Source organism: Pseudomonas reactans (assembly GCF_013385825.1).
GTDB classification, from domain to species: domain Bacteria; phylum Pseudomonadota; class Gammaproteobacteria; order Pseudomonadales; family Pseudomonadaceae; genus Aquipseudomonas; species Aquipseudomonas reactans.
Genome location: NZ_JACAPG010000027.1, coordinates 253 through 57923 on the forward strand (window position 1 = coordinate 253; position 57671 = coordinate 57923).

Genomic DNA, 57671 nt, shown 5'->3' on the forward strand with positions numbered 1-57671 from the left:
GCACACCGAGCCTAGGCGAGGTGCCGAGTGTTGGGGCGAAGCGTTTTTGGTTACTTTTTGCGCTCTTCAAAAAGTGACCCGCTGTAAGAGCGGAACCAATCGCAGCCGTTACCGCAGCAACGGATATGTCCCCAAAAACGCCCTACTCAATCCCCACCTGATTCCGCCCATTATGCTTAGCCGTATACAACCCCTTATCCGCCGCCAAGATCACCTGCCGGCAATCCGTCCCCTGCTGCGGTGTCATGGTCGACAGCCCGATACTGATAGTCAGACTCGACCCCTCGGTCGGCGCGTTATGCGGAATCTTCAGCGCCGCCACCGCCATGCGCAGCTTCTCGGCCACCAACCGCGCCCCGCCCGGCGAGGTATTAGGCAGCACCAGGGCAAACTCCTCACCCCCATAGCGCGCCGGCAAATCCGAAGGCCGACTGCTCGCCTCACGAATGGCCGCCGCCACCTTTCGCAACGCCTCATCCCCTTCAACATGCCCAAAGCTGTCGTTATAGGTCTTGAAGAAATCCACATCAATCATCAACAACGACAACTGAGTCTGATCACGCATGGCCCGACGCCACTCCAGCTCCAGGTATTCATCAAAGTGACGGCGGTTGGACAACCCGGTCAGGCCATCGGAGTTCATCAGCCGTTGCAGTACCAGGTTGGTGTCCAGCAACTGCTGCTGGCTGACCCGTAGCGCACGATAAGCCGCATCCCGCTGCAACAGGGTCATGTAGGACCGCGAGTGATAGCGAATACGCGCCACCAATTCGATGTTATCCGGCAGCTTGACCAGATAATCATTGGCCCCGGCAGAGAACGCCGCGCTCTTGATCAGCGGATCTTCTTTGGTGGACAGCACGATAATCGGGATATTCGCAGTGGCCGGGTGATTGCGGTATTCACGCACCAGGGTCAGGCCATCAAGGCCGGGCATCACCAGATCCTGCAGGATGACCGTCGGCTTGATGCGGATCGCCTGGGCAATCGCCTGGTGCGGGTCGGCACAGAAGTGGAAGTCGATATTTTCTTCATGGGCCAGGCCACGCCGCACGGCTTCACCGATCATGGCCTGGTCGTCGACCAGCAACACCATGGCGGCATTTTCGTCGGTCTTGATGTCGTCGATCTGTAAATCATTCATGTGCAGTCACCTGAATTACTACCTGCCAGCCAGCACCGCGAGAAGTCTTGTTCATTTTGCAAAGACCTCCAGCAATCGGGGTGCAATTCTATCCAGTGGGCGAATTTCAACAGCAGCATCAATTGCCGCCGCCGCTTTGGGCATGCCATACACCGCCGAGCTTTGCTGATCCTGGGCGATGGTCAAATAACCTTGTTCACGCAGCAACTTGAGGCCCTGAGCCCCGTCGCGCCCCATGCCGGTCAGCAATACGCCGACCGCATCGCCATTCCAGTGGCTGGCCACGCTTTCGAAAAACACGTCGATCGAAGGCCGGTAGATCTCGTTCACCGGCTCTGCGGTATAGGCTAGCGTGCCATTTTTCAACAGACGAATGTGGTGATTGGTGCCGGCCAGCAGCACCACGCCACTTTGCGGGGGTTCGCCTTCACGGGCCAGGCGCACCGGCAGGCCGGAGGCGCTGCCCAGCCACTCGGCCATGCCGGCAGCGAACACCTGATCCACATGCTGCACCAGCACAATGGCGGCGGGAAAGTCCCGGGGCAAGCCCTTGAGCAGGATTTCCAGGGCCGCCGGACCACCGGCCGACGAACCGATCGCCACCAGGCTCTGGCGTTTACCGGTGATTCGCGGCGCAACGGTTTCAGCACGTACGCGGCTACCGCGTTGGCCGATCAACCAGCCAATGTTGAGGATCTTGCGCAACAGCGGCGCCGCCGCATCCTTGGGGTTGCCCACGCCCAGGGGCGGTGTGTCCACCACGTCCAGAGCGCCGTGACCCATGGCTTCGAACACCCGGCTGACGTTGGCCTGGCGGTCGACGGTCACAATCACGATGGCGCACGGGGTCTCGGCCATGATCTGGCGGGTGGCTTCCACGCCGTCCATCACCGGCATGATCAGGTCCATCAGGATCAGGTCCGGCGTCAGTTCGGCACACTGCTGCACCGCTTCCAGGCCATTACTGGCCACCCACACCACCTGGTGCGCAGGCTCGAAGCTCAAGGCGCGGCGCAAGGCTTCCACCGCCAGGGGCATGTCATTGACGATCGCAATCCTCATGCCCGCGCGCCTCCGATCAGTTCCACCACGGCGTCCAGCAGGGCGTCATCATGAAAACTGGCTTTGGCTAAATAATAGTCGGCGCCGGCGTCCAGTCCACGACGTCGGTCTTCTTCGCGATCCTTGTAGGACACCACCATCACCGGCAACGATTGCAGGCGACTGTCACGGCGCAAGAGTGTGACCAATTCAATACCGTCCATACGAGGCATATCAATATCAGTGATCAACAGGTCAAAGTCTTCGGAGCGCAAGGCGTTCCAACCGTCCATGCCATCGACCGCTACGGCCACTTCATAACCACGATTGAGTAACAATTTGCGTTGCAGTTCACGCACGGTCAGCGAGTCATCCACCACCAGCACCCGTTTGCGCGGCGCTTCGGTGGCCTGCTGGCTGCGCCGAGCGATACGCTCCAGGCGGCCGGTGTTGAGCAGTTTGTCCACCGAGCGCAGCATGTCTTCGACATCAACGATCAATACCACCGAGCCGTCATCGAGCAACGCGCCTGCGGAAATGTCCTGGACTTTGCCCAGACGATCATCCAGCGGCAGCACCACCAGAGTACGCTCGCCGATAAAACGCTCCACGGCAACCCCATACACGGCATCGCGCTCGCGGATCACCACGACCTTCAAGGTGTCCGACGGACTCTGCCCCGCCGGCCTCTGCAGCAACTGGCTCGCGGCGACCAGGCCGACATGCCGGCCTTCGTGCCAGAAATGCTGGCGTCCTTCCAGTTGCACGATATCGTCCGGCGCCAGGTCGCACATGCGCTCGATGTGGGCCAGCGGGAACGCGTAGGCCTCTTCGCCGACTTCCACCACCAGGCTGCGTACCACCGACAAGGTCAGCGGCACTTCAAGGTGGAAACGACTACCCTGCCCCGCCGTCTGCTCCAGCACCACCGCGCCACGCAGTTGGCGCACCATATGCTGCACCGCATCCAGGCCGACACCACGCCCGGACACTTCGGTGACCTTGTCGCGCAGGCTGAACCCCGGCAGGAACAGGAACGTCAGCAACTCTTCTTCGCTCAGGCGCAGAGCGGTTTCCAGCGGAGACAGATGCCGGTCGACGATGGTGCCGCGCAGGCGTTCCAGGTCAACGCCATTGCCGTCATCACTCAATTCCAGTACCAGCAAGCCGGCCTGGTGGGACGCGCGCAGGCGGATCAGGCCTTCAGCCGGCTTGCCTGCGAGCAGACGTTGCTCAGGCATTTCGATGCCGTGGTCGACCGCATTGCGCAACAAATGGGTGAGCGGCGCTTCGAGTTTTTCCAGCACGTCACGGTCGACCTGGGTCTTTTCGCCCTCGATCTCCAGGCGCACCTGCTTGCCGAGGCTGCGGCCAAGGTCGCGCACCATGCGCACTTGCCCGGCCAGGACATCGGCAAACGGACGCATGCGACAGGCCAGCGCCGTGTCATACAGCACCTGGGCGCGCTGCCCGGCCTGCCAGCCGAACTCATCCAGCTCAGCGGTTTTTTCCGCCAGCAGGGCCTGGGCTTCGCTGAGCAGGCGGCGGGTGTCAGCCAGTGCTTCTTGGGCTTCCAGGTTCAGATTTTGGGTCTTGAGTTGCCCGTCCAGCGTATCCAAGGCACGCACGCTCTGGCTTTGAATGCGCTTGAGGCGCTGCAAGCTGGCCAGGTAGGGTTTGAGCCGCTGGGTTTCCACCAGGGATTTGCTCGACAGGTCGAGCAGGCTGTTCAGACGCTCCGCGGTTACCCGCAGCACGCGCTCGCCGCCTTCGGTCATGCGTTTGTTCTGCCGCGGCGGCTCAGCAGCCACTGGCAGTGCGGGCTCGGGCTCCGGCGGCAGCTCTTCAACGACAGCCGCCGGTTCTGGCGGCGGCGCAGGCTTGACCGGCGCCTGCGACGGATCCAGCAGGCGTTCCATCAGCGCCACGTAGGCTTCGATATCCGCCGGCCCCACGTTATTGCCGGGCGTAGCGATGCGCATCAGCAGGTCGGTGCCTTGCAGCAACGCATCAATATGTTCGGGTTGCAGGTACAGGCGACTTTCCTGGGCGCTGACCAGGCAATCTTCCATCACATGGGAGACGCTGACCCCGGCGTCTACCCCGACGATACGTGCCGCGCCCTTGAGCGAGTGCGCAGCGCGCATGCAAGCCTCAAGCTGGTCGGCCTGGGTCGGGTTGCGTTCCAGGGCCAGCAGGCCCGCGCTCAGGACCTGGGTCTGCGCATCGGCTTCCAGGCTGAACAGTTCCAGCAGCGAGGCATCGCGCATCTGGTCGGGGGTCATGTGAGGCTCCGGGTCACGGCGGACAACAATTGCGCCTCGTCCAGCCACCGCAAGCTGCGGCCTTTCCACTGCAACACGCCTTGGGTGTAGCGCGCGCTGGCCTGGGTGCCGGAGGCCGAAGCCGCCTTCAAGGTGCGCTCATCAATGGCGTGGATCCCGTCGACTTCATCCACCGGCACCACCACCGGGCCATCCTGCGCGGCGATGATCAGCATGCGCGGCATGATGCGGCCACCGCTGGCGCCGTTGCTGGTGACGTCCAGGCCGAGCAGTTCCACCAGCGAAAGGCACGCCACCAGCGCACCCCGCACATTGGCCACGCCGAGCAACGCGCGCGAGCGTTGGTGCGGCAGGGAATGTATCGGTTGCAACGGCGCGACTTCCACCAGGCAACGGGTGGCAATGCCCAACCATTCTTCGCCGAGACGGAACATCAGCAAAGAACGGGTGACCACATCTTCGCCCAGCTCGACAGCGGCATGCGGGCGATGCGCGTCTTGCTGCAAGGCGTAGCGGTCCAGCAACCGCGTGGCTGCTGCCGAGTACACCGAGCAGTTGCAGCAATGGATATGGTCCGCCAGCAACGGGCAGGATTTGTCGCCATGGATGCCGATGCGGTTCCAGCAGTCGTCGATGGCTTGGGTGTCGGCCAGGGTCAGGTCCAGGCCGGCGGTGTCGAGCGCCTCGGTGTTACTCATCGTTTGGACTCACTGTCAGCTCGCTCGCTACGGGCGGCCCGCGCCTGCAAGCGGCGCGCTCCCGCACTGTCGCCTTGGGATTCGAGCAACGCGGCCAGGTGCATCAAGGCCTGCGGGTGCTGGGGTTCCAGGTACAAGGCTTTTCGATAATAACCCTGGGCTTCCAGGGCGCTGCCGGCCACGTCGCTGAGCAGCCCGAGCCAGTAGAACACCTGGGCGGCCGGCGGGTGGTTGCTCAAATACTGTTCGCACGCGGCGCGGGCTTCAGCACTCTTGCCTTCATTGGCCAGGGTGGCGATGCGACTGAGCAAGTCACCCGCATCGGTGTGCGGCGCCTTGATCGGCACCACTTGGGCGCTGACCGTACTGAACGGCCGTGGCTTACTTGGAATCGGCGCTGCACTACGTTGCGGGATGGGCGCGGCAATCGGCACAAACACCGGCTCAGGCTTGACCGGTTCGGCATGCCGACTGAAGGCAAACGACTGCGGCACCCCAATGGAACGCATGCCGTGACGCCCCAACAGGCTGCCCTCAGCCGGGCCGATAAACAACACGCCATCCACGTGGGTCAGGCCCTTGAGCACGTCGAACACTTGCTTCTGGGTCGGCTGGTCGAAGTAGATCAGCAGGTTGCGGCAGAACACGAAATCGTAGCTCGCTTCATTGGCCAGCAAGCCCGGATCGAGCAGGTTGCCCACTTGCAGGCGCACCTGCTCGCGTACTCGGTCGGCAATGTGGTAACCATCGCCATACTCGGTGAAATGGCGGTCGCGAAACGCGATATCGCCCCCACGAAACGAGTTCCTACCATACACCCCGCGCCGCGCACGCTCCACCGACAGCGGGCTGACATCCAGGCCCAGCACCTTGAACTGGTGCGGCGCGAGGCCTGCGTCCAGCAAGGCCATGGCAATCGAATAAGGTTCTTCACCGGTGGAGCACGGCAGGCTGAGGATGCGCAGGGCGCGCATCTGCTTGATTTCGATCAGGCGCGCCTTGGCCAGGCGGGCCAGAGTCGCGAACGATTCGGGGTAACGGAAAAACCAGGTTTCCGGGACGATCACTGCTTCGATCAGTGCCTGCTGCTCATCCTCGGAACTTTGCAGGTGCTGCCAGTACTCGCCGGCCGTTTGCGCATTGACGGCCTGGCTGCGCTGGCGCACCGCGCGTTCGATGATGGCTTCGCCGACCGACGCAACGTCCAGGCCGATGCGCTCTTTAAGGAAGGCAAAGAAGCGCGGATCGCTGCTCATAGGCTCAGCTCGGCAGAAAACAGTACGGCGCGCACCTCATCGGTGAGCAGGTCATTCACGCCGATCCATTGCATCAAGCCCAACGCGTCTTCGCGCACCGGCCCCAGGTACGGCGCCTGGCGGTTGTCGAGGCCATAGGGCTGAAACTCCGTCGGATCGCAACGCAGCGTGTCGGTGGCCTGCTCCAGGATCAGTCCCAGCCAGCGTGCCTCGGTCCAGGGCTCGGGCTGGTAATTGACCAGCACCAGCCGCGTGCTGGTGCGCGCCTGGGCGGCGGTGCCGAAGGTCAAGGCGCTGAGATCGATCACGGGCACCAGCGCGCCACGGTGGGCAAAGATGCCTGCCACCCACAGCGGCGCATGGGCGATGGGTTTCAAAGGCAGGCGCGGTAGCACCTCGGCCACTTCGGTGGCCTTGAGGGCGTAACGTTCGTTGCCGATGTGAAACACCAGGAACAACGCCTTTTTCGCTGCCGGGACGGCACCGCGTTTAGCCGCGAGGTCGCTCATCAGACTTTGAAACGCGACACGCCGCTGCGCAGACCGACCGCCACCTGGCTCAGCTCATCAATGGCAAAGCTGGCCTGGCGCAGGGACTCGACGGTCTGGCTGCTGGCATCGCCCAGTTGCACCAGGGCGTGGTTGATCTGCTCGGCACCGGTGGCCTGGGCCTGCATGCCTTCATTGACCATCAACACCCGCGGCGCCAGCGCCTGCACCTGATGGATGATCTGCGACAACTGCTCGCCGACTTGCTGCACTTCAAACATGCCACGACGCACTTCTTCGGAGAATTTGTCCATGCCCATCACGCCGGCGGACACCGCCGACTGGATCTCGCGCACCATCTGCTCGATGTCGTAGGTAGCCACGGCAGTCTGGTCGGCCAGGCGCCGCACTTCGGTGGCGACCACGGCAAAACCGCGACCGTATTCACCGGCCTTTTCGGCCTCGATCGCGGCGTTGAGCGACAGCAGGTTGGTCTGGTCGGCGACCTTGACGATGGTCACCACCACTTGGTTGATGTTGCCGGCCTTCTCATTGAGGATTGCCAGCTTGGCGTTGACCAGATCGGCCGCGCCCATCACCGAGTGCATGGTTTCTTCCATGCGCGCCAGGCCTTGCTGGCCGGAACCGGCGGCCACCGAAGCCTGGTCGGCGGCGGTGGACACTTCGGTCATGGTGCGCACGAGGTCCTTGGACGTGGCCGCGATTTCGCGGGAGGTGGCACCGATTTCGGTGGTAGTCGCAGCTGTTTCAGTGGCGGTGGCTTGCTGCTGCTTGGACGTGGCGGCAATCTCAGTCACCGATGTAGTGACCTGCACCGAAGAACGCTGGGCCTGGGACACCAGGGCGGTCAGCTCGGTCATCATGTCGTTGAAGCCGGTTTCGACGGCGCCGAACTCATCCTTGCGCTCCAGGTTCAAGCGCTTGCTCAAGTCGCCGTCGCGCATGGTTTCGAGGATGTCGACGATGCGCTGCATCGGCGCCATGATCGCGCGCATCAGCAACAGGCCGCACAGGCCGGCGGCGAGAATGGCGACGACCAACGACACAAACATGCTGATTTTCGCGGCGGAAACCGCATCATCGATTGCGTTGGTCGCACGGTCGGCGACGTTCTTGTTCTCGGTGATGATGTCGTTGAGCTTCATGCGGCCTGCGGTCCAGGTCGGCGTCAACTGGGTGTCGAACTCTTTGCGCGCGGCGGTCAGGTCACCGCGTTGCAGGCTTTCGAGCACGGTGGACAGGCTCTTGTTATAGGCCTGGTGCAGGGTTTCGAATCTGTCGAACTCGGACCGATCGTCACCACCAGCGATGGTTTTTTCGTAGTTATCCATCTGCTGCAAGATGCGCGCTTCAAAGGACTTGAATTCCGCCCGATCAGCGTCACTCAGCTGCTTGTTCTCACGCAGGCCCAGCAATTCCAGGGTCTGCAGGTAGCTGTCGACCCACGCGCTGCGAATCATGGAACTGAGATAGACACCCGGCACCGCATCATCGCGCACCGCGACTTCGCTGGTTTCGATCTTCAGCAACCGTGAATAGGAGACCACAACCATTAACAGCATGATGGCGATAATGACCGCAAAGCTTGCCAAGATCCGTTGGCGCAAGGTCCAGTTCTTCACAGTAATTCCTCGAAGGGCCGATCAAATGCGGGGGAGTATAGCTGAGCAGAAGCCCTCATTTATCAACGGGTTTTGATGTAGCGCTCACAGAATGCAAAAACACCCCGGGCCTTGAAGGCATCCGGGGTGTTTTCGATAAAGCGATAGGGTCAGAGTGAGGCCTGGCGCACCTGCTTTTCCAGTTCCAGCTTCAAGCCTGGCTCCAGTTTCAGTTGGCGCGCCAGTTCATCGAGGTAAGCCTTCTCCATAAAGTTTTCCTCATCCACCAGCATCACGCTGGCGATGTACATCTCGGCGGCCATTTCCGGCGTGCCGGCCGCTCGCGCCACGTCAGCCGGGTCCAGGGGCTTGTTGAGCTCGGCGTGCAGCCAGCTTTGCAGCTCGCGGTCGTTGTCCAGCTTGGTGAATTCGCCTTCGATCAATTCGCGCTCGCGCTCATCCACATGGCCGTCGGCCTTGGCGGCAGCGACCAGCGCCTTGAGGATGCCTTGGCTGTGTAGCTCAACCTGGGCCGGCGGCAGACGGTCGATGGTTTGCGGTTCGCCTTGAGGTGCATTGGCCTGATTGGCCTGCCAGTTGCCGTAGGCTTTGTAGGCAATCACACCCAATGCCGCCAAACCGCCGTAGGTCAGGGCCTTGCCGCCGAATTTGCGGGCTTTCTTGTTGCCCAGCAGCAGGCCCATGGCGCCAGCCGCCAAGGCACCGCCGCCCGCGCCACCGAGCAAGCTGCCCAGGCCGCCACCGCCGAGCAAACCGCCCAGTGCACCTTTGTCGTCCTGCTTACGCTGGCCGCCGGCCTTGTTTTGCAACATGTCCTGGCCAGACTTGAGTAACTGATCGAGCAATCCACGGGTATTCATTCGTAGCCTCCAGACACTAGGGTTCATAGGACCAATAGGCTCCCAGCGTAAAACTAAGTGCCAAAAAGCCTCGATCTAGAGTGCTTCCAGATGTAACGCGGTCGCCCTTCGCTTAAATCGATATACACTCGAACAAATCTATAAAAACACCCCACTGGTAATTCCAGCATGATGACCTTGCGTCAAATCCGGCATTTTATCGCCGTGGCCGAGACCGGTTCGATCTCCGCCGCCGCGCAGACGGCGTTCATTTCCCAATCGACCCTGACCCTGGCGATCCAGCAACTGGAGCAGGAAATCGGCGTCAACCTGTTCAACCGTCACGCCAAGGGCATGACCCTGACCCACCAGGGCCATCAATTCCTGCGCCAGGCGCACCTGATCCTCGCCACTGTCGACAACGCCAAGCGCAGCCTGCAACAGAGCACCGACCAGGTCGCCGGGCAGTTGATCATCGGCGTGACGAGCCTGGTGGCTGGCTATTACCTCGCGGATTTGTTGACGCGATTCCAGCGCGCCTACCCCAATGTGGAAATCCGCGTGATGGAGGATGAACGCCCGTATATCGAACATTTGCTGGTCAGCGGCGAAATCGATGTGGGCGTGCTGATCCTTTCCAACCTCGAAGACCGCCACGCCTTGCAGACCGAAGTCCTCACCCACTCCCCGCACCGTTTGTGGCTACCGGCACAACATCCACTCTTGGAACACGACAGCATCAACCTGGCCGATGTGGCGCGCGAACCGCTGATCCAGCTGAACGTCGACGAAATGGGCCACAACGCCCAGCGCATGTGGACCGGCGCAGGCCTGCAACCGCGTGTGACCTTGCGAACCGCTTCCACCGAAGCCGTGCGAAGCCTGGTGGCGGCGGGCCTCGGCGTGTCGATCCAGCCGGACATGACCTACCGGCCCTGGTCCCTGGAAGGCGACATCATTGAAGCGCGCCCAATCGCCGACCTCAGCCAGACCCTCGACGTCGGCCTGGCCTGGCGCCGTGGCACCGCACGTCCGGCGCTGGTGGACCCGTTCCTGACCGTCGCCCGCGAACAGCCGCACCCGCGCAAGCCATCTATTTAATCGAATGCTGCATTCAGTATTTAGTATTTGTTGACCTCGCGCCTGACCTCTAGTCTCTGTTCATCCCATAAGAGAAGGTCAGGCGCCTTGTAAGAGAACGCCCATGGCCACACAAGAAAAGAGATCGCGAAAAATGTCCGGCGCGCCCACCCCGCTACTCACTGCGTTGCTGATCGACGGCGAACTGGTCCAAGGCCAGGGGTTTGCCGAGCCGATCCTCAACCCGGCCACCGGTGAAGTGCTCACCCAGATCGCCGAAGCCAGCACCGAACAAGTGGAAACTGCGATCCTCGCCGCCCACCGCGCCTTCGCCGGCTGGTCGCGAACTACGCCACAGCAGCGTTCGAACATCCTGCTCGGCATCGCCGACGCCATCGAAAAACAAGCTGACTACCTGGCCCGCCTCGAATCCCTGAACTGCGGCAAGCCGTTGCACTTGGCCCGCCAGGATGACTTGAGTGCCACCGTCGATGTATTCCGCTTCTTTGCCGGGGCCGTGCGTTGCCAGACCGGGCAGTTGAGCGGTGAATACCTGCCGGGCTACACCAGCATGGTGCGTCGCGATCCGATTGGCGTAGTGGCCTCGATTGCGCCGTGGAACTACCCGTTGATGATGGCCGCATGGAAGATCGCCCCGGCCCTGGCTGCCGGTAATACTTTGGTGTTCAAACCGTCGGAACACACGCCGCTGTCGATCCTGGCCCTGGCGCCCGTGCTTAAAGAGCTGCTGCCACGTGGTGTGATCAACATTCTGTGTGGCGGCGGCGAAGGCGTCGGCAGTCACTTGGTCAGTCACCCCAAGGTGCGCATGGTCTCGTTGACCGGCGATATCGTCACCGGGCAGAAAATCCTGCAAGCCGCCTCCAAAACCCTTAAACGCACGCACCTGGAACTGGGCGGCAAGGCCCCGGTGATCGTGTGCAACGACGCCGACCTGCAAGCCGTGGTCGAAGGCGTGCGCGCCTACGGTTACTACAACGCCGGCCAGGACTGCACCGCCGCGTGCCGCATCTACGCCCAGGCCGGCATCCACGACAAACTCGTCGCCGAACTGGGCGCGGCGGTCAGCAGCCTGCGTTTTGCCGGCAAACGCGATGCCGACAATGAGCTCGGCCCGCTGATCAGCACGCGCCAGCGCGACCGCGTCGCCAGTTTTGTCGAGCGCGCCCTCGGCCAGCCGCATATTGAACGCATCACCGGCGCCGCCGTGCATTCCGGCGCCGGCTTCTATTACCAACCCACCCTGCTCGCCGGCTGTAAACAGAACGATGAAATCGTGCAGCGCGAGGTGTTCGGCCCGGTGGTCACCGTGACCCGCTTCGACGAGCTGGAACAGGCGGTGGACTGGGCCAACGACTCCGAATACGGCCTGGCCTCCTCGGTATGGACCCAGAACCTGGACAAGGCCATGCAGGTCGCGGCGCGCCTTCAGTATGGCTGCACCTGGATCAACAGCCATTTCATGCTGGTCAGCGAAATGCCCCACGGCGGCTTGAAGCGTTCGGGGTATGGGAAGGATCTGTCCAGCGATTCGCTGCAGGACTACAGCGTGGTGCGCCACATCATGGCGCGCCACGGTCAGCATCTTTAAAACAACAACTAAGCTGTTGCGTTACCGGCTTCAAACACTGCCCCGACCATAATTAAAGAAGAGGGAACCCCCATGTCTGCGCACAAGACCGCACTGCTCAGTGCCCTGACTACCGCGCTGCTGGCCAGCGCCAGCCTCCAGGCCGCCGAACCACTCAAAGCGGTGGGCGCCGGTGAAGGCCAGTTGGATATCGTCGCCTGGCCCGGTTATATCGAACGTGGCGAAAGCGACAAGGCCTACGACTGGGTCACCGGTTTCGAGAAGGAAACCGGCTGCAAGGTCAACGTGAAAACCGCCGCCACCTCTGACGAAATGGTCAGTTTGATGGCCAAAGGCGGGTATGACCTGGTCACCGCGTCGGGCGATGCGTCGTTGCGGCTGATCGTTGGCAAGCGGGTGCAGCCGATCAACACCTCACTGATCCCCAATTGGAAGAACATCGACCCGCGCCTGAAAGATGCGCCGTGGTACGTGGTCGGCCAGCAAACCTACGGCACCCCGTACCAGTGGGGCCCGAACGTGTTGATGTACAACACCAACGTGTTCAAGACCGCGCCCACCAGCTGGAATGTGCTGTTCGACGCGCAGAACCTGCCGGACGGCAAGCCGAACAAAGGCCGTGTGCAGGCGTATGACGGCCCGATCTACATTGCCGATGCGGCGCTGTACCTCAAGTCGACCAAGCCGGAATTGGGCATCCAGAACCCCTATGAACTGACCGAAACCCAGTACAAGGCCGTGCTCGAACTGCTGCGTGCGCAACAGCCGCTGATCCACCGCTACTGGCACGACACCACCGTGCAAATGAGTGACTTCAAGAATGAAGGCGTGGTGGCTTCCAGCGCCTGGCCGTATCAGGTCAACGGCCTGCAGAACGAGAAACAGCCGATTGCCTCGACCATTCCAAAGGAAGGCGCCACCGGCTGGGCCGACACCACCATGTTGCACACCGAGGCCAAGCACCCGAACTGCGCCTACAAATGGATGGACTGGTCGCTGCAGCCGAAGGTCCAGGGCGACGTTGCCGCCTGGTTCGGTTCGCTGCCGGCAGTGCCTGCGGCGTGTAAGGAAAGCGAACTGCTCGGCGCCGAAGGTTGCAAGACCAACGGGTTCGATCAGTTCGACAAGATCGCCTTCTGGAAAACCCCGCAGGCTGAAGGCGGCAAGTTCGTGCCGTACAGCCGCTGGACCCAGGATTACATTGCGATCATGGGCGGCCGCTAGCTCCTGAACTGAAAGAGATCCCTGTGGGAGCTGGCTTGCCTGCGATGGCATCACCTCGGTGCAACAGACACACTGAGGCGCCTGCATCGCGGGCAAGCCCGGCTCCCACAGAAAAGCTCCCACATTTCATTTGCGTACACAGATTCCCAGATTTTTCAGAAGTCCAGGCCGGGCCGCTGCGACGACCCGCGCCTTTTTGGAGCACCGCACCATGACGCTTGCAGTCCAATTCACCCACGTTTCCCGTCAGTTCGGCGAAGTGAAAGCCGTTGACCGGGTTTCCATCGACATCCAGGACGGCGAGTTCTTTTCCATGCTCGGCCCTTCCGGCTCGGGCAAGACCACCTGCCTGCGCCTGATCGCCGGGTTTGAGCAGCCGAGCGCAGGCTCGATCCGTATCCATGGCGAGGAAGCCGCCGGCTTGCCGCCGTATCAGCGCGATGTGAACACCGTGTTCCAGGATTACGCGCTGTTCCCCCATATGAATGTGCGCGACAACGTGGCCTACGGCCTCAAGGTCAAGGGCGTGGGCAAGGCGGAACGACTGAACCGTGCCGAAGAGGCGCTGGCCATGGTTGCCCTCGGCGGCTACGGCGACCGCAAACCGGTGCAACTGTCCGGCGGCCAACGCCAGCGGGTCGCCCTCGCCCGCGCCCTGGTCAATCGTCCACGGGTGTTGCTGCTGGACGAACCCTTGGGCGCCCTCGACCTCAAGCTGCGCGAGCAGATGCAAAGCGAGCTGAAGAAGCTGCAACGCCAGTTGGGCATCACCTTTATCTTCGTGACCCACGACCAGACCGAAGCGTTGTCGATGTCCGACCGCGTCGCCGTGTTCAACAAAGGCCGCATCGAGCAGGTCGATACCCCGCGCAACCTCTATATGAAACCGGCCACGTCGTTCGTCGCCGAGTTCGTCGGCACCTCCAACGTGATTCGTGGCGAACTGGCCCAGCGCCTCAGCGGCACTGCGCAACCCTTCTCGATCCGCCCGGAACACGTGCGGTTTGCCGAAGGCCCGTTGGGCGTTGGCGAAGTGGAAATCAGCGGTCTGCTCCACGATATCCAATACCAGGGCAGCGCCACCCGCTATGAACTGAAACTGGAAAACGGCCAAGCCCTGAACATCAGCCGCGCCAACAACCAGTGGCTTGACACCAGCGCCGGCCACCAGGTCGGCCAGACCCTCACCGCCCGCTGGGCCCGTGAAGCCATGGTGCCGCTGACCGACATCGCAGGCGAGGTGTGACATGAGCCTGGCCCTTTCCCAACCGCCGATGCGCAGGTTTTCCAACCTGCTGTACCGCAAGCCCAACCTCTACCTGGCGATGCTGCTGGTGCCGCCGCTGATCTGGTTCGGCGCGATCTACCTCGGTTCGCTGCTGACCCTGCTCTGGCAAGGTTTCTATACGTTTGACGATTTCACCATGGCGGTCACGCCGGACCTGACCCTGGCCAACTTCGCCGCGCTGTTCCAACCGTCGAACTTCGACATCATCGTGCGCACCCTGAGCATGGCGATCGTGGTGTCGATCGCCAGCGCCGTCGTTGCGTTCCCGATCGCCTACTACATGGCGCGCTACACCACGGGCAAGACCAAGGCGTTCTTCTACATCGCGGTGATGATGCCGATGTGGGCCAGCTACATCGTCAAGGCCTACGCCTGGACCTTGCTGCTGGCCAAGGGCGGCGTGGCGCAATGGTTCGTGCAGCACCTGGGTTTGGAGCCGGTGTTGCAGTTCGTGCTGGGCATTCCCGGCGTGGGCGGCAGCACCTTGAGCACCTCGCACCTTGGGCGCTTCATGGTGTTTGTCTACATCTGGCTGCCGTTCATGATTCTGCCGATCCAGGCATCCCTGGAACGTTTGCCGCCGTCGTTGCTGCAAGCCTCGGCGGATTTGGGCGCCAAACCGCGCCAGACCTTCATGCAGGTGATCTTGCCGCTGTCGATTCCTGGGATTGCCGCCGGCTCCATCTTCACCTTCTCGCTGACCCTCGGAGACTTCATCGTGCCGCAGCTTGTAGGGCCGCCGGGTTACTTCGTCGGCGGCATGGTCTACGCCCAGCAAGGCGCCATCGGCAACATGCCCATGGCCGCAGCGTTCACGCTGGTGCCCATCGTGCTGATCGCGGTTTACCTGTCCATCGTCAAACGCCTGGGGGCCTTCGATGCACTCTGAAAAATCTTCCATGGGTCTGAAGATCGCAGCTTGGGGTGGACTGGTTTTTCTCCACTTCCCGATCCTGATCATCTTCCTCTACGCCTTCAACACCGAAGAAGCCGCGTTCAGCTTTCCGCCACAGGGCTTTACCCTGAAGTGGTTCAGCGTTGCGTTCGCCCGGCCGGACGTGCTGGAAGCGATCAAGCTGTCGTTGCAGATTGCGGCCATCGCTACCCTGATCGCCATGGTGCTCGGCACCCTGGCCTCGGCGGCGCTGTATCGCCGAGAGTTCTTTGGCAAGCAAGGCGTGTCGTTGATGCTGATCCTGCCGATTGCGCTGCCGGGGATCATCACCGGTATCGCATTGCTGGCGACCTTCAAGACGCTGGGTATCGAGCCGGGGATGTTCACCATCATCGTCGGCCACGCGACCTTCTGTGTGGTGATCGTCTACAACAACGTCATCGCCCGCCTGCGCCGTACCTCCCACAGTTTGATCGAAGCCTCGATGGACCTGGGCGCCGACGGCTGGCAGACCTTCCGCTACATCATCATGCCCAACTTGGGCTCGGCGCTGCTGGCCGGCGGCATGCTCGCCTTTGCGCTGTCGTTCGACGAAATCATCGTCACCACCTTCACCGCCGGCCACGAACGCACCTTGCCGTTGTGGCTGCTCAACCAACTGAGCCGCCCACGGGATGTGCCGGTGACCAACGTGGTCGCGATGCTGGTGATGCTGGTGACGATGTTCCCGATTCTCGGTGCCTATTACCTGACGCGCGGCGGTGAAAGCGTGGCCGGGAGTGGCGGTAAATAATTGTTTGAAGAGGACATGGCGATGCAAACCAAACTGCTGATCAATGGCCAACTGGTCGAAGGCGAAGGCCCGGCCCAGGCGGTATTCAACCCGGCGCTCGGCCGCGTGCTGGTGGAAATCAACGAAGCCAGCGAAGCCCAGGTCGACGCCGCCGTGCGCGCAGCCGATGCGGCTTTCGAAAGCTGGTCGCAGACCGCGCCCAAGGACCGTTCGCTGCTGCTGCTGAAACTGGCGGACGTGATCGAAGCCCACGGCGAAGAGCTGGCCAAGCTGGAATCGGACAACTGCGGCAAGCCCTACAGCGCCGCGCTGAACGATGAGATCCCGGCGATTGCCGACGTATTCCGCTTCTTTGCCGGCGCCAGCCGTTGCATGAGCGGCTCGGCCGGCGGCGAATACCTGCCCGGCCACACCTCGATGATCCGCCGCGATCCGGTGGGGGTGATTGCTTCCATCGCGCCGTGGAACTACCCGCTGATGATGGTCGCCTGGAAAATCGCCCCGGCCCTCGCCGCCGGTAATACCGTGGTGCTCAAGCCGTCGGAGCAAACCCCGTTGACCGCGCTACGCATGGTCGAATTGGCCGCTGAAATCTTCCCGGCCGGTGTGCTCAACCTGGTGTTCGGCCGTGGGCCAACCGTCGGCAGCCCGCTGGTGAACCACCCGAAAGTGCGCATGGTGTCGTTGACCGGCTCCATCGCCACCGGCGCAAACATTATCTCCAGCACCGCCGACAGCGTGAAGCGCATGCACATGGAGTTGGGTGGCAAGGCGCCAGTGATCATCTTCAACGACGCGGACATCGACGCCGCTGTGGAAGGCATTCGTACCTTTGGTTTCTACAACGCCGGTCAGGATTGCACGGCGGCCTGCCGGATTTACGCGCAAGCGGAAATCTACGAGAAGTTTGTCGAGAAGCTCGGCGCGGCGGTCGCCAGCATCCAGTATGGCCTGCAGGATGATCCGGCCACCGAGCTGGGCCCATTGATCACCGCACAGCATCGCGACCGTGTCGCCGGGTTTGTCGAACGCGCCGTGGCGCAGCCGCATATTCGCCTGGTCACCGGTGGCAAGGCCGTGGAAGGCAATGGTTTCTTCTTCGAGCCGACGGTATTGGCCGACGCCCAACAGGACGACGAAATCGTGCGCCGAGAGGTGTTCGGGCCGGTGGTCTCGGTAACCAAGTTCAACGATGAAGCACAGGTACTGGGCTGGGCCAATGATTCGGACTACGGCCTGGCGTCGTCCGTATGGACCGCGGATGTAGGACGCGCCCACCGCCTGGCCGCACGCCTGCAGTACGGCTGCACTTGGGTGAACACCCACTTCATGCTCGTCAGCGAAATGCCCCACGGCGGTCAGAAACTGTCCGGTTATGGCAAGGACATGTCCATGTACGGGCTGGAGGACTACACCACCGTGCGGCATGTGATGTTCAAGCACTGAGTCTCGCCCAAACGCCTTAATGCCTTACTGTAGGAGCGAGCTTGCTCGCGAAAAATGCCAACGATAACGCGGGCAACCTGATTGAATCCGGTGTCTTTGCGTTCTTCGCGAGCAAGCTCGCTCCTACAGATAAAGCGTCCATAACAATAAAATTATGTAGGTTTCCATGGACATCACCCGCCGCGACTTCCTCAATGGCGTCGCCGTCACCATCGCCGCCGGCATGACCCCGCTGCAACTCCTGCAAGCCGCTCCCGACGGCCGTTACTACCCACCCGCCCTCACCGGCCTGCGTGGCAGCCATGCCGGCTCGTTCGAAGTGGCGCACCAGATGGGCTGGGAAAAGAAGGTGTTCGACACCGACACACTGCCAATCACTGAGGATTACGACCTGGTGGTCGTGGGCGGCGGCTTGAGTGGTTTGTCAGCGGCATGGTTCTACCGCGAGAAGCACCCCAAGGCGAAGATCCTGATCCTGGAAAATCACGACGACTTCGGCGGCCACGCCAAGCGCAATGAATTCCAGGCCGGTGGCCGCATGATCATCGGCTACGGCGGCAGCGAGGCGTTCCAGTCGCCCAACCACCTGTACAGCAAGGAAGTGAACGGGTTGTTGAAAAAGCTCGGGGTGAACATCAAGCGCTTCGAAACCGCCTTCGACCGCCAGTTTTATCCGGGCCTTGGGCTGTCGCGCGGGGTGTTCTTCGACAAGGAAAACTTCGGCGAAGACAAACTGGTGACCGGTGACCCGACGCCGATGGTGGCCGACGATATTGCACCGGACCAGTTGAATGCCCGCGCCATCCGCGACTTCATCAATGACTTCCCCTTGCCAGCGGCCGACCGCCAGGCTCTGATCGAACTGCACACCGCGCCCAAGGATTACTTGCAGGGCAAGACGGCCGAAGAAAAGGCCGACTACCTGGCGGCTACCAGCTACCGCGATTTCCTGCTCAAAAACGTAGGACTATCGGAAGGCGCGGTGAAGTACTTCCAGAGTCGCACCAATGACTTCATGGCGTTGAGCATCGATGCCGTGGCTTCGGCGGACGCCTACAGCGTGGGCTTCCCGGGCTTTGCCGGGATGAACCTGGCGCCGATCAGCGAAGAAGCGGCAGCAGAAATGGAAGAGCCCTACATCTACCACTTCCCGGATGGCAATGCCTCGGTCGCGCGGTTGCTGGTGCGCAGCCTGATCCCGGGCGTGGCGCCAGGGCACACCATGGACGATATCGTGCTGGCGGCGTTTGACTACGCCAAGCTCGACCAGTCCAAGGCGGCCGTGCGCTTGCGCCTGAACAGCACGGCGGTCAGCGTACGCAACGTCGGCAACAGCGTGCATATCGGCTACAGCCGTGGTGGGCAACTCGCACAGGTGCGCGGCAAACGCTGCATCCTGGCCTGCTACAACATGATGATCCCGTACCTGTTGAAGGATCTGCCAGCGCCGCAAGCCCAAGCCCTGAGCCAGAACGTGAAGTACCCGCTGGTGTACACCAAGGTGGTGATCCGCAATTGGCAGTCGTTCCAGAAGTTGGGCGTGCATGAAATCTACGCGGCGACCCAACCTTACAGCCGCATCAAGCTGGACTACCCGGTAAGCATGGGCGGTTACGACCACCCGCGCGACCCGACGCAGCCGATTGGCTTGCACATGGTCTATGTGCCCACCAGCCCCAACAGCGGCATGAACGCCCGCGACCAGGCTCGCGCCGGGCGGGGCAAGCTGTATGGGCAGACGTTCGAGCAATTGGAAGCGCAGTTGCGTGACCAGTTGCAACGCATGCTCGGGCCGGGTGGGTTCAACCATGAGACCGACATTCTGGCGATCACTGTCAACCGCTGGTCACACGGTTATGCGAGCTTCTCCAACAGCTTGTTCGACGATGCGGACCAGAGCGAGGCGTGGATGAACCTGGCGAAAAAGCCGGTGGGGCATGTGAGCATCGCCAACTCGGACGCGGCGTGGAGTGCGTATGCGCATGCGGCGATTGATGAGGCATATCGCGCCGTAGGCGAAATCGCCTGACCCTTGTAGGAGCCGGCTTGCCGGCGATGAGGCCCTTGAGCCTTGCAGCGTTCTCTCGGACGCCATCGCCGGCAAGCCGGCTCCTACAGGGGATTTTTGTGAGTCGGAAATGTCTTGTCGCATTTGCTAGGCCATCACGTCGCTATCAATCAATTTTCCTACGTCATCGAACCGCTTAAGCTATCCGGCGTCTGTTTAATGTCCGTTGCGTTTGGTCGAAGGCATGTCCGAACCGTAATTTCTGATCCGCTACGTGCCAGGAACGGCGCGGGATTTGCTCACGACAGGTTGTCTCTATGCACCGCAGGAATTTGCTCAAAGCGTCCATGGCCATTGCGGCTTACACCGGTTTGTCGGCCAGCGGCCTGCTTTCCGCCCAGGCCTGGGCCGGGAACCGTGCCGCTGATGGCAAGGCCGTGGCGTTCGATTTCGACTCGCTCAAGGCCCAGGCCAAACAACTCGCCGGGACCGCTTACAAGGACACCAAACAGGTGCTGCCGCCAACATTGGCGACCATGACCCCGCAGAATTTCAACGCCATCGGCTACGACGGCAACCATTCGCTGTGGAAGGAATTGAACGGCCAACTGGACGTGCAGTTCTTCCACGTCGGCATGGGCTTCAAGACGCCGGTGCGCATGCACAGTGTCGACCCCAAGACCCGCGAAGCCCGCGAAGTGCATTTCCGTCCATCTTTGTTCAACTATGAAAAGACCACCGTCGACACCAAGCAACTGACCGGTGACCTGGGTTTTTCCGGCTTCAAGCTGTTCAAGGCGCCGGAGCTGGACCGCCATGACGTGCTGTCGTTTCTCGGCGCCAGCTACTTCCGTGCGGTGGACAATACCGGGCAGTACGGCCTCTCGGCCCGTGGACTGGCCATCGACACCTACGCGAAAAAACGCGAGGAATTCCCCGACTTCACGCAGTTCTGGTTCGAGACCCCAGACAAGAACGCCACCCGCTTTGTGGTCTACGCCCTGCTCGACTCCCCGAGCGCCACGGGTGCCTACCGCTTCGATATCGACTGCCAGGCCAACCAGGTCGTGATGGCAATCGACGCACACATCAACGCACGCACCACCATCGAACAACTGGGCATCGCGCCGATGACCAGCATGTTCAGTTGCGGCACACACGAACGACGCATGTGCGACACCATCCACCCGCAGATCCACGATTCGGACCGCCTGGCCATGTGGCGCGGCAACGGCGAGTGGATCTGCCGCCCGCTGAACAACCCGGCCAAGCTGCAATTCAACGCGTTCGCCGACAAAGACCCGAAAGGCTTCGGCCTGGTGCAGACCGACCATGAGTTCGCCAGCTACCAGGACACCGTGGACTGGTACAGCAAGCGCCCGAGCCTGTGGGTGGAACCAACCACTGCGTGGGGCGAGGGCTCTATCGATTTGCTGGAAATTCCTACAACCGGTGAGACCCTGGATAACATCGTGGCCTTCTGGACCCCGAAAAAACCCGTGGCGGCCGGCGACTCGCTCAACTACGGCTACAAGCTGTACTGGAGCGCCTTGCCACCGGTGAGTACACCGTTGGCGCAAGTCGACGCCACCCGTTCGGGCATGGGTGGCTTTACCGAAGGCTGGGCACCGGGCGAGCACTACCCACCGGTGTGGGCGCGCCGTTTTGCCGTGGACTTCAAGGGCGGCGGCCTGGATCGCCTGCCACCGGGCACCGGGATCGAGCCGGTAGTGACGTGCTCCCACGGCCAGGTCAAGGATTTCAGCGTGCTGGTGCTGGATAACATCAAGGGCTACCGCATCCTGTTTGACTGGTACCCGACCAGCGACAGCGTGGAGCCGGTGGAACTGCGCCTGTTCATACGCACCCAGGACCGTACCTTGAGTGAAACCTGGTTGTACCAGTACTTCCCGCCGGCTCCGGACCAGCGTAAGTACACCTGATCGTCCGCTGCAGGAGCTGGCAAGCCAGCTCCTGCAAGTGCTCAGAACCGCGACACACTTTTCATCGCCCCAATCAAATAGCGCATCGCCACCTGATCGTTCTCGGTCAGGGCGCGGTACTGCGCCAGCAATTCCACTTCATCCGAACTCAGCCTTCGGCCACGCAAAGACACCCTGCGGGCCAGAAATGACGCCACCACACCCGCTACACCATAGGAACTGGCCATGGACTGCTTCTCCTGATATCCATCAAATACTCCCGTTGCCCATAACTGCCTCCCATGAAGCGCAATGCCCCAGTGAGCAAACCAACTGACTTCCTGGGCCAGAAATCAGGCTTACCCTAAGCGTAGAAACCTTATTGCCGAGCGTGGGACTTTTTTAGAGTAATCACTTAAATATTTGCTTCGGTAACAAAGACCTACAGTCCTTTCTCACCTAATGGTCGGTAGAGATGAATGTCATGGGGCTCTTGTGCAAACAGGTCAGGATCAGGTTGCTGCAGCAACAGGCAGCCTTGGCGTAGGTAAAAGTCCACGGTATTGCGCGACTCCGTGGCCGAGATATACAACGCATCCGCTCCGGTTTGACGGCCGTGCTCACAGGCCAGCGAGAACAGATGCCCTCCCAGCCCCAAGCCACGCGCCGCATGACTGACGTGCAGGAACTTCAGTTGGCGCATTCGCAGCGTCTGATTATGGATGGTGCGGTTGTCCACCACCGCCGCCGCTATCAAGGTTGGACCGTCGAATACGCCCAGCAACCACCCGCCCCGTTTGAGACAGGCGCCCAGCGCCACCGCGTCCTGCTCCGCCTCGCCTTCGGGCCAACCGCGCATGTCGTGGTGAGCGGCGTACAACACCAACTGACCACCGTCCACGCGATAGCATTGGTGGATCAACTCCGTGCGGTCGATGGTTGCCAGCAACGGGATGTCACTTTCAGTTAACGCGCGTTCCACCAGCATGATGGCCTCCTGCTTTTAGGCGACCAAGGATCAGGCCTGCGCTAAACGCGAGCAAGAAAAAACCCACCGGGTCAGGGTGGGTTTGGTGGGCACATCAGGCAGGTTCAGTCACGCAGGTCCGACTCATGAATCGGCTGATCCCGGTGCGTGGCGCGCTGGTACTGCGCCGGCCAGATAGCCTTGCGTCCGCCCAGGTCATCGTCGGCATGCAGTGGCCAGTACGGGTCACGCAACAGCTCACGGGCCAGAAAGATGATATCGGCCTGGCAGGTGCGCAGGATGTGCTCGGCCTGGGCCGGCTCGGTGATCATGCCAACGGTGCCGGTGGCCATGCCCGACTCTTTGCGCACGCGCTCGGCGAAACGGGTCTGGTAACCGGGGCCGGTGGGGATCTCGGCGTTGGCGGCGGTGCCACCGGAGGAGACGTCGATCAGGTCCACCCCCAGGTCCTTCAAGCGACGCGCCAGTTCCACGGTTTCATCGGGGTTCCAGCCATCCTCCACCCAATCGGTGGCCGACACCCGCACAAACAGCGGCAACTCCTGGGGCCAGACATCACGCACGGCCTGGGTCACTTGCAGCACCAGACGGATGCGGTTTTCGAACGAGCCGCCGTACTGGTCCTGACGCTGATTGCTGATCGGTGAGAGAAATTGATGCAACAGGTAACCATGGGCCGCGTGGATTTCCACCACTTCGAAGCCTGCGGTCAACGCGCGCTTGGCGGCGGCAACAAAATCGGCGATCACTTGCTGGATCTGGCCTTCGTCCAATGGCTTGGGCTGGGTGTGCTGAGGGTCGAAGGCAATCGGCGATGGCCCTACCGGCGTCCAGCCGCCATCCTCCGGTTTGACGCTGCCGTGCTTGCCGATCCAAGGCCGATGAGTGCTGGCCTTGCGCCCGGCGTGAGCCAGTTGAATGCCGGCCACCGCGCCTTGGGCCGCAATGAAACGCGTGATGCGTTGCAGCGGTTCGATTTGAGCGTCGTTCCACAGGCCCAGGTCCTGGGCGGTGATGCGGCCATCGGCAGTCACGGCGGTGGCTTCAGTGAAGATCAACCCGGCGCCGCCGACGGCACGACTGCCGAGGTGTACCAGGTGCCAGTCATTCGCCAGGCCATCGACGCTTGAGTATTGGCACATGGGCGACACGGCGATGCGGTTGAGCAGGGTCAATTGACGGAGAGTATAAGGTTCGAGCAGCTGACTCATGGCGCACCTCTTCTTAGCTTTGCAGGCATTATTGTAGGAACGAGGGGGGCGCCTAGCCCTTGCTCGCGAAGGCCTAATGGGCGCTACGTTTATCCAGGGTTAACGCGTTATCGTTGACGTTTTTCGCGAGCAAGGGCTAGGCGCCCCCCTCGCTCCTACAGCCTAGTCGACAACGCTGGATTGCACAGGGTTCAGAAGGAAAAGCGGGGACCGATTGCCGGCCCCCGTATTGCAACAGCTTACATTTCGACCTGGGTGCCCAGCTCGATCACCCGGTTTACCGGGAGTTTGAAGAAGCGCAGGTTGCCGTTGGCGTTCTTCAACATAAAGGCGAACAAAGCTTCGCGCCAACGGGCCATGCCCTTGATCCGCGAGGCGATGACCGTTTCGCGGCTGAGGAAGTAGGTGGTGCGCATCGGGCTGAAGTCCAGGTCATCCAGATGGCACAACTTCAGCGCCTCCGGCACATCCGGCTCATCGGTGAAACCGAAGTGCAGGATCACGCGGAAGAAGCCTTCGCCGTAGGCATCCACCTCGAACCGCCGTGCGGCCGGTACGCGGGGAATGTCCTCGTAGACCACCGTCAGCAACACCACTTGCTCATGCAACACCTGGTTATGCAGCAGGTTGTGCAACAGCGCGTGAGGCACAGCGTCCGGGCGCGCGGTGAGGAACACGGCGGTGCCCTGCACGCGATGAGGCGGCTGCACGCGGATACTGCTGATGAAGATCGGCAGCGGCAGGCCACCTTCGTCGAGGCGTTCCACCAGCAATTGCTTGCCGCGCTTCCAGGTAGTCATCAGCACAAACAGCACGATCCCCGCCAGTACCGGGAAGGCGCCGCCTTGGATGATCTTCGGCACGTTGGCGGCAAAGTAAAGACCGTCCACCAACAGGCAGCAAACCAGGACAGGAACAGCCAGGATTGGCGGCCATTTCCACAGCAGCAGCATCACCGCCGAGACCAGGATGGTGGTCATCAACATGGTGCCCGTTACCGCCACGCCGTAGGCCGAGGCCAGTGCGTTGGACGACTCAAAGCCCAACACCAGCAGGATTACGCCCACCATCAGCGACCAGTTCACCGCGCCGATGTAGATCTGGCCCTGCTCGGCGCTTGAAGTGTGCTGAATGTGCATGCGCGGGATGTAGCCCAGCTGGATCGCCTGGCGTGTCAACGAGAACGCACCGGAAATCACTGCCTGGGAGGCAATTACCGTGGCCAGGGTAGACAACACCACCAGCGGGATCAGCGCCCAGCTCGGCGCCAGCAGGTAGAACGGGTTGCGCGCGGCTTCCGGGTCACCGAGCAGCATGGCGCCCTGGCCGAAATAATTGAGCACCAGCGCCGGCAGCACCAGCATGAACCAGGCGCGGGCGATGGGTTTGCGGCCGAAGTGACCCATATCGGCGTACAGCGCTTCGGCGCCGGTCAGTGCCAACACCACCGCGCCGAGGATGGCTACGCCAATGCCCGGATGCGCTTCGAAGAAGCGTACTGCCCAGATCGGATTAAGAGCACTCAGCACCTCAGGGTGCAGGGTGATGCCATATACGCCCAACCCGCCCAGCACCAGAAACCAGGTCACCATCACCGGCCCGAAGAGCTTGCCGATCTGGTCGGTCCCATGCTTCTGGATCAGGAACAGCGCCACCAGCACCACCAAGGCGATGGGCACGACCCATTTTTCAAGGCCGTCGAAGGCCAGTTCCAGGCCTTCGACCGCAGACAACACGGAAATCGCCGGGGTGATCATGCTGTCGCCGTAGAACAGCGCCGCGCCGCAAAGGCCACACACAACCAGGAAGCTACGCAACTTCTTGCGCTCCCCCGCCGCCCGTCGTGCCAGTGCCGTGAGCGCCATGATGCCGCCCTCGCCCTGGTTATCGGCACGCAGCACGAACAGCATGTACTTGATCGACACCACCCAGATCAGCGACCAGAAGATCAGCGCCAGGATCCCCAGCACACCGTCATGATTGACCTGAACCCCATAACCGCCGTTGAACACCTCTTTAAGGGTGTAGAGCGGGCTGGTCCCGATATCGCCGTAAACCACCCCGACCGCTGCCACCAGCATGCCGATCGGCTTGGCGTTTGACTGCTCGGCACCTGCTGCCTGACTACTCGCGTGACCCATCAACCACTCCTGCCCTTTGACCTGCGGTCTTTTATTAACAACGCGTCTAAGCTGACCCTAGCATGCGCTGTTTTACTTCTCGTAACAGACGTTTTGTTGACCTTAGGACTTTACCTAGGCGCAACGGCGCGAAGCATAGCGCAGCACTCGTCGCATTTCCCTGCATAAAGCTGGTCAAGTGCGCTGCCCGTCGCTAGAATTGCGCACTTTTTGATCAGAGGCGCACCAAGCGCCCGTCCGCAGCCTTGTCGTGCCCGACTGGCGGCGTCATTCAATACCGAGGTTAGACATGTCCACCACCATCGCAAAAGCCAACCCCAAGGTTGGCTTTGTTTCCCTGGGTTGCCCGAAGGCTCTGGTCGACTCCGAGCGCATCCTCACGCAACTGCGTATGGAAGGCTATGACGTTGTGTCCACTTACCAGGACGCTGACGTGGTGGTGGTCAACACCTGCGGCTTCATCGATTCGGCCAAGGCGGAATCCCTGGAAGTGATCGGCGAAGCGATCAAGGAAAACGGCAAGGTCATCGTGACCGGCTGCATGGGCGTGGAAGAAGGCAATATCCGCAACGTGCACCCGAGCGTGCTGGCGGTGACCGGTCCGCAGCAGTACGAGCAGGTGGTCAACGCCGTGCACGAAGTGGTGCCACCGCGCCAGGACCACAACCCGCTGATCGACCTGGTACCACCGCAAGGCATCAAGCTGACCCCGCGCCACTACGCGTACTTGAAGATTTCCGAAGGCTGCAACCACAGCTGCAGCTTCTGCATCATCCCGTCGATGCGCGGCAAGTTGGTCAGCCGTCCGGTCGGTGACGTGCTCGACGAGGCCCAGCGCCTGGTCAAGTCGGGCGTCAAGGAGCTGCTGGTGATCTCCCAAGACACCAGCGCCTACGGCGTCGACGTGAAGTACCGCACCGGCTTCTGGAACGGCGCGCCGGTGAAAACCCGCATGACCGAACTGTGCGAAGCCTTGAGCAGCCTGGGCGTATGGGTACGCCTGCACTACGTCTACCCGTACCCGCACGTGGACGAGCTGATCCCGCTGATGGCCGCCGGCAAGATCCTGCCGTACCTGGACATCCCGTTCCAGCACGCCAGCCCGAAAGTGCTCAAGGCCATGAAGCGCCCGGCGTTCGAAGACAAGACCCTGGCGCGTATCAAGAACTGGCGTGAGATCTGCCCGGAACTGATCATCCGCTCGACCTTCATCGTCGGCTTCCCCGGCGAAACCGAAGAAGACTTCCAGTACCTGCTGGACTGGCTGACCGAAGCCCAACTGGACCGCGTCGGCTGCTTCCAGTACTCGCCGGTGGAAGGCGCTCCGGCCAACCTGCTGGACCTGGCCGTGGTGCCTGACGACGTCAAGCAAGACCGTTGGGAGCGTTTCATGGCGCACCAGCAGGCTATCAGCTCGGCACGCCTGCAACTGCGCATCGGCAAGGAAATCGAAGTGCTGATCGACGAAGTCGACGAGCAAGGCGCGGTCGGCCGTTGCTTCTTCGATGCACCGGAGATCGACGGTAACGTGTTTATCGACGATGCCAGCGGTTTGAAGCCGGGCGACAAGGTCTGGTGCACCGTGACCGATGCCGACGAATACGACTTGTGGGCTGAAAAGCGCGACTAAGCCGTAAATAAACCGAAAAAGCCCCGCCTCTGGACAAGATGCGGGGCTTTTTTAGGTCTATCGTTTTGCCCATCGACGCCAATCATCGGCAAGGGGCAGCGGGCATGCGTCAGCATTCGGTTATCCACACACCTAAAACCAGCGACTACACGCAATTGGCACAAATCTGGGAAGACTCGGTCCGTGCGACCCATGATTTTCTACCGGACAGTTACATCGTGTTGCTGAAGAACCTGGTGCTGACGCGTTACTTGGACGCTGTGATGTTGATCTGCACCAAAGATCCGCGCCAGCGTATCACCGGGTTTGCCGGCGTGGCGTCGGGCAAGGTGGAGATGCTGTTCATCGCCCCGCAGCACCGGGGCGAAGGCCTGGGTCGGCAACTGCTGCGCTATGCGATCGAGCACCTGAACGCCGATGAGCTGGACGTCAACGAACAAAACCCCCAGGCCCTGGGTTTTTACTTCAAACAGGGGTTCGAAGTGATCGGACGCACGGAGCATGACGGCTTGGGGCAGCCCTATCCGTTGTTGCATATGCGTTTGCGCCAGGTGCAGCATCAAGCCAGTCAAGGCTAAATGAAATGGGGCCGGGATTAACCGCGCCCACACAGGTACAATAGCTGCCCCCTTTTGCTACGGCCCTTGTCATGACTGACCCCATACGCCTCTCCAAACGCCTTATCGAACTGGTCGGTTGCTCCCGTCGGGAGGCTGAGCTGTTCATCGAAGGCGGCTGGGTCTCGGTGGACGGTGAAGTGATCGACGAACCACAGTTCAAGGTCACCACCCAAAAGGTCGAGCTGGATCCAGAGGCCAAGGCCACCGCTCCAGAGCCGGTGACCATCCTGCTGCACGCCCCTGCTGGGGTAGATGCCGAAACGGCCATGGCGTCGATCAGCGCCGATACCCTCTCGGAAGAACACCGCTTCGGGAAACGCCCGCTCAAGGGCCACTTCCTGCGCCTGACCGCCAGCGCTGACCTGCAAGCCAAGGCCAGCGGCCTGCTGGTGTTTACCCAGGACTGGAAGATCCTGCGCAAATTGACCGCCGATGCCGCCAAGATCGAGCAGGAATACGTGGTGGAAGTCGAAGGCGACATGGTTGCCCACGGCCTCAATCGCCTGAACCACGGCCTGACCTACAAAGGCAAAGAGCTGCCGGCGGTCAAAGCCAGCTGGCAGAACGAAAACCGCCTGCGTTTTGCGATGAAAAACCCGCAGCCAGGCGTGATCGCGCTGTTCTGTGAAGCGGTTGGCCTCAAAGTCATTGCCATTCGTCGCATCCGCATCGGCGGCGTGTCCATCGGCAAGGTGCCGGTTGGCCAATGGCGTTACCTGTCCGGCAAAGAGAAGTTCTAAGCCGCTGCCCTTTTTCCCGATACTGCCTCTTTTGCGCGGTGTCCTCAGTTGAATACCAGGATTGCCCACCATGATTCACAACGACGTACTGCGCAGCGTGCGCTACATGCTCGACATCAGCGACAACAAGATGGTCGAGATCATCAAGCTCGGCGGCATGGACGTGACCAAGGACGACCTGCTGACCTACCTCAAGAAAGATGAGGAAGAAGGCTTCGTGTTCTGCCCGGATGACGTCATGGCGCACTTCCTCGATGGCTTGGTGATCTTCAAGCGCGGTAAGGACGAAAGCCGTCCGCCGCAGCCGATCGAGACCCCGGTGACCAACAACATCATCCTCAAGAAGCTGCGCGTGGCCTTCGAACTGAAGGAAGATGACATGCACGCCATCCTCAAGGCAGCCGAGTTCCCAGTGTCCAAGCCTGAGCTGAGCGCGCTGTTCCGCAAGTTCGGCCACACCAACTATCGCCCGTGCGGCGACCAGTTGCTGCGTAATTTCCTCAAAGGCCTGACGCTGCGAGTTCGTGCGTAAGCCATGAGTTACAACGTCTCGCCCGTCGGCTTCGTGCGCTCCTGCTTCAAGGAGAAGTTCGCCATCCCACGCCAACCGCAGTTGGCACCGGCCGCCCGTGGCGTGCTGGAACTGGTAGCGCCGTTCGACGGTGGCGAAGCTGTAGAGGGCCTGGAGCAGGTCAGCCATGTGTGGCTGCTGTTCCTGTTTCACCAGGCGCTGGAAGACAAGCCACGCCTGAAAGTGCGACCGCCGCGCCTGGGCGGCAATACGTCCATGGGCGTGTTTGCTACCCGTGCGACTCATCGCCCGAATGGCATTGGCCAGTCAGTGGTGAAGTTGGACAAGGTGGAGCCGGGGCGGCTGTGGATTTCCGGGATTGATCTGCTTGATGGCACGCCGGTGCTGGATATCAAGCCGTATGTGCCGTATGCCGACATGGTCGACACGGCGACTAACGACATCGCGAGCGCCGCGCCGCAGCTGATTCCGGTGCAGTGGCTCAAGACCGCCCTGCAACAGGCACAAGGCCATGCGCAGCGCCTGGGCGAGCCGTTGGTGGAACTGATTGATCAGTGCCTGGCACAGGACCCACGGCCGGCGTATCAGACGCCGGGCCCGGAGCGTGAATATGGCGCGCAGTTCTGGGATGTGGATGTGCGTTGGCACTATCCAGAGGCTGGGGTGATTTGTGTGTTGGAAGTGCTTCCCGCCCAGTAAATCGCAGAGACGAAAAAGCCCGCGCTGCCTTCACAGGCAACGCGGGCTTTTCTTTTACTGTAGGAGCCGGCTTGCCGGCGATGGTCGTCAACGATGACGCGTTTATTCTGGATAATCGCGGCGTCTTGAAGGGCATCGCCGGCAAGCCGGCTCCTACAGTTGGTCGGTGTTTATTTTTCGACGAATGCGCGTTCGATCAGGTAATCACCCGGCTCACGCATGCGTGGCGAAACTTTCAGGCCGAAGCTGTTCAACACTTCGCTGGTTTCGTCCAGCATGCTTGGGCTGCCGCACAGCATGGCGCGGTCATCCTCGGGGTTGATCGGCGGCAGGCCGATGTCGCTGAACAGCTTGCCGCTGCGCATCAGGTCGGTCAGGCGGCCTTCGTTTTCGAAAGGCTCGCGGGTCACAGTCGGGTAGTAGATCAACTTGTCACGCAGGGCCTCGCCGAAGAATTCGTTCTGCGGCAGGTGCTCGGTGATGAATTCGCGGTAGGCGACTTCGTTGACGTAACGCACGCCGTGGCACAGGATCACTTTTTCAAAGCGCTCGTAGGTTTCCGGGTCCTGGATTACGCTCATGAACGGCGCCAGGCCAGTACCGGTGCTGAGCAGGTACAGGTGTTTGCCCGGCTTCAAATCATCAAGCACCAGGGTGCCTGTCGGTTTTTTGCTGATGATGATCTCGTCGCCTTCCTTCAAGTGCTGCAGTTGGGAAGTCAGCGGGCCATCCGGGACCTTGATGCTGAAAAACTCCAGATGCTCTTCCCAGTTCGGGCTGGCAATGGAGTAAGCGCGCATGAGCGGGCGGCCGTTGGGCTGTTGCAGGCCGATCATCACGAACTGACCGTTCTCGAAGCGCAGGCCCGGATCGCGGGTGCACTTGAAGCTGAACAGAGTGTCGTTCCAGTGATGAACACTGAGGACACGCTCGTGGTTCATGTTGCTCATGTACGGGGGACTCCTGGAAATGGGTCTGCGCCAAAGATGGGATGCGCAATTGCACAGCATTCTAATGGCGGCGACAATATCTGTTAACTGGATTATTAAGATAAGGGTTATCGGTTATATCGATATGCGATTTACTCTCCGTCAACTGCAAGTCTTCGTCGCCGTCGCCCAGCAGGAAAGCGTCTCGCGCGCTGCTGGCCTTCTGGCCTTATCTCAATCCGCCGCCAGCACCTCGATCACTGAGCTGGAGCGCCAATCCAGCTGCCAATTATTCGACCGCGCGGGCAAGCGCCTGAGCCTCAACGCCCTCGGTCATCAGTTGCTGCCCCAGGCGGTGGCGCTGCTCGACCAGGCCAAGGAGATCGAGGACCTGCTCAACGGCAAGTCCGGCTTCGGTTCCCTGGCGGTGGGCGCCACCCTCACCATTGGTAATTACCTGGCGACCCTGTTGATCGGCAGCTTCATGCAGCAACACCCCGAGAGCCAGGTGAAGCTGCATGTGCAGAACACTGCGCATATCGTGCACCAGGTGGCGCACTACGAAATTGACCTGGGTCTAATCGAAGGCGACTGCAGCCACCCGGATATCGAGGTGCAAACCTGGGTGGAGGATGAACTGGTGGTGTTTTGCGCGCCGCAGCATCACCTGGCCAAACGAGGCATGGCAACCATGGACGAGTTGACCCAAGAGGCGTGGATCCTGCGGGAACAGGGCTCAGGTACTCGCCTGACCTTTGACCAAGCCATGCGCCATCACCGCAGTGCGCTGAATATTCGCCTGGAGTTGGAGCACACCGAAGCAATCAAACGCGCAGTGGAGTCAGGATTGGGGATTGGCTGTATTTCGCGACTGGCCCTGCGCGACGCATTCCGGCGTGGCAGCCTGGTGCCGGTGGAAACCCCGGACCTGGACCTGGCCCGGCAGTTCTACTTCATCTGGCATAAGCAGAAGTACCAGACCTCGGCGATGCGCGAGTTCCTGGAACTGTGCCGCGCCTTCACCGCCGGGGTTCAGCGCAGCGACGAGATCGTGCTGCCGAGCATTGCCTGAGGGTTAGATCAGGATCACGGCCCAGACCAGGGTGATCATGGTCAGCGCAACGAATTGCGCGGCGCTGCCCATGTCCTTGGCGTTTTTCGACAGCGGGTGGCGGTCCAGGGAGATGCGGTCGATTGCCGCTTCGACTGCCGAGTTGAGCAACTCGACAATCAACGCCAGCAGGCACACGGCGATGAGCAAGGCACGCTCGACCCGGCTCACATTCAGGAAAAAGCTCAACGGGATCAGGATCACGTTAAGCAACACCAACTGGCGGAACGCCGCCTCGCCGGTGAAAGCCGCACGTAGGCCATCCAGGGAATAACCCCCCGCATTGAAGATACGTTTGATACCGGTTTGACCCTTGAAAGGCGACATAGACGTAGGCAACTGAACCAAAGAAGTGGGGAAACTAGATCACGCCAAGTCAAAAAAGCGTGAATCGATGACAGCTTAATGCTGCGAAATTGACTCAAGTTGTTGCAAGAGCAGCGCCGCCTGGGTGCGTGTACGCACACCCAGTTTGCGGAAGATCGCCGTGACGTGGGCCTTGATGGTGGCTTCCGATACGCTCAACTCGTAGGCAATCTGCTTGTTCAACAAGCCTTCGCAGACCATGGTCAGCACCCGGAACTGCTGCGGTGTCAGGCTGGCAAGACCATCACGGGCGGCCTTGGCTTCGTCGGACACGTTGATTTCTTCAAACGCTTGTGGCGGCCAGGACACATCACCCTCCAACACGGTGCGTACAGCCTTCTGGATATCCTCCATCGCACTGGACTTGGGAATGAAACCGCTGGCGCCGAACTCCTTGGAGCGCACCACCACGTCGGCTTCTTCTTGGGCCGAGACCATCACCACGGGAATCTGCGGGTATTGACCGCGCAACAACACCAAACCTGAGAAACCGTAGGCACCGGGCATGTTCAGGTCGAGCAGCACCAGGTCCCAATCGGATTTTTCGGTGAGGCGGGCTTCCAGCTCGGCGATGCTGGCCACTTCGACCAGACGCACATCCGGGCCAAGGCCCAAGGTCACGGCCTGGTGCAACGCACTGCGAAACAACGGGTGGTCATCGGCTATCAGGATTTCGTATGTGGCCATTGATTAAATGATCCTGTTTTTAGGGGTGCCCTGATCGGCGCCCAGCATGCCCAGCGTAGCCTGGAGGGTCAAGCGCTACGCCCGTGGGCATTTTAGCGGGTTGCGGGTGCGTGGTGCCATCATGCAAACGTCGTCTGGTTATACCGTCGCAATATAGGGAGCAAGACGCGTGTGAACAGTATCCGTCGGATCCAGAGGCATCTGGAACTTGGCGGCCAGGTAGTGGGTGCTGAAGACATCTAGGTAGGCATCCAAGACTTCACTGGCCACTAGATCATCGGCCAGCTCAAGGCACAGAGCAGCGACTTCGGCGGTGCAGAAGTGGTCGTCGCGCTTGGAACGGCGCAGCTTGTAGCGCGACAGCTGTTCCGGCGCCAGGCTGAGTACCGGCAAATGCTCCAGGTAGGGGCTTTTGCGAAACATCTTGCGCGCTTCACTCCAGGTGCCGTCCAGCAGGATGAACAGTGGACGCTTGCCCTCCTCCACCTTCACTTCGCTGACAACACGCTGCGGTGCGACGAATTCGCCGGGGAACACGATATAGGGTTGCCACTGCGGGTCGGCCAACAAGGTCAGCAGTTCAGGATCGACTTCGGTGCGCGACCAGGCGAACGCCGTGGTGTCATCAATCACATCGGCGATCAGCCACCCGGTATTGCTGGGTTTCATGGGTTCCACGTCATGCATCAGCAGGCACATCGCTGAAGTTGCGGCGACTTTTGGCCGCCAGGCACACAGGCAGTACTCAGGAATGACCCGGCAGCCAGGGCAGCGTTCGGCACGCGAACCACGGTTGAGGAACGGGCGGACGGCACGGGCCAGGCGCTGGGTGCGCAGGCGGGAAACGGCGTGGCTCATCGGATGCGCCGGTGGGACGGGTAAATCGACACGGTGAAAACTCGTGGACGGCTGAGGTGGCGGCAGTTTACCAGCGATACGCCTGGCTGTAGTGGCAAGGGCTCACCTATAATTGCGCGCCACTGAACGCACAGCGCAGTGGCTGGTCTATGCACCAGTAACCGAATCAGGAGAGTTTCATGCTGCGTTCCATGCTGCGCCTTGTCGCCCCATCCGTCGCCCTCGCGCTGGTATTGCCCGTGTGCGCCCAGGCGGCCTCGCTGCTGGAGGCCCAAATGAACCGGAAGCTGCAAAGCGTCGCAGCTGAGAGCAACAAAGACCTGCCCCGGGAAATCGACGAAAAGACCCTGGAAGTGGCCTACACCGTTGAAGGCATGCAACTGATCGATCACCTGAGCGTCTTGCCCGACCGCGCCGAACAGATGCGCGCCAATCCTAAGGCGGTGTATTTCCAGCTCGGCCAGAGCGTGTGCCTGAACAAGGGCTACCGCGAGCTGATGGCCAAGGGCGCGGTGATGCGTTACGAAATTACTGAGAACAAGACCAACCGTCCTGTGGCCTCGGTGAAGTTCGTGGAAGCGGATTGCCCGGCACCGGCAAAAAAGAAAAAGTAATGGCTTGACCTCCGCGCGCTGCTGTCCGGTGGCGCGCACTTCCCCCCGCTTCAACGCCTTCAAGGCAGCTAGACTCTGTAGTGAGCGACCAATAAGTGGTTGCCAGCCAAGGGTTTTCCGGCCCATGATCAAGCCATCCCGACCGTTCATTCACAGCGCTTTTCATGCTGTTCTGTAACATTTTCAGGGCAAAAGAAGGTTGCCCCTGCGGCAAACAGCGACACAAGCAGTGTCGTCGCCTGCGGCGAAGGTGCCCTGCAAGAAGGAGAAGTTGAATGCCTTACGAACCGAATGACCGCCTGCTCCGACATTTTGAAGAACACGGCACCGACCTTACACAGCAGGTCGACGCACAACTCCAGCTGATCGCCCCCAACAGCCCGAATATCCCCCTGTATCGCGACATGATCCTCACCGTGCTGCGCATGGCGCAGGACGACCGCAACCGCTGGAACGCCAAAATCACCCTGCAAGCCATCCGCGAACTGGACAATGCCTTCCGCGTACTCGAGCAGTTCAAGGGCCGCCGCAAGGTCACGGTGTTCGGCTCGGCTCGCACACCGATAGAAAGCCCGTTGTATGCACTGGCCCGTGAAGTCGGCGCGGCACTGGCGCGCTCGAACCTGATGGTGATCACCGGCGGCGGTGGCGGCATCATGGCCGCCGCCCATGAAGGCGCGGGACTGGAACACAGCCTGGGGTTCAACATTACCCTGCCGTTTGAACAGCATGCCAACCCAACGATTGATGGCACTGAAAACCTACTGTCTTTCCACTTCTTCTTTACCCGCAAGCTGTTCTTCGTCAAGGAAGCCGATGCCCTGGTGCTGTGCCCTGGCGGTTTCGGCACCCTGGACGAAGCGCTGGAAGTGTTGACACTGATTCAGACCGGCAAGAGCCCGCTGGTCCCGGTGGTGCTGCTGGACGCGCCAGGCGGCGGATTCTGGCAGGGCGCCCTGGACTTCATCCGCAGCCAGTTGGAAGCCAACCGCTACATTCTGCCCACCGACCTCAAGCTCATACGACTGGTTTACAGCGCCGAAGAGGCTGTGGACGAGATCAACCAGTTTTATGCCAACTTCCACTCTACCCGCTGGCTGAAACGGGAATTTGTGGTGCGCATGAATCACCCGCTCAGTGAACAGGCATTGACCCATTTGCAAGGCGAGTTCGCCAGCCTGCGACTGAGTGGCGAGTTCCGACAGCTCGCGTATACCGGCGAGGAACATGATGAACCGAGGTTCAGCCATTTGACGCGGCTGGTGTTCAATTTCAACGGGCGCGACCAGGGCCGGTTGCGGGAGCTGGTGGATTACATCAATTTGCCGGAGAACTGGGCACAGGCCCAGGGCAAGGCGCAGCAGAGAGTGGCGCCGGAGCCAGCGTGATTTTTTGAGGGCAAAAAAAAAGACCCACTATTTTCATAGTGGGTCTTTTTATATGCATTGATCCAGATGGATGGGGCTGCTACGCAGCCCAGCGGGAGCAAGCTCCCTCGCCACAGCAGATCGCTCACCTCTACAACAGTGTTCAGTCGTCCATGTCCCGGCCGCTCAACAAGCGGCTGATCATTTCCATCGAGAACCCGCGATAGCTGAGAAATCGTCCCTGCTTCGCCCTTTCCTTGGCATCAATCGGCAGATGGCCAGAGAACTTGCGCCGCCAGGTGTCCTCCAACTGCGCCTGCCAACTGATCCCGCACTCGCGCAAGGCAAGGTCGATATCCGCGCGTTGCAGACCACGCTGGCTCAGCTCTTCGCGAATACGCGCCGGGCCGTAGCCGGAGCGAGCTCGGTAAGAGACAAAACTTTCGAGGTATCGGGCTTCGGAAAGCAGCCCCTCTTCCGTCAGGCGGTCGAGGGCGGTTTCGATCATCTCGGGCTCTGCGCCGCGCTGACGCAGCTTACGCGTCAGCTCGACTCGACCATGCTCGCGGCGAGCGAGCAGGTCCATTGCAGTGCGCCGAACGGCGACGAGTGTATCCAGTACAACTGTCATCGTGTGCTTCAGATGTCGGTGTCAGCTTCTTCTACTTCTTCAACCGGCTCGCGATTGGCGGCAGCTTTCACGTCTGGAGCGGCAGTCAGCAGCTTGTCGCGGATCTGCTTTTCAAGCGTGGCAGCGATATCCGGGTTGTCTGCCAGGAACTTGGCCGAGTTGGCCTTGCCTTGGCCGATCTTGCTGCCGTTGTAGGCATACCAGGCACCGGATTTCTCGACGAAACCGTGCAGCACACCCAGGTCGATCATCTCGCCGTTCAGGTAGATGCCCTTGCCGTAGAGAATCTGGAACTCGGCCTGACGGAATGGCGGGGCCACTTTGTTCTTCACGACTTTAACGCGGGTTTCGCTACCGACAACCTCGTCACCTTCTTTCACCGCGCCGGTACGGCGGATGTCCAGACGGACCGAAGCGTAGAACTTCAGCGCGTTACCACCGGTGGTGGTTTCCGGGCTGCCGAACATCACGCCGATCTTCATACGGATCTGGTTGATGAAGATCACCAGGCAGTTGGCGTTCTTGATGTTACCGGTGATTTTACGCAGCGCCTGAGACATCAGACGGGCTTGCAGGCCCACGTGCATGTCACCCATTTCGCCTTCGATTTCAGCCTTGGGCACCAGGGCGGCCACGGAGTCGACCACGATCACGTCGATGGCGTTGGAGCGCACCAGCATGTCGGTGATTTCCAGGGCTTGCTCACCGGTATCCGGCTGCGAAACCAGCAGGTCGTCGACGTTGACGCCCAGTTTGCCGGCGTACTCAGGGTCCAGGGCGTGCTCGGCGTCGACGAACGCACAGGTGGCGCCCATTTTTTGCGCCTGGGCAATCACCGACAGGGTCAGGGTGGTTTTACCGGAAGATTCAGGACCGTAGATTTCAACGATACGGCCTTTTGGCAGACCGCCAATGCCGAGCGCGATGTCCAGACCCAGAGAGCCCGTGGAAATAGCCGGGATCGCCTGACGGTCGTGATCGCCCATACGCATTACGGCACCCTTGCCGAATTGACGTTCGATCTGACCCAGGGCCGCAGCCAAGGCTTTCTTCTTGTTGTCGTCCATTAAAGTCCTCACGTAATCAATAAGGCCGGGGGGGCCAACACCTGTATAAGTAGACAGTATTGTTCCACAAAGATCGGAGATCGCCTACCCCTGATTTTCTATTTCTGCTGCAGCTCGTCGCAACAAGCCCTCTAGCGCGGCCTTTACCGTTTGTCGGCGGACCTCATCGCGGTTGCCGGTGAAGTGCTCAAGCTCGGCCGTGACCTCTTCGCCGACGCCGAAAGCCAGCCATACGGTGCCCACCGGTTTGTCCGGCGAACCGCCATCCGGCCCCGCTACGCCACTGACCGCCACGGCAAAGCGCGCCAGGCTTTTTTCCTGTGCGCCGCGGACCATCGCCTCCACCACTTCCTGGCTGACGGCGCCCACTTTTGGAAACAACGTTTCCGGCACATTCAACTGTCGGGTCTTCTGGCGGTTGGAATAGGTGACATACCCCGCCTCGAACCAGGCCGAGCTTCCCGGGATCCGCGTGATGGCTTCAGCGATTCCACCGCCGGTGCAGGACTCGGCAGTGGTGACGTGGGCATTGAGCACCTGCAAACGGCGCCCCAGTTCAGCAGCCAGTTGAGTGATTTCCTTCACGGTCGTCTCCAGTCGTGGGCGGGGGTTCGCCTACCCTACAGGAGACAATCTCACACGCAAGTGACGGACTGTCTCAAGACACTAACGGGCGACGGCTCGCACATACGCCTGGCAGGCACGCAAGGCAATCAGGGCGCTGTCGCCGTCGTCGGTGATGCGGATAATTCGCTGAGCATGCGCTGGGTCAAGTCGGGCTCGCGGGGCTGCATGAACCACGCTGCCGGCGGCGGTGGCGGCTGGCATTGGGCAGCCACTGGAAGCGTCGAGAAGGACTGACAGCCGCACATCAGCAGTGGCAATGCGGTCACGCAAAGCTGCTTGATTACGCTGGGCATCGCTCAACTCCCGGGCATGTTGTTGGTCGATGGCACTGAGCCGTTGCTCAAGGGCCAGCCGTCTGTCTTGCTCGGCCTGCTGTAGATGCAGGGCTTTCTGGGTCTGTGCGGCCGACAAGCGTTCAATCTGTGCCTCGTACCGACACGCCTGCACCTGCCAGACAACGACCACCAGCACGCATACGCCAATCGCAACTAAGAAACGCATAACACCGCCTTCGCCCGCGCCCACAACTGCAAACGGTCCTCCAGGCCATTGAGCCCGCCGTTGATACGCCGGGTGATGGTGGTGAACTGGTCCTTGTCGGCGAGTTCATTCAAGCCATTGCTTTGCCAGAACCAGGCGGCGGATTCACAGGCCCATTGTGGTTGCTCCAGTAATTCGGGTTGTTGCAGCAAGCGATCATCGCCGAACAGCGCTTGGCTGCATGCCAGGTAGTTGCGGCGACCGGTGACCTGGATCAGCCCCCTGCCCCGGTACTTCTGGCCGTCGCCGTCCGCTTCAGGCGTATTGCCCAGGCGCGCGGCCAACGTACCGGTGTCGTACTTGCTCAAATAAGTATCGCTGCCGAGTTCGCGCACGTAGTGCAGTTCGCCGGATTCGTGGCCGATCTGCGCGAGAAAAGCGGCGGCGCGCAGCACGCTGTTGATTTCGTACCGAACAAAAGTCGCATTCAGCGCGGTTGAAAAAAGGCCCGCCATACGGCTAGCGCCTGGCATGATTTGAATCAATTGAGGCTGCGTTATCAACACCACAGTCACCTTGAAAGCCCCCTAGGTAGACAAACCAACGTCCGTGTTGGAACTGCGATAGGCACTGACCATTCCAGCCAGGTGCAACGAACTCGCGCCCCAGTGATTAAGAAGATCACCCAAGTACGCCAATTCGCCAGGTCGTCCTTGTGCCACCAACTGGCGATCACCGCCCCAACGAGGCCCGCAATCAACAATTCGAACCTGTCGATCTTGTCGAGCAGGCGCTGTAAATACTCCATGCGCTCGACTCCGTGGGGCATGACTTGAATTGGAACGGCCCCAGCAGCACTCCCAGCTCGGAGCAATGGGTGTGGTGGAGCCGAAAACGAAAAGGCCCCGATCATGTCGAGGCCCTGAATAGGTGCGCGGTCTTTCCCGCAGTCAGCCAAAGACCAGCCCAGCGTCGACGCCCCAATGCATCGATCTCGCCAATCCAGTCTCGCGCCACTCTGGAAGTCTGGTGTGAACAGAGCGCACGGGCTGCCGGTTTTTTTCCGTAGCGCTGCACTACCGGCTTTTCAGCGTCCAGGCATCCCCCGAAGGGCCACCCTGGCTGTGGCGAGCCTGAATCAGAAATGAAAAAGCCCAGCGCGACGGCTGGGCTCTATTACGCAGGGAGGTAGAAGATCATGGAGTCCAGTAAGCAATCTTGCCGCCTGCACCAACAGCTACAAAATTGCCGTTGCCGTAGGCGACGCTCCGGATATCGGTTCCTGCGAAAGTGTTGGCTTGCTGAACCCAGCCGATCCCATCCTCGGAAACGGCTGTCTTGCCGCCGTCGCCGACAGCTACATACTTGCCATTACCGTAAGCAATGTCGCGGATGATGGTTCCACCGAAACTGGTATCTCCAACAGCAGTCCAGTTAAGCCCATCGGATGAATATGCCATCTTGCCATCCGCACCAACGATAAACATTTTCCCGTTGCAAAGCTTCATGGAAAGGATGGTGCTAGTGCCGAAGGTGCTGGTTCTGGTCCCGAATGATTGCGAATCACCCGTCGCCATCTTCACAGCGCTAAGCAGCTTCCCATTCGATCCCGCAACCAACACAAAAACGCCAATGACGTTGACGCAGTGCACAGTCTCGCCAGAAGTGAAGGTCGTAGTGCGCTCCACCTGGCCTGACCAATCGCCATAACGGGAAAAGACTTTACCGTTAGACCCAACCAGTATCCAGGTCGCGTCGCTGCCGGAAATTGGCTGATAATACACAATGCCTTGCAAGTCTCCGGACACGCGAACAGTTGCCGTAATGTTTGTCCAAGCCCTTTCAGGGCGTGCTGTGCTGCCGTAGACCACATTGCCGGATTGAGAAAGGGCTTGAAGCTGTGTCCCAAGACCGTTCCAGTACAGATCGTTGAGGACCTTTCCGCTATCAGAGGTGACGATGTCCTTAAGCTTGGTCCAAGCTGTACCAGTCGCGCCTCCGCTGACAAGCTGAGTGGTTGTGGGAAGACCGTTGCCACCAGCCGCATAAAACTTGCCGTCCCCAAAAACCACGCGCCTAAGCATGCCGGTGTTATCCACCGGTTGCACTTGGGTCCAAAGATCTTGCAAGGTTTGAGACGCTAAGTTTGCGTTTTCCATTTTAAACTCCGTTACTGAGCTGATTTAAGTTCAGGCCTCTATATTGGGCGTATGGCGCTCATCGGCGATTGCTCGAGGCTCGCGGCCTTCACATGATTCAGCGTCCCACATCGGGAACATTTGATCTGGAGCTCTGTAAACCCACCCGTACGGGCGAGAAGTCTTTTGCAGTTACCGCATCTGAATTCTTTCAACATCTGCAAATTCCTTTTACTGAACCACCTTTTCCGTGTGATTGATTAGGAAGCGGCGTTACATTCGCCGCCCTCTCACACCCACCTACACAGGTCCGTAGACGGCGGCATGCCTGCGGGATCTTTGAGCAGAGACAGTCCGAGGTAGAAGTTCTGGGTGAAGGATACAATCCAAGTGTCATAGTCCGTTTCCGCACTGCTGAGCACGGAAGGGGCCGCGACAATCGCAGTGGGCAAGTCGCATTGCTCGGGCGGCAAGCCCCAGCGGTTATCCAGGGCCAAATCCATCAGTCGGCTGGCCAGGTCGCAGGCGTCAAAGGGCGTCGAGCCACTGACGACCGTGGCCTTGAGTGAAACCGACAAGACATGCGCCTTGCGCCCGGCAAAGGAGCGAACGCCCGGGCCATTGCGCTCCACGCTGATCAAAATGCCGGTTTTGTCGCCCGTGTCGGAGAAGTCATGGTGATTACCGACCCGTAGTTGTGGGAACGCGCGCTTCAGCGCGTCCCCAATCGCCGCAGGTAGCTGGGAAGGTTTTTCGAGAAGCGTCATCTGCTTGCATCCTTGCAGCGCTTACCGCTGATCCGGGCGAGAGTTCGAGGCCTGGTTGACCCCGATGCGCTTGGCCGCCCAGCGTTCATAAAGGCCGATGGCCACGTCCGCCCCGGCCATGGCGGTTAGGCAGCCAATGGCGCCAGCGGTCCAGATCGACATGCCGGCGGCGTAGCACAGCATCAATGCCGATACCCCGCAGACCATGCACGCCCCGGACCGCAGGGCCAGGCGCCGAATCAGCGACCAACCACGGGCGCCCTCCTTGTCGGCGCGCCACATTTCGCCGGATACACCGCCGATCAGCGCCAGTACGATTACCAGCCAGATAGGCATTTCCGCTAACGCCTGCTGCTCGTTTGTCATGTCACGCCTCCTGGCTGAGCACTACCGGCAGGGGGCCGGCTCTTGGGTAAATCCATGTAGGTAGACATTCCAAAAAGCCCGGTTACCCGGGCTTTTCAGTAATGCGGTCCTCAGTCGATCTTTCGGCGCTACTGGCGCGGTACGGATCTTTCCTCGATGTTTTTCCGACCACGACCCCTGTCTGCCGGATAACTGCTTCTGGTGCTTTACGCTGCACACCCGGGTCAGTTGCCAACCCTCTGAACCGTTAAGGCCGGTTCATCGCTGCCTGTTTGTTAAGCGGTGAAACTAAAGAGCGTCGGCATCCTTGCCGGTGTTTCTGGCGTCCTTGCCATCGCTCGGATGGCGTCCTTGCCGGTGCTGCGTGACTTCCTTGTGTTGACTGGCAGCATCCTTGCCGCCTCCACCAGACCTTGTTGGCTGGCTTGAGATGAAGAATATGCATGTATGCATATACAGTCAATGCATAAATGCATTTATTTTCAGCATGAAAATGCACGAATGCATTTCCGCCCTTGTGGACTGTGGGTTTTGTGGTTTTTTCCAGGCGAAAAAAAGCCCGCTCGTTGGCGGGCTTTGTCTTACAGAAGAAGGTTAACGGGCGTACATACCCCACCAGAACACATGACCCAGGATGCTGATTTGCTCATCCTGGATATCCTGGAAGCTGTAGTCCTCATCCGGGTGCTCATCGCGATTGAAACTGCGCAGGCGAATCCCGGAAGGCAGGCGGTAGAGCTGCTTAACCCGCAATTGGCCGTTGTGGTTGATGGCATACAAGTCACCATCGACGATGTCACCAATGCCACTCTTGCCCGCATTAACCCCGACCGTCGCGCCATCGCGCAGCACTGGTAACATGCTGTTTCCGCGTACCGTCACGCACTTGGCCTGGTCGAACTGCACACCGTTATGCCGCAGGCTGCGCTTGCCGAACCGCAGGCTGGCCTTCTCGCTTTCCTCGATGACGAATCTTCCTGATCCAGCAGCCAATTCAACCTCGCGCAGAAAGGGGATCGACACCTCGTCATCATTAACGGGGGTGTCATCGTCCCACAGGCTTATGTCCTTGAGTTCCGAATGCATCGGGTCGCGACCGTCCTCCCGCGAAACGCCCACCGCCACGCGTCCGCGCAGTTGGTCGGTGCTCACGCGGAAGTACTCGGCGATGCGGGAAATGTGCTTGTCCGACGGATCAACGATCTTGCCGCTGAGGATCCGGGACAGCGTGGATTGAGGCACGCCGGTACGCCGGTGAAGCTCCGTGGGGGAGATCCGGTCGCGGTCCAGCAGTTCGCGTAAGACGATAGAAACGTTGCGTTTTTGCATAACGGGGATAGTGACGGGAGATTTTGAGGTTGGCAAATGCTAATTTGCATTATTTATGCATAACCGATGCATTTCTTGGGCCCTTTCAAGTGTGGTGATGTGGACTGCGAACCGCAGACCTCGCGTGTTAACCTTGCGCCCATCGCAAAATCGCAGGGCGGAATGCCCCACCTTTGCCCCACTCCTTTCAACGAATTTGCCTACGACCCAATGAGTAAAACCACTTCAGACCTGTCCTCCCACACCCCGATGATGCAGCAGTACTGGCGCCTCAAGAACCAGCACCCTGATCAGTTGATGTTCTACCGCATGGGCGACTTCTACGAGATCTTCTACGAAGACGCGAAGAAGGCCGCCAAGCTGCTGGACATTACCCTGACGGCGCGTGGGCAGTCGGCGGGGCAGTCGATTCCGATGTGTGGGATTCCTTACCATTCGTTGGAAGGTTACTTGGTCAAGCTGGTGAAGCTGGGCGAGTCGGTGGTGATCTGTGAGCAGATCGGCGACCCGGCCACCAGCAAGGGGCCGGTGGAACGTCAGGTGGTGCGCATTATTACGCCGGGGACGGTGAGTGATGAGGCGCTACTGGATGAGCGTCGCGACAACCTGATTGCGGCGGTGTTGGGCGATGAACGTCTGTTTGGCCTGTCGGTGCTGGACATCACCAGCGGCAACTTCAGTGTGCTGGAGATCAAGGGCTGGGAGAACCTGTTGGCGGAGCTGGAGCGCATCAACCCGGTTGAGCTGCTGATCCCGGACGATTGGCCGAAGGATCTGCCGGCGGAAAAACGCCGTGGGGCCAAGCGCCGTGCGCCGTGGGATTTTGAGCGTGACTCGGCGTTGAAAAGTCTTTGCCAACAGTTCTCGGTGCAAGACCTAAAAGGCTTCGGTTGCGAAACCCTGACCCTGGCCATCGGTGCCGCCGGTTGCTTGCTGGGTTACGCCAAGGAAACCCAGCGCACGGCCTTGCCGCATTTGCGCAGCCTGCGCCATGAGCGTCTGGACGATACCGTGGTGCTCGATGGCGCGAGCCGTCGCAACCTGGAGCTGGACACCAACCTGGCCGGCGGGCGTGACAACACCCTGCAATCGGTGGTCGACCGTTGCCAGACCGCCATGGGTAGCCGTTTGCTGACCCGTTGGTTGAACCGTCCTCTGCGCGACTTGAGCGTGCTGCAGGCGCGTCAGACCTCTATTACCTGCCTGCTGGACGGCTATCGCTTTGAAAAGCTGCAGCCACAGCTCAAGGAAATCGGCGATATCGAGCGCATCCTGGCGCGGATCGGCTTGCGTAATGCGCGGCCGCGTGACTTGGCGCGCCTGCGTGATGCCCTCGGTGCCTTGCCACAACTGCAAGCGGCGATGACCGAACTGGACACGCCACACCTGCAACAGCTCGCGGTCACCGCCGGTACTTACCCGGAACTGGCGGCGTTGCTGGAAAAAGCCATCATCGACAACCCGCCCGCGATCATTCGCGACGGCGGCGTCTTGAAGACCGGTTACGACAGCGAGCTGGACGAGCTGCAAGCCCTGAGCGAAAACGCTGGGCAGTTCCTGATTGACCTGGAAGCCCGCGAAAAAGCCCGTACCGGACTGGCCAACCTGAAAGTCGGCTACAACCGCGTGCACGGCTATTTCATCGAATTGCCGAGCAAGCAGGCCGAGTCGGCACCGATCGACTATCAACGTCGCCAGACGCTCAAAGGTGCAGAGCGATTCATCACCCCAGAGCTGAAAGAGTTCGAAGACAAGGCACTGTCGGCCAAGAGTCGTGCCCTGGCTCGAGAAAAGATGCTCTATGAGAACCTGCTGGAAGACCTGATCAGCCAGTTGGCACCGCTGCAGGATACCGCCGCCGCCTTGGCCGAGCTGGATGTGCTGAGCAACCTGGCCGAGCGCGCGCTGAACCTTGATCTGAACTGCCCGCGTTTTGTCAGCGAGCCGTGCATGCGCATCGTGCAAGGTCGCCACCCAGTGGTGGAGCAGGTGTTGACCACGCCGTTCGTCGCCAACGACCTGTCGCTGGACGACGATACCCGCATGCTAGTGATCACTGGTCCGAACATGGGCGGTAAATCCACCTACATGCGCCAGACGGCTTTGATCGTGCTATTGGCGCATATCGGCAGCTTTGTGCCGGCGGCTAGTTGCGAGCTGTCCCTGGTGGACCGCATTTTCACCCGGATCGGTTCCAGTGACGACCTGGCCGGTGGCCGTTCGACCTTTATGGTTGAAATGAGCGAGACCGCCAACATCCTGCATAACGCCACCGAACGCAGCCTGGTGCTGATGGACGAAGTGGGCCGCGGCACCAGCACCTTCGACGGCCTGTCCCTGGCCTGGGCGGCAGCCGAACGCCTGGCGCATCTGCGTGCCTACACGCTGTTTGCCACGCACTATTTCGAGCTGACCGTGCTGCCGGAAAGCGAACCACTGGTAGCCAACGTGCACCTGAACGCCACCGAGCACAACGAGCGCATCGTGTTCCTGCACCACGTGCTGCCGGGGCCGGCCAGCCAGAGTTACGGCCTGGCCGTGGCCCAACTGGCCGGTGTGCCGAATGACGTGATCACCCGCGCCCGCGAACACCTCAGCCGCCTGGAAACCACGGCGCTGCCCCATGAAACCGTGGTCGCCAGCCCTGTCAAAGCCTCCAGCAAACCGGCTGCGCCACATCAGAGCGACATGTTCGCTAGCCTGCCCCACCCGGTGCTGGATGAGTTGGCAAAGCTTGACCTGGATGACTTGACGCCGCGAAAAGCACTCGAAATGTTATATGCACTGAAGACTCGGATATAACGCTGAGGCCAGCAAGCTGGTAGACTCTCGCGCGGTTTGGGATGCTGCATGCTATTAGCCTGGCCTGCAGACTATCGCTCCCGAACCTCGCGAGCCCTGCCACAAAGGGTTTCGCTGCCGCCGCCTGAGGAGAGAATTAGAAATGACCTTCGTCGTTACCGACAACTGCATCAAGTGCAAGTACACCGACTGCGTGGAAGTATGTCCGGTGGACTGCTTCTACGAAGGCCCGAACTTCCTGGTCATCCACCCGGACGAGTGCATTGATTGCGCCCTGTGTGAACCTGAATGCCCGGCCGTCGCTATTTTCTCCGAGGACGAAGTCCCGGCAGAGATGCAGGAATTCATTCAGTTGAACGTCGAGTTGGCGGAAATCTGGCCGAATATCACTGAACGCAAAGACCCGATGCCGGATGCAGCGGAGTGGGATGGCAAAAAAGGTAAGATTGCAGACCTCGAGCGCTGATAGCCTCGCCTCCCAAAAGGCCCCTTGCGGGCCTTTTTGCGTTTCTGGAAAGCCGGTTTCACTTTCCTACAGGCAAAAAAAAGGGGCGGTATGACCCGCCCACATTTTTTCCCTAGTCCCTGTATTCCTTTTCATCATCCTGATGAATCGCATCCTGCGACGTTCCCTAAACCATCGTTCCTTGATGGCTGTGCCAATCCGTGGACACAGGGCTGATGTTAGAGAGTTCCAAAGGAAGTTCAACGGGATCCATTCCGGCGACTGACAGGCTTTCATGCTCAACAGACGATAATTAATTGTTATTTTTCAACAGGATAGAAAACGCTCTCGACGAACTGGGACGTACTTGGCGGGCAAAAAAACCAAACGCTTACGAAAAAGTAAGCAAATGCTTACACGACCAATTGCGTAAATGAGAAATAAACCCGCCTTGACCACCGTCCAGACATGAAAAAGCCCCGACACCGTCGAGGCTTTTTCCCTTCAATGCCCTCAGTCGTCGCTGACCGTGATGGTCGGCATCGCCGGCGTAGCGGCTTCCTGCAGCACGATACGCGCGCCCACATGGCGGGCCAGCTCCTGATAGACCATGGCGATCTGGCCGTCAGGGTCCGCCGCGACAGTCGGCTTGCCACCGTCAGCCTGCTCACGAATCACCATAGACAGCGGCAATGAAGCCAGCAGTTCCACCCCGTACTGGGTGGCCAGCTTCTCGCCACCGCCTTCGCCGAACAGGTGCTCGGCGTGGCCGCAGTTGGAGCAGATGTGCACCGCCATGTTCTCCACCACGCCCAGCACCGGGATATTGACCTTGCGGAACATCTCCACGCCTTTTCTCGCGTCGAGCAATGCCAGGTCCTGAGGCGTGGTGACGATCACCGAGCCGGCCACCGGGACTTTCTGCGCCAGGGTCAACTGGATATCACCGGTGCCTGGGGGCATGTCGATCACCAGGTAGTCCAGGTCGCCCCAGGCGGTCTGGGTGACGAGTTGCAGCAAGGCGCCGGAAACCATCGGCCCGCGCCAGACCATCGGCGTATTGTCATCAGTAAGGAAGGCCATGGACATCACCTCCACGCCCAGGGACTCGATCGGCACGAACCACTTCTGGTCCTTGACCTTCGGCCGCGTGCCTTCGGCGATGCCGAACATCACGCCCTGGCTCGGGCCGTAGATATCCGCGTCGAGAATGCCCACGCGTGCGCCTTCGCGAGCCAAGGCCAGGGCCAGGTTGGCCGCCGTGGTGGATTTGCCCACGCCGCCCTTGCCGGAGGCCACAGCCACCACGTTCTTGACGTTGGCCAGCCCTGGGATTTGCGCCTGGGCCTTGTGCGCGGCAATCACACACTGGATGTCGACCTTGGCCGAACGCACGCCGTCCAAGCCCTCGATGGCCATTTGCAACATCTGCGCCCAACCGCTCTTGAACAGGCCGGCGGCGTAACCCAGTTCCAACTGGACCGACACCTGGTCGCCCTGGACGTCGATGGCACGCACACAGCCGGCACTGACCGGGTCCTGGTTCAAATAAGGGTCGGTGTACTGGCGAAGCACGGCTTCCACCGCTGCGCGATTGACGGCGCTCATGGGCTACTCCCGAAAAAAGACTGACTGAAACAGGCGGCTATCCTAACCGTTCCAGCGGCGTAACGGCATGCTTTCACAGGTTCGGAAGATTCTGAAACAGCGCCACGGGGTGAAATATATTTCCCGGCGCTTTATAGTGGCCGACCTCCGTTTCATCAAGTAGCCGAGCCCCATGTCCGAGCCACGCAAGATCCTCGTCACCAGCGCCCTGCCCTATGCCAATGGTTCCATCCATCTTGGCCATATGCTTGAGTACATCCAGACCGATATGTGGGTGCGCTTCCAGAAGCATCGCGGCAATCAATGCATCTATGTCTGCGCGGACGACGCCCACGGTTCGGCCATCATGTTGCGCGCCGAAAAGGAAGGGATCACCCCGGAGCAACTGATCGCCAACGTGCAGGCTGAACACAGCGCCGACTTTGCCGAGTTCCTGGTGGATTTCGATAACTTCCACTCGACCCACTCCGAAGAAAACCGCGAGCTGTCGAGCCAGATCTACCTGCGCTTGAAAGAAGCCGGGCATATCGACCAGCGTTCGGTGACCCAATATTTCGACCCGGAAAAGAAAATGTTCCTGGCCGACCGCTTCATCAAGGGCACCTGCCCGAAATGCGGCACTGAAGACCAATACGGCGACAACTGCGAGAAATGCGGTGCGACCTACGCGCCCACCGAGCTGAAGAACCCTAAGTCAGCGATCTCTGGCGCCACCCCGGTGCTCAAGGACTCCCAGCATTTCTTCTTCAAGCTCCCGGATTTCCAGCAGATGCTGCAAACCTGGACCCGCAGCGGCACCCTGCAGGACGCTGTGGCCAACAAACTCTCCGAATGGCTCGACAGCGGCCTGCAGCAGTGGGACATCTCCCGCGATGCGCCGTACTTCGGCTTCGAAATCCCGGGCGAGCCGGGCAAGTACTTCTACGTGTGGCTGGATGCGCCGATCGGCTACATGGCCAGCTTCAAGAACCTGTGCGACCGCACGCCGGGTCTGGACTTCGACGCGTTCTGGAACAAGGATTCCACTGCCGAGCTGTACCACTTCATCGGCAAGGACATCGTCAACTTCCACGCGTTGTTCTGGCCGGCAATGCTTGAAGGTTCGGGCTATCGCAAGCCGACCGCCATCGCGGTGCACGGCTACCTGACGGTCAACGGCCAGAAGATGTCCAAGTCCCGTGGCACCTTTATCAAGGCGCGCACCTACTTGGACCACTTGTCGCCGGAATACCTGCGCTACTACTACGCCTCCAAACTGGGCCGTGGCGTCGATGACCTGGATCTGAACCTGGAAGACTTCGTACAGAAGGTCAACTCGGACCTGGTCGGCAAGGTCGTCAACATTGCCAGCCGTTGTGCCGGGTTTATCCACAAGGGCAACGCCGGCCTGCTGGTAGCAGAGAACGCCGCTCCGGAACTGACCGACGCCTTCCTGGCCGCTGCGCCAAGCATCGCCGATGCCTATGAAGCCCGCGACTTTGCTCGCGCCATGCGCGAGATCATGGGCCTGGCCGACCGCGCCAACGCATGGATCGCCGACAAGGCACCTTGGTCGCTGAACAAACAGGAAGGCAAGCAGGCGGAGGTCCAGGCGATCTGCGCCACGGGCGTCAACCTGTTCCGCCAACTGGTGATCTTCCTCAAGCCCGTGCTGCCGCTGCTGGCTGCCGACGCCGAAGCATTCCTCAATGTGGCGCCGCTGACTTGGAACGATCACGCCACCTTGCTCAGCAACCATCAGTTGAACGAGTTCAAGCCACTGATGACCCGTATCGACCCGGTGAAAGTCCAGGCCATGACCGACGCTTCGAAAGAAGACCTGGTCGCCAGCCAGACCGATACCGGTTCGGCCGCACCCGCGGGCAATGGTGAGTTGGCCAAGGACCCGATCTCTGCGGAAATCGACTTTGACGCTTTCGCTGCCGTGGACCTGCGTGTCGCGCTGATCGTCAAGGCCGAAGCCGTGGAAGGTGCCGACAAGCTGCTGCGCCTGACCCTGGACCTCGGCGGCGAGCAACGTAACGTGTTCTCCGGCATCAAGAGCGCTTATCCAGACCCGTCCAAGCTCGATGGTCGCCTAACCATGATGATCGCCAACCTCAAGCCGCGGAAGATGAAGTTCGGCGTTTCCGAAGGCATGGTGATGGCGGCCGGCCCTGGTGGGGAGGAGATCTACCTGCTCAGCCCTGACAGCGGTGCCAAGCCGGGTCAACGCATCAAGTAAGCCTGCGAGAAAGCCCTGTCGTTTCGGCGGCCGGGCTTTTCAGCTAGTCCCCTCTTTTCGCTTGCCGGATAATCAAGCTCTGTTTGTTAACCGGCATGTCCATGATCATCCCATGAACCTCATTCAACGTATCGACACGCTGCTGCCGCAGACCCAATGCGGCAAATGCGGGCACCCAGGCTGTAAGCCTTACGCTGAGGGTATTGCTCAAGGCGAAGCGATCAACAAGTGCCCGCCCGGTGGACAGGAAACCATTGCAGGTCTTGCACAATTGTTGCGCGTGCCGGTGCTGGAACTGGATATCACCCGAGGGAAAGCGCCGGCCCAGATCGCCTACATCCGCGAAGCCGAGTGCATCGGGTGCACCAAGTGCATCCAGGCCTGCCCGGTGGATGCCATTGTCGGCGCAGCCAAGTTGATGCACACGGTCATCGTCGACGAGTGCACCGGTTGCGAACTCTGCGTCGCGCCCTGCCCCGTTGACTGCATTGAGATGCGCCCGACAGCTGCTGTGTTGCCAATTGTCGGCGGCCTGGCCACCAATGATCAGCAACGCCATGAGCGCAGCCTCAAGCGCGACCGGGCGAGACGGCGGTATGAGCAACGCAACGCGCGGCTGCAACGGGAGGACGCGCAAAAAATTGCTGAACGTCTGGCTCGGGCCAAACGCTCAGTGCCGGTTTTACCTGTGCAAGCCGATACAGCACAGGACGCCGCGATCAAGAAAGCCAAGATCACGGTCGCCATGAGTCGCGCCCAACTGCATAAATCCTTGAAGGCCTTCGGTCACCCGCCAACTTTTGAACAGCAGTCACAGTTGATCGTCTTGCAGCAGCAGTTCGAAGCGGCAGAACAAGCTCTGACGACGCTGGAGTTGGGCACCGCGCCGAAGGCAATGGCTAAAACCGGTAATACTGCCGACCTGAAACGCGCCAAAATCCAGCTGGCGATGCGCCGCGCAGCGTTGAAGAAAGCCCAGGACTTGAACGCCAACCCGCAGCAACTGGCCGAGGCGCAGCACAACCTCGACGAGGCGCAGCGCCAAGTGGATGCCCATGGCAACACCTGATTCGCAAAACCTGTATTGCTACAATCCCGCCGACCGACTGCCAGGGAAACCCACCCCATGAACGCCGCAAAACGCCTGGAAATTTTCCGCAGGCTCCACGAAGACAATCCAGAACCCAAAACCGAACTGGCCTACACCACGCCGTTCGAGTTGCTGATTGCAGTGATCTTGTCGGCCCAATCCACCGACGTCGGCGTGAACAAGGCTACGGCCAAGCTGTACCCCGTGGCGAATACGCCAGAGGCGATCTATGCCTTGGGTGTGGAGGGATTGTCGGAATACATCAAGACCATCGGCCTGTACAACAGCAAGGCCAAGAACGTCATCGAAACCTGCCGCCTGTTGGTGGAACTGCACGGCAGTGAAGTGCCCCAAACCCGCGAAGCCTTGGAAGCGCTGCCAGGCGTCGGCCGAAAAACTGCCAACGTGGTGCTCAACACCGCGTTCCGGCAACTGACCATGGCTGTGGACACCCACATCTTCCGGGTCAGCAACCGAACCGGCATTGCCCGTGGCAAGAACGTAGTGGAGGTAGAAAAGCAGTTGATGAAGTTCGTGCCCAAGCCCTATCTGCTGGATTCCCACCACTGGTTGATCCTTCACGGACGCTACGTTTGCCAGGCCCGCAAGCCACGCTGCGGCAGCTGTCGCATCGAAGACCTGTGCGAATATAAGGACAAGACGTCCGACGATTGACGGATCATTGCTTTTCTCGATCAATCGATTGAAAAAATCTTTTTTACCGGATCATGGATTATCGTTATAAGGAGCGCCAACGGCAGTCTTAGCCCGGAGTGAACCTTATGAGCACTGGCAAAGAGCAACTGGAAGTGGAAGACGACCTCGTTGAGTCGGACGACGATGGGGCAGAGACACCTGTAGCAGAGGTCGCCAAGACCAATTTGAGCAAACGCCGCACTATCGACAATCTTCTGGAAGAGCGACGCTTGCAAAAACAACTGGCCGATTACGACTTCGATCTCTGATCGAGCGATCGACAGCCGGAAGCCTCCTTCACGGAGGCTTTTTTCTGCCGGGCAACCGGGCTGTCCGCTGTGCTACGTCCTCTTCTATACCAAACCGTTACGCTGGGCCAGTTCGATCAGGTCCACCAGCGAGCGCGCATTTAGTTTGAGCAGCAAACGCGTCTTGTAGGTGCTGACGGTCTTGTTGCTGAGGAACATGCCGTCGGCAATCTCCTTGTTGGTTCTGCCTCGCGCCAACTGCTGCAACACCATCATTTCCCGCCCGGACAGGCGCTCGACCATATCGGCCTCGCTGGCATTGCCCATGGTGGAGCGTACCGAATTGAGCGCCTGATTGGGAAAGTAGCTGTAGCCCGACAGGACCGCCTTGATGGCACTCAGCAATTCGGTGAGGTCCTGCTGCTTGCACACGTAGCCGGCGGCCCCAGCCTGCATGCAACGCATGGAAAAATGACCAGGGGCCTGAGACGTGAGAACCAGTACTTTGAATGGCACAGCCTGCTTGGTAGAAGACAACCGGCAAATAACTTCCAGGCCATCAAGTTTGGGAATTCCAATGTCCAGTATGACAATGTCCGGCATATGCTCCCGTGCAAGTTGCAATGCATCGACACCGTTATCGGTCTCGGCAACGACCTCATAACCATGACGCTCCATTAGCATACGCACAGCAAGACGAATGACGGGATGATCATCCACGATCAGCACTTTATTCATGAGAAAGTCCAATTTCGCTGTTCGAATTATTTAGAGCAAGCACAATAGCCTAGTCGTTTCCTAGTTGGCATAGCGCTCCCCCCCAAGCAACAGCAAGCAGAGACCCACCCCACAGCGATAAAGGAATTTCCCTACAAAAAAACGCCATCTCTGAGGCATCTGATTTTATGGAGCCTTTCAGACCTTTCCGGGAACTTACATACTTTGAGTGAAATATCCCTGACTTATAGGGGCTTGGGTAAACGTGCCGCACATGACTATCAGGAAATGCCCCTTGCCTCTCGCCTGTTGCAGGGGAAAACGGCCAGAACAATCCGTCTGCTTTGGTTCCATTCAACATATTCACTTACATCCTTAATTCCTACAGACCATTCGGCATTTTGTATCTTCGCCACACTTACATGAGTGAATTATCTGTAAGACTAGTTCCTACAAAGATGTAAAAAAATCATTCCCCCTACAAACTTTCAACAACAATTCATTAAAATCCCATCTCTGATAACGATTTTGAGGAAAAATCAACAGACGTTTAATCGTTATAAACATGAGCGTCTCTACAAAATCACAGGCAAAAAAAATGGCCCCTTGAACAAGGGGCCATTCTTCATACCGCGCTGAGGCTTAGAACAACGAGCGACCTTTGTTGGCCGCAATGCGCATGCGCAATGCGTTCAACTTGATAAAGCCCGCTGCGTCCGCCTGGTTGTAAGCACCGCCGTCTTCTTCGAAGGTGGCGATGTTGGCGTCGAACAGCGACTCATCGGATTTGCGACCGGTCACGATCACATTGCCTTTGTACAGCTTCAGGCGCACAACGCCGTTCACGTGGACCTGAGAAGCGTCGATCATCTGTTGCAGCATCAAACGCTCAGGGCTCCACCAGTAGCCGGTGTAGATCAGGCTGGCGTACTTGGGCATCAGCTCGTCTTTCAGGTGAGCCACTTCGCGGTCCAGGGTGATGGACTCGATGGCGCGGTGGGCGCGCAGCATGATGGTGCCGCCCGGGGTTTCGTAGCAGCCACGGGACTTCATGCCCACGTAACGGTTCTCGACGATGTCGAGGCGGCCGATACCGTGTTCGCCACCGATACGATTCAGGGTCGCCAGTACGGTGGCCGGGGTCATCTCGACGCCGTCCAGCGCGACGATGTCACCGTTGCGGTAGGTCAGCTCCAGGTACTGCGGCTTGTCGGGCGCGTTCTCCGGGGAGACGGTCCATTTCCACATGTCTTCTTCGTGCTCGGTCCAGGTGTCTTCCAGCACGCCGCCTTCATAGGAGATGTGCAGCAGGTTGGCGTCCATCGAGTACGGGGACTTCTTCTTGCCGTGACGTTCGATCGGGATTGCGTGCTTCTCAGCGTAATCCATCAGCTTTTCACGGGACAGCAGGTCCCATTCACGCCAAGGGGCAATCACTTTCACGCCAGGCTTGAGGGCGTAGGCACCCAGTTCGAAACGCACCTGGTCGTTGCCCTTGCCGGTAGCGCCATGGGAAATGGCGTCGGCGCCGGTTTCGTTGGCGATTTCGATCAGGCGTTTGGCGATCAGCGGACGTGCGATGGAGGTACCCAGCAGGTACTCGCCTTCGTAGACGGTGTTGGCGCGAAACATCGGGAAAACGAAATCGCGGACGAACTCTTCGCGCAGGTCGTCAATGTAGATCTCTTTCACGCCCATGGCTTGCGCCTTGGCACGTGCAGGTTCGACCTCTTCGCCCTGACCCAGGTCAGCGGTGAAGGTCACCACTTCACAGTTATAAGTATCCTGCAGCCACTTGAGGATCACCGAAGTGTCCAGGCCGCCGGAATACGCGAGAACGACCTTGTTTACGTCGGCCATGCCATCACTCCACGGGGTTGTACGGAAAGGCGTCGATTCTACCGACCAAAACCGTGAATTTACAGAGGCGCGACAGCAAATGAAGATAAAGCGACAGATTATGTCGAACGGGCGACCGATGGTCGCACCTTAGGACGTGTGTGCGGGGTTGCTTGGCCCGGTGGCCTGAGGCGCCGGTTTCTCGGGGGCAGCCACGCGTTCAAGCTGGATATTCACGCGGCGGTTGCGGGCCCGGTTGGCCGCATTGGTGTTGGGCGCCAGTGGGTAGCTTTCGCCGTGGAAACGCAGGGTGATCTGCGATTCCGGGATCCCGTTGGCCTTGAAGTAGTCCATGACCGCCAAGCCGCGACGGCGCGAGACGTCGCGATTGGTCAGGCGGTTGCCACTGTTGTCCGAGTGGCCATTCAACTCGATGTGGTTGACGGTGGGGTCGGCTTTCATAAACGCGAGAATCACGTCGAGTTTCTTCTTGGCGGCCGCGTCCAGTTCGATTCCGCCACCGGGGAAGCCGACTTCGGTCTGTTTGACCTGGTCATAATTCATCGGCAGCAGCTTGGCGGTGCACACTTGGTAATCGTTGTAGGCCTTGTTGAATTTGACCGGCAGCAGGCGGATTTCCGAATAGCCGCCTTCACGCCCATAGTGCCGCACGGTCGGGCTGCGCCCTTCCAGCAAGCCATTGAACAGACGCCCCGCTTGGGCTTGGGAGCTATTGAACAATACATCGCCACTGCCAGCACGCACGGCACCGAGGTTGATATCACCTCGCCCCGGCTGCCACGGCGCTGCCGCGGCCAGCAACGTGGCCGAACCGGCTCCCAGCGAGCCGTTGTAGGCTTTCAGACGAAATGTCGCCTGCTCGCCGGCCCGGCGCACGAACTCACCCGAACCGAAATCGGTGATCGGCTGGGTCAGGCGGCACTCGAACTGGTCGCCTTCCACCTTCCACTCAATATTCTCCAGGCGTGTCTGGAACGTGAGGGCCATCGCAGGCAGGCTGGCGAACACACTGAGCAGGGCTAGATATTGCTGGCGCACGGGCGGCTCCACTGGTTTCTACAACACTTCAAAGCGTCATACATCGATAAGGCATACCCAAGGCTATCGGTTGCATCCTGCAAAACTTGATAGCGAGTGCCTGATAGAGTCTTTTCCGGTAGCATTCCCACCAGATTGACCCGCCTGGAATCCCCAATGTCCGACCGCCTGACCCTGCTGCGTCCCGACGACTGGCATATTCATCTTCGCGATGGTGCTGCGTTACCCCACACCGTGGCCGATGTCGCGCGCACGTTTGGCCGCGCCATCATCATGCCTAACCTGGTACCTCCGGTGCGTAATGCCGAGCAAGCCGATGCCTATCGCCAGCGTATCCTCGCTGCACGACCGGCCGGCAGCCGCTTCGAACCGTTGATGGTGCTCTACCTCACCGACCGCACCCAACCCGAAGAGATTCGTGAGGCCAAGGCCAGCGGTTTTGTGCACGCCGCCAAGTTGTACCCGGCCGGCGCGACCACCAACTCCGATTCCGGCGTGACCAGTATCGACAAGATTCTGCCGGCCATCGAAGCCATGGCCGAAGTCGGCATGCCACTGTTGATCCACGGTGAAGTCACCCGTGGCGACGTGGACGTGTTCGACCGCGAGAAGATCTTCATCGACGAACATATGCGCCGAGTGGTCGAGCTGTTCCCGACCCTCAAGGTGGTGTTCGAGCACATCACCACCGCCGATGCCGTGCAGTTCGTCAGCGAGGCCTCGGCCAACGTTGGCGCAACCATCACTGCGCATCACCTGCTGTACAACCGCAACCACATGCTGGTGGGCGGGATTCGGCCGCACTTCTATTGCCTGCCGATCCTCAAGCGCAACACCCACCAAGTGGCCTTGCTGGATGCGGCAACCAGCGGCAATCCGAAGTTCTTCCTCGGCACCGACTCCGCGCCGCACGCCCAGCATGCTAAAGAAGCGGCGTGTGGCTGTGCCGGTTGCTACACAGCGTTTGCTGCCATCGAGCTGTACGCCGAAGCGTTCGAACAACGCAACGCCTTGGACAAGCTCGAAGGTTTCGCAAGCCTCAACGGCCCGCGTTTCTACGGCCTGCCGGCGAATACCGACCGCATCACCCTGGTCCGTGAAGACTGGACCGCCCCTGCCAGCCTGCCGTTTGGCGAGCTGACTGTTATCCCGCTGCGCGCCGGTGAAACACTGCGCTGGCGCCTGCTGGAGGAAAGCAAGTGAGTGAAGACCATTACGACGACGAACACGAGCACAGTGGTGGCGGTTCGCGTCACCCGATGGCCGAGCGGTTTCGCGGCTATCTGCCGGTAGTCATCGACGTAGAAACCGGTGGTTTCAATTGCGCCACCGACGCATTGCTGGAAATCGCCGCAACGACTATTGGCATGGACGAGCAGGGTT

General features: G+C 60.1%; 55 protein-coding genes and 1 pseudogene (1 of these 56 running past the window's edge). 25 read left to right on the forward strand and 31 right to left on the reverse strand.

Going from position 1 to position 57671, the window contains the following annotated elements; genetic code table 11:
- Positions 1-142 precede the first annotated feature (142 nt).
- The 8 genes from HX868_RS29505 to HX868_RS29540 all read right to left on the reverse strand — a co-directional run bounded on the left by HX868_RS29505 (position 143) and on the right by HX868_RS29540 (position 9415).
- Positions 143-1144 carry a diguanylate cyclase domain-containing protein gene (locus HX868_RS29505; RefSeq protein ID WP_016977907.1) on the reverse strand — a complete coding sequence of 334 codons (1002 nt, stop codon included), beginning with the start codon at positions 1142-1144 and terminating at the stop codon, positions 143-145.
- Between the two features lie 51 nt (positions 1145-1195).
- Positions 1196-2206: a chemotaxis response regulator protein-glutamate methylesterase gene (gene cheB, locus HX868_RS29510; RefSeq protein ID WP_177005294.1), complete on the reverse strand. Its 1011-nt coding sequence runs from the start codon at positions 2204-2206 to the stop codon at positions 1196-1198.
- Positions 2203-4470: a hybrid sensor histidine kinase/response regulator gene (locus HX868_RS29515; RefSeq protein ID WP_177005295.1), complete on the reverse strand. Its 2268-nt coding sequence runs from the start codon at positions 4468-4470 to the stop codon at positions 2203-2205. Before HX868_RS29515 ends, cheB begins: the two co-directional genes overlap by 4 nt.
- On the reverse strand, positions 4467-5168 hold the full coding sequence (locus HX868_RS29520) for a chemotaxis protein CheW (protein WP_177005296.1): 702 nt from the start codon (positions 5166-5168) through the stop codon (positions 4467-4469). Before HX868_RS29520 ends, HX868_RS29515 begins: the two co-directional genes overlap by 4 nt.
- Entirely contained in the window at positions 5165-6424 is a 1260-nt protein-coding gene (locus tag HX868_RS29525; RefSeq protein WP_177005297.1) for a CheR family methyltransferase, read from the reverse strand. Before HX868_RS29525 ends, HX868_RS29520 begins: the two co-directional genes overlap by 4 nt.
- Positions 6421-6933, reverse strand: coding sequence for a chemotaxis protein CheW (locus HX868_RS29530; protein WP_177005298.1), 513 nt, complete (start codon positions 6931-6933; stop codon positions 6421-6423). The genes HX868_RS29525 and HX868_RS29530 overlap by 4 nt, the downstream gene beginning before the upstream one ends.
- Complete coding sequence (locus tag HX868_RS29535; protein ID WP_177005299.1) at positions 6933-8555, reverse strand: methyl-accepting chemotaxis protein; 1623 nt, start codon at positions 8553-8555, stop codon at positions 6933-6935. The genes HX868_RS29530 and HX868_RS29535 overlap by 1 nt, the downstream gene beginning before the upstream one ends.
- A 149-nt stretch (positions 8556-8704) precedes the next feature.
- Positions 8705-9415: a tellurite resistance TerB family protein gene (locus tag HX868_RS29540; protein WP_177005300.1), complete on the reverse strand. Its 711-nt coding sequence runs from the start codon at positions 9413-9415 to the stop codon at positions 8705-8707.
- Between the two features lie 168 nt (positions 9416-9583).
- Between HX868_RS29540 and HX868_RS29545 the strand changes: the two genes are divergently transcribed.
- The 9 genes from HX868_RS29545 to HX868_RS29585 all read left to right on the forward strand — a co-directional run bounded on the left by HX868_RS29545 (position 9584) and on the right by HX868_RS29585 (position 21683).
- Positions 9584-10495, forward strand: coding sequence for a LysR family transcriptional regulator (locus HX868_RS29545; RefSeq protein ID WP_003209548.1), 912 nt, complete (start codon positions 9584-9586; stop codon positions 10493-10495).
- Between the two features lie 133 nt (positions 10496-10628).
- Complete coding sequence (locus tag HX868_RS29550) at positions 10629-12086, forward strand: gamma-aminobutyraldehyde dehydrogenase (protein WP_028619108.1); 1458 nt, start codon at positions 10629-10631, stop codon at positions 12084-12086.
- A gap of 72 nt (positions 12087-12158) precedes the next feature.
- Positions 12159-13310 carry a putative ABC transporter substrate-binding protein YdcS gene (ydcS, locus tag HX868_RS29555; RefSeq protein ID WP_095014924.1) on the forward strand — a complete coding sequence of 384 codons (1152 nt, stop codon included), beginning with the start codon at positions 12159-12161 and terminating at the stop codon, positions 13308-13310.
- Between the two features lie 211 nt (positions 13311-13521).
- Positions 13522-14556 carry an ABC transporter ATP-binding protein gene (locus tag HX868_RS29560; RefSeq protein ID WP_177005301.1) on the forward strand — a complete coding sequence of 345 codons (1035 nt, stop codon included), beginning with the start codon at positions 13522-13524 and terminating at the stop codon, positions 14554-14556.
- Position 14557: 1 nt separating this feature from the next.
- Positions 14558-15487, forward strand: a complete 930-nt coding sequence (locus HX868_RS29565) for an ABC transporter permease (protein ID WP_016977918.1) — start codon at positions 14558-14560, stop codon at positions 15485-15487.
- Positions 15477-16286 (forward strand): ABC transporter permease, encoded by an 810-nt coding sequence (locus HX868_RS29570; protein WP_012722540.1) that lies wholly within the window; start codon positions 15477-15479, stop codon positions 16284-16286. The genes HX868_RS29565 and HX868_RS29570 overlap by 11 nt, the downstream gene beginning before the upstream one ends.
- Before the next feature lie 21 nt (positions 16287-16307).
- Positions 16308-17732 carry a gamma-aminobutyraldehyde dehydrogenase gene (locus HX868_RS29575; RefSeq protein WP_177005302.1) on the forward strand — a complete coding sequence of 475 codons (1425 nt, stop codon included), beginning with the start codon at positions 16308-16310 and terminating at the stop codon, positions 17730-17732.
- A 166-nt stretch (positions 17733-17898) separates the two neighbouring features.
- On the forward strand, positions 17899-19761 hold the full coding sequence (locus tag HX868_RS29580; RefSeq protein ID WP_177005303.1) for a flavin monoamine oxidase family protein: 1863 nt from the start codon (positions 17899-17901) through the stop codon (positions 19759-19761).
- 296 nt (positions 19762-20057) lie between these two features.
- Complete coding sequence (locus HX868_RS29585; protein WP_177005304.1) at positions 20058-21683, forward strand: glucan biosynthesis protein D; 1626 nt, start codon at positions 20058-20060, stop codon at positions 21681-21683.
- 41 nt (positions 21684-21724) lie between these two features.
- Here HX868_RS29585 and HX868_RS29590 read toward each other — a convergent pair whose 3' ends face one another.
- From HX868_RS29590 to HX868_RS29605, 4 genes are all read right to left on the reverse strand, one after another.
- The gene (locus HX868_RS29590; RefSeq protein WP_095014919.1) at positions 21725-21910 is read right to left on the reverse strand and encodes a hypothetical protein; all 186 of its coding nucleotides are present in this window, start codon (positions 21908-21910) and stop codon (positions 21725-21727) included.
- 194 nt (positions 21911-22104) lie between these two features.
- Entirely contained in the window at positions 22105-22650 is a 546-nt protein-coding gene (locus tag HX868_RS29595) for a GNAT family N-acetyltransferase (protein WP_177005305.1), read from the reverse strand.
- A 104-nt stretch (positions 22651-22754) separates the two neighbouring features.
- The gene (locus HX868_RS29600; protein WP_016977925.1) at positions 22755-23861 is read right to left on the reverse strand and encodes an NADH:flavin oxidoreductase/NADH oxidase; all 1107 of its coding nucleotides are present in this window, start codon (positions 23859-23861) and stop codon (positions 22755-22757) included.
- A 239-nt stretch (positions 23862-24100) separates the two neighbouring features.
- The gene (locus HX868_RS29605) at positions 24101-26002 is read right to left on the reverse strand and encodes a potassium transporter Kup (RefSeq protein ID WP_177005306.1); all 1902 of its coding nucleotides are present in this window, start codon (positions 26000-26002) and stop codon (positions 24101-24103) included.
- Between the two features lie 289 nt (positions 26003-26291).
- On the opposite strand from HX868_RS29605, the gene rimO reads away from it, so the two are divergent.
- From rimO to tsaA, 5 genes are all read left to right on the forward strand, one after another.
- Positions 26292-27632 (forward strand): 30S ribosomal protein S12 methylthiotransferase RimO, encoded by a 1341-nt coding sequence (gene rimO, locus HX868_RS29610; RefSeq protein WP_003231334.1) that lies wholly within the window; start codon positions 26292-26294, stop codon positions 27630-27632.
- Between the two features lie 104 nt (positions 27633-27736).
- Positions 27737-28210 (forward strand): GNAT family N-acetyltransferase, encoded by a 474-nt coding sequence (locus HX868_RS29615; RefSeq protein ID WP_177005307.1) that lies wholly within the window; start codon positions 27737-27739, stop codon positions 28208-28210.
- Between the two features lie 71 nt (positions 28211-28281).
- A complete protein-coding gene (locus HX868_RS29620) occupies positions 28282-28992 on the forward strand; it encodes an rRNA pseudouridine synthase (RefSeq protein WP_016977929.1) in 711 nt (236 codons plus the stop codon).
- 70 nt (positions 28993-29062) lie between these two features.
- Entirely contained in the window at positions 29063-29524 is a 462-nt protein-coding gene (locus tag HX868_RS29625) for a YehS family protein (protein WP_016977930.1), read from the forward strand.
- A gap of 3 nt (positions 29525-29527) precedes the next feature.
- The gene (gene tsaA / locus HX868_RS29630) at positions 29528-30223 is read left to right on the forward strand and encodes a tRNA (N6-threonylcarbamoyladenosine(37)-N6)-methyltransferase TrmO (protein ID WP_177005308.1); all 696 of its coding nucleotides are present in this window, start codon (positions 29528-29530) and stop codon (positions 30221-30223) included.
- A gap of 170 nt (positions 30224-30393) precedes the next feature.
- On the opposite strand, the gene fpr is transcribed toward tsaA, so the two are convergent.
- Entirely contained in the window at positions 30394-31173 is a 780-nt protein-coding gene (gene fpr / locus HX868_RS29635; RefSeq protein ID WP_003189055.1) for a ferredoxin-NADP reductase, read from the reverse strand.
- A 124-nt stretch (positions 31174-31297) separates the two neighbouring features.
- On the opposite strand from fpr, the gene HX868_RS29640 reads away from it, so the two are divergent.
- On the forward strand, positions 31298-32224 hold the full coding sequence (locus HX868_RS29640; protein ID WP_028619094.1) for a LysR family transcriptional regulator: 927 nt from the start codon (positions 31298-31300) through the stop codon (positions 32222-32224).
- Positions 32225-32227: 3 nt separating this feature from the next.
- On the opposite strand, the gene HX868_RS29645 is transcribed toward HX868_RS29640, so the two are convergent.
- From HX868_RS29645 to HX868_RS29655, 3 genes are all read right to left on the reverse strand, one after another.
- A complete protein-coding gene (locus tag HX868_RS29645) occupies positions 32228-32590 on the reverse strand; it encodes a diacylglycerol kinase (RefSeq protein ID WP_003172176.1) in 363 nt (120 codons plus the stop codon).
- A gap of 75 nt (positions 32591-32665) precedes the next feature.
- On the reverse strand, positions 32666-33316 hold the full coding sequence (erdR, locus tag HX868_RS29650; RefSeq protein ID WP_095014913.1) for a response regulator transcription factor ErdR: 651 nt from the start codon (positions 33314-33316) through the stop codon (positions 32666-32668).
- A gap of 138 nt (positions 33317-33454) precedes the next feature.
- Positions 33455-34174 carry a tRNA-uridine aminocarboxypropyltransferase gene (locus HX868_RS29655; protein WP_177005309.1) on the reverse strand — a complete coding sequence of 240 codons (720 nt, stop codon included), beginning with the start codon at positions 34172-34174 and terminating at the stop codon, positions 33455-33457.
- Between the two features lie 179 nt (positions 34175-34353).
- On the opposite strand from HX868_RS29655, the gene HX868_RS29660 reads away from it, so the two are divergent.
- Together HX868_RS29660 and HX868_RS29665 are read left to right on the forward strand one after the other, a co-directional pair.
- Positions 34354-34788, forward strand: coding sequence for a PA3611 family quorum-sensing-regulated virulence factor (locus tag HX868_RS29660; RefSeq protein ID WP_016977934.1), 435 nt, complete (start codon positions 34354-34356; stop codon positions 34786-34788).
- 275 nt (positions 34789-35063) lie between these two features.
- Positions 35064-36176, forward strand: a complete 1113-nt coding sequence (locus HX868_RS29665; protein WP_177005310.1) for an LOG family protein — start codon at positions 35064-35066, stop codon at positions 36174-36176.
- Positions 36177-36318: 142 nt separating this feature from the next.
- Here HX868_RS29665 and recX read toward each other — a convergent pair whose 3' ends face one another.
- The 11 genes and pseudogenes from recX to HX868_RS29715 form a co-directional block, all read right to left on the reverse strand.
- A complete protein-coding gene (gene recX / locus HX868_RS29670; RefSeq protein WP_177005311.1) occupies positions 36319-36786 on the reverse strand; it encodes a recombination regulator RecX in 468 nt (155 codons plus the stop codon).
- Between the two features lie 8 nt (positions 36787-36794).
- Positions 36795-37853, reverse strand: coding sequence for a recombinase RecA (gene recA / locus HX868_RS29675; protein ID WP_003189042.1), 1059 nt, complete (start codon positions 37851-37853; stop codon positions 36795-36797).
- 84 nt (positions 37854-37937) lie between these two features.
- The gene (locus tag HX868_RS29680) at positions 37938-38438 is read right to left on the reverse strand and encodes a CinA family protein (protein WP_033899920.1); all 501 of its coding nucleotides are present in this window, start codon (positions 38436-38438) and stop codon (positions 37938-37940) included.
- An 81-nt stretch (positions 38439-38519) separates the two neighbouring features.
- On the reverse strand, positions 38520-38981 hold the full coding sequence (locus tag HX868_RS29685; RefSeq protein ID WP_177005312.1) for a lysis system i-spanin subunit Rz: 462 nt from the start codon (positions 38979-38981) through the stop codon (positions 38520-38522).
- The gene (locus HX868_RS29690; RefSeq protein ID WP_177005313.1) at positions 38969-39526 is read right to left on the reverse strand and encodes a glycoside hydrolase family 19 protein; all 558 of its coding nucleotides are present in this window, start codon (positions 39524-39526) and stop codon (positions 38969-38971) included. The genes HX868_RS29685 and HX868_RS29690 overlap by 13 nt, the downstream gene beginning before the upstream one ends.
- A 57-nt stretch (positions 39527-39583) precedes the next feature.
- Positions 39584-39768: pseudogene (locus HX868_RS30985) on the reverse strand (MFS transporter); the annotation flags it as partial.
- Between the two features lie 388 nt (positions 39769-40156).
- Entirely contained in the window at positions 40157-41119 is a 963-nt protein-coding gene (locus HX868_RS29695) for a DUF6242 domain-containing protein (RefSeq protein WP_177005314.1), read from the reverse strand.
- A 38-nt stretch (positions 41120-41157) separates the two neighbouring features.
- Positions 41158-41316: a zinc finger domain-containing protein gene (locus HX868_RS29700; RefSeq protein ID WP_099494182.1), complete on the reverse strand. Its 159-nt coding sequence runs from the start codon at positions 41314-41316 to the stop codon at positions 41158-41160.
- Positions 41317-41388: 72 nt separating this feature from the next.
- On the reverse strand, positions 41389-41865 hold the full coding sequence (locus HX868_RS29705) for a hypothetical protein (RefSeq protein ID WP_177005315.1): 477 nt from the start codon (positions 41863-41865) through the stop codon (positions 41389-41391).
- Positions 41866-41886: 21 nt separating this feature from the next.
- Positions 41887-42231, reverse strand: a complete 345-nt coding sequence (locus tag HX868_RS29710) for a phage holin family protein (RefSeq protein WP_177005316.1) — start codon at positions 42229-42231, stop codon at positions 41887-41889.
- 594 nt (positions 42232-42825) lie between these two features.
- Entirely contained in the window at positions 42826-43560 is a 735-nt protein-coding gene (locus HX868_RS29715) for a LexA family transcriptional regulator (RefSeq protein ID WP_016977944.1), read from the reverse strand.
- Between the two features lie 210 nt (positions 43561-43770).
- Here HX868_RS29715 and mutS point away from each other — a divergent pair, with 210 nt between their 5' ends.
- Both mutS and fdxA read left to right on the forward strand, forming a co-directional pair.
- Positions 43771-46362 (forward strand): DNA mismatch repair protein MutS, encoded by a 2592-nt coding sequence (gene mutS, locus HX868_RS29720; RefSeq protein ID WP_177005317.1) that lies wholly within the window; start codon positions 43771-43773, stop codon positions 46360-46362.
- A gap of 142 nt (positions 46363-46504) precedes the next feature.
- Complete coding sequence (fdxA, locus tag HX868_RS29725; protein WP_003208688.1) at positions 46505-46828, forward strand: ferredoxin FdxA; 324 nt, start codon at positions 46505-46507, stop codon at positions 46826-46828.
- A 492-nt stretch (positions 46829-47320) separates the two neighbouring features.
- Here fdxA and apbC read toward each other — a convergent pair whose 3' ends face one another.
- On the reverse strand, positions 47321-48415 hold the full coding sequence (apbC, locus tag HX868_RS29730) for an iron-sulfur cluster carrier protein ApbC (protein WP_177005318.1): 1095 nt from the start codon (positions 48413-48415) through the stop codon (positions 47321-47323).
- 172 nt (positions 48416-48587) lie between these two features.
- Between apbC and metG the strand changes: the two genes are divergently transcribed.
- The 4 genes from metG to HX868_RS29750 all read left to right on the forward strand — a co-directional run bounded on the left by metG (position 48588) and on the right by HX868_RS29750 (position 52694).
- On the forward strand, positions 48588-50639 hold the full coding sequence (gene metG / locus HX868_RS29735) for a methionine--tRNA ligase (protein ID WP_095014904.1): 2052 nt from the start codon (positions 48588-48590) through the stop codon (positions 50637-50639).
- Between the two features lie 79 nt (positions 50640-50718).
- A complete protein-coding gene (gene rsxB / locus HX868_RS29740) occupies positions 50719-51708 on the forward strand; it encodes an electron transport complex subunit RsxB (protein WP_281364988.1) in 990 nt (329 codons plus the stop codon).
- Positions 51709-51765: 57 nt separating this feature from the next.
- Complete coding sequence (gene nth / locus HX868_RS29745) at positions 51766-52404, forward strand: endonuclease III (protein ID WP_038847851.1); 639 nt, start codon at positions 51766-51768, stop codon at positions 52402-52404.
- 107 nt (positions 52405-52511) lie between these two features.
- Complete coding sequence (locus HX868_RS29750; RefSeq protein WP_012722492.1) at positions 52512-52694, forward strand: PA3496 family putative envelope integrity protein; 183 nt, start codon at positions 52512-52514, stop codon at positions 52692-52694.
- A gap of 84 nt (positions 52695-52778) precedes the next feature.
- Here the strand turns inward: HX868_RS29750 and HX868_RS29755 are convergent, their stop codons facing one another.
- The 3 genes from HX868_RS29755 to HX868_RS29765 all read right to left on the reverse strand — a co-directional run bounded on the left by HX868_RS29755 (position 52779) and on the right by HX868_RS29765 (position 56288).
- Positions 52779-53411, reverse strand: a complete 633-nt coding sequence (locus HX868_RS29755) for a response regulator transcription factor (RefSeq protein ID WP_028619065.1) — start codon at positions 53409-53411, stop codon at positions 52779-52781.
- Positions 53412-54032: 621 nt separating this feature from the next.
- Positions 54033-55250: an argininosuccinate synthase gene (locus tag HX868_RS29760; protein ID WP_010212738.1), complete on the reverse strand. Its 1218-nt coding sequence runs from the start codon at positions 55248-55250 to the stop codon at positions 54033-54035.
- Positions 55251-55379: 129 nt separating this feature from the next.
- Positions 55380-56288 (reverse strand): OmpA family protein, encoded by a 909-nt coding sequence (locus HX868_RS29765; RefSeq protein WP_177005320.1) that lies wholly within the window; start codon positions 56286-56288, stop codon positions 55380-55382.
- Positions 56289-56444: 156 nt separating this feature from the next.
- On the opposite strand from HX868_RS29765, the gene pyrC reads away from it, so the two are divergent.
- Complete coding sequence (gene pyrC / locus HX868_RS29770) at positions 56445-57491, forward strand: dihydroorotase (protein ID WP_177005321.1); 1047 nt, start codon at positions 56445-56447, stop codon at positions 57489-57491.
- A protein-coding gene (gene rnt / locus HX868_RS29775; RefSeq protein ID WP_010212742.1) for a ribonuclease T crosses the window boundary here: on the forward strand, positions 57488-57671 show its 5' portion. It continues 488 nt past the right edge of the window; 184 of the gene's 672 nt are visible here — the first part of the coding sequence; the start codon lies at positions 57488-57490; the stop codon falls past the right edge of the window. Before pyrC ends, rnt begins: the two co-directional genes overlap by 4 nt.

Coding starts and splice junctions, on each gene's coding strand:
- HX868_RS29505 (WP_016977907.1), bottom strand. CDS start 1,144: ATGAATGATTTACAGATCGACGACATCAAGACCGACGAAAATGCCGCC.
- cheB (WP_177005294.1), bottom strand. CDS start 2,206: ATGAGGATTGCGATCGTCAATGACATGCCCCTGGCGGTGGAAGCCTTG.
- HX868_RS29515 (WP_177005295.1), bottom strand. CDS start 4,470: ATGACCCCCGACCAGATGCGCGATGCCTCGCTGCTGGAACTGTTCAGC.
- HX868_RS29520 (WP_177005296.1), bottom strand. CDS start 5,168: ATGAGTAACACCGAGGCGCTCGACACCGCCGGCCTGGACCTGACCCTG.
- HX868_RS29525 (WP_177005297.1), bottom strand. CDS start 6,424: ATGAGCAGCGATCCGCGCTTCTTTGCCTTCCTTAAAGAGCGCATCGGC.
- HX868_RS29530 (WP_177005298.1), bottom strand. CDS start 6,933: ATGAGCGACCTCGCGGCTAAACGCGGTGCCGTCCCGGCAGCGAAAAAG.
- HX868_RS29540 (WP_177005300.1), bottom strand. CDS start 9,415: ATGAATACCCGTGGATTGCTCGATCAGTTACTCAAGTCTGGCCAGGAC.
- HX868_RS29545 (WP_003209548.1), top strand. CDS start 9,584: ATGATGACCTTGCGTCAAATCCGGCATTTTATCGCCGTGGCCGAGACC.
- HX868_RS29550 (WP_028619108.1), top strand. CDS start 10,629: ATGTCCGGCGCGCCCACCCCGCTACTCACTGCGTTGCTGATCGACGGC.
- ydcS (WP_095014924.1), top strand. CDS start 12,159: ATGTCTGCGCACAAGACCGCACTGCTCAGTGCCCTGACTACCGCGCTG.
- HX868_RS29560 (WP_177005301.1), top strand. CDS start 13,522: ATGACGCTTGCAGTCCAATTCACCCACGTTTCCCGTCAGTTCGGCGAA.
- HX868_RS29565 (WP_016977918.1), top strand. CDS start 14,558: ATGAGCCTGGCCCTTTCCCAACCGCCGATGCGCAGGTTTTCCAACCTG.
- HX868_RS29570 (WP_012722540.1), top strand. CDS start 15,477: ATGCACTCTGAAAAATCTTCCATGGGTCTGAAGATCGCAGCTTGGGGT.
- HX868_RS29575 (WP_177005302.1), top strand. CDS start 16,308: ATGCAAACCAAACTGCTGATCAATGGCCAACTGGTCGAAGGCGAAGGC.
- HX868_RS29580 (WP_177005303.1), top strand. CDS start 17,899: ATGGACATCACCCGCCGCGACTTCCTCAATGGCGTCGCCGTCACCATC.
- HX868_RS29585 (WP_177005304.1), top strand. CDS start 20,058: ATGCACCGCAGGAATTTGCTCAAAGCGTCCATGGCCATTGCGGCTTAC.
- HX868_RS29590 (WP_095014919.1), bottom strand. CDS start 21,910: ATGGCCAGTTCCTATGGTGTAGCGGGTGTGGTGGCGTCATTTCTGGCC.
- HX868_RS29595 (WP_177005305.1), bottom strand. CDS start 22,650: ATGCTGGTGGAACGCGCGTTAACTGAAAGTGACATCCCGTTGCTGGCA.
- HX868_RS29600 (WP_016977925.1), bottom strand. CDS start 23,861: ATGAGTCAGCTGCTCGAACCTTATACTCTCCGTCAATTGACCCTGCTC.
- HX868_RS29605 (WP_177005306.1), bottom strand. CDS start 26,002: ATGGGTCACGCGAGTAGTCAGGCAGCAGGTGCCGAGCAGTCAAACGCC.
- rimO (WP_003231334.1), top strand. CDS start 26,292: ATGTCCACCACCATCGCAAAAGCCAACCCCAAGGTTGGCTTTGTTTCC.
- HX868_RS29615 (WP_177005307.1), top strand. CDS start 27,737: ATGCGTCAGCATTCGGTTATCCACACACCTAAAACCAGCGACTACACG.
- HX868_RS29620 (WP_016977929.1), top strand. CDS start 28,282: ATGACTGACCCCATACGCCTCTCCAAACGCCTTATCGAACTGGTCGGT.
- HX868_RS29625 (WP_016977930.1), top strand. CDS start 29,063: ATGATTCACAACGACGTACTGCGCAGCGTGCGCTACATGCTCGACATC.
- tsaA (WP_177005308.1), top strand. CDS start 29,528: ATGAGTTACAACGTCTCGCCCGTCGGCTTCGTGCGCTCCTGCTTCAAG.
- fpr (WP_003189055.1), bottom strand. CDS start 31,173: ATGAGCAACATGAACCACGAGCGTGTCCTCAGTGTTCATCACTGGAAC.
- HX868_RS29640 (WP_028619094.1), top strand. CDS start 31,298: ATGCGATTTACTCTCCGTCAACTGCAAGTCTTCGTCGCCGTCGCCCAG.
- HX868_RS29645 (WP_003172176.1), bottom strand. CDS start 32,590: ATGTCGCCTTTCAAGGGTCAAACCGGTATCAAACGTATCTTCAATGCG.
- erdR (WP_095014913.1), bottom strand. CDS start 33,316: ATGGCCACATACGAAATCCTGATAGCCGATGACCACCCGTTGTTTCGC.
- HX868_RS29655 (WP_177005309.1), bottom strand. CDS start 34,174: ATGAGCCACGCCGTTTCCCGCCTGCGCACCCAGCGCCTGGCCCGTGCC.
- HX868_RS29660 (WP_016977934.1), top strand. CDS start 34,354: ATGCTGCGTTCCATGCTGCGCCTTGTCGCCCCATCCGTCGCCCTCGCG.
- HX868_RS29665 (WP_177005310.1), top strand. CDS start 35,064: ATGCCTTACGAACCGAATGACCGCCTGCTCCGACATTTTGAAGAACAC.
- recX (WP_177005311.1), bottom strand. CDS start 36,786: ATGACAGTTGTACTGGATACACTCGTCGCCGTTCGGCGCACTGCAATG.
- recA (WP_003189042.1), bottom strand. CDS start 37,853: ATGGACGACAACAAGAAGAAAGCCTTGGCTGCGGCCCTGGGTCAGATC.
- HX868_RS29685 (WP_177005312.1), bottom strand. CDS start 38,981: ATGCGTTTCTTAGTTGCGATTGGCGTATGCGTGCTGGTGGTCGTTGTC.
- HX868_RS29695 (WP_177005314.1), bottom strand. CDS start 41,119: ATGGAAAACGCAAACTTAGCGTCTCAAACCTTGCAAGATCTTTGGACC.
- HX868_RS29700 (WP_099494182.1), bottom strand. CDS start 41,316: ATGTTGAAAGAATTCAGATGCGGTAACTGCAAAAGACTTCTCGCCCGT.
- HX868_RS29705 (WP_177005315.1), bottom strand. CDS start 41,865: ATGACGCTTCTCGAAAAACCTTCCCAGCTACCTGCGGCGATTGGGGAC.
- HX868_RS29710 (WP_177005316.1), bottom strand. CDS start 42,231: ATGACAAACGAGCAGCAGGCGTTAGCGGAAATGCCTATCTGGCTGGTA.
- HX868_RS29715 (WP_016977944.1), bottom strand. CDS start 43,560: ATGCAAAAACGCAACGTTTCTATCGTCTTACGCGAACTGCTGGACCGC.
- mutS (WP_177005317.1), top strand. CDS start 43,771: ATGAGTAAAACCACTTCAGACCTGTCCTCCCACACCCCGATGATGCAG.
- fdxA (WP_003208688.1), top strand. CDS start 46,505: ATGACCTTCGTCGTTACCGACAACTGCATCAAGTGCAAGTACACCGAC.
- apbC (WP_177005318.1), bottom strand. CDS start 48,415: ATGAGCGCCGTCAATCGCGCAGCGGTGGAAGCCGTGCTTCGCCAGTAC.
- metG (WP_095014904.1), top strand. CDS start 48,588: ATGTCCGAGCCACGCAAGATCCTCGTCACCAGCGCCCTGCCCTATGCC.
- nth (WP_038847851.1), top strand. CDS start 51,766: ATGAACGCCGCAAAACGCCTGGAAATTTTCCGCAGGCTCCACGAAGAC.
- HX868_RS29750 (WP_012722492.1), top strand. CDS start 52,512: ATGAGCACTGGCAAAGAGCAACTGGAAGTGGAAGACGACCTCGTTGAG.
- HX868_RS29755 (WP_028619065.1), bottom strand. CDS start 53,411: ATGAATAAAGTGCTGATCGTGGATGATCATCCCGTCATTCGTCTTGCT.
- HX868_RS29760 (WP_010212738.1), bottom strand. CDS start 55,250: ATGGCCGACGTAAACAAGGTCGTTCTCGCGTATTCCGGCGGCCTGGAC.
- pyrC (WP_177005321.1), top strand. CDS start 56,445: ATGTCCGACCGCCTGACCCTGCTGCGTCCCGACGACTGGCATATTCAT.